Genomic DNA, 50,099 nt, shown 5'->3' on the forward strand with positions numbered 1-50,099 from the left:
AAGTTATAAGATTGGAAAAAGTATTATGATATCCTTCTATTTTAATATTCCAAAATTTGTCGATCCTCTGATCCCATCCGATCTCGGCGTGATCGGATTCCTCCATTTTAAGATTGGGATTTCCGGTTTTGGCGGAATATCGACTCACGTCCGTCGGCGCCTGAAAATGTCGGCCGTATCCCGCAAAAATCCTAGATTGAGTATAGGCAATCTCCTTACTGATTCCGACACGGGGAGCGGTTTTCCATTCCCTCGATTTATCGTAGTATTCCCTTCTCACTCCCAGATTCAGATTAAAATCTTTGAACTTAAATCGATTTTCAAAGAAGGCGCCGATCTGTCTGGTTCTTACGGAATCGCCTTCCAAAACCTCTATCGTATCCGGAGAATTGAGAAGCTGTTGATGCAGAAAACGATACGAAGGGTCGAGGTTTATTTGGGTGACTTTTCCCTTGTAACCCGCGTCAATTTCCCTGTATTGACCTCCGAAAACAATCTTCCAATTTCGTTTTAACAATTCGATCTCGGAGACGTTTTCAATCTGCTTGAGATCGTTAAAATATTCGTTTTGAATCGTTTGTATCCTTTGATACAAAGCGGGAGGATAACCCATTTTGGATATATCGGTAACCAACATATCCAAACCGTTTTCAGTAACTTCATTGAAGTAATTTCTGGATACGTTGAACGTATTCGTGATTGAACTTTTAGGTTTCCAAATATGCTGAATTCCGTCCGTTCTAAAAATACGATCCAGTCTGGCCGCATCCGCACCGGAAGGAGGATTTGCAAACGACTGAGCCGCTTTTTTGGGATTGTATTGGCTGAGTTCCTTAAACGGATAACGTTTATCCTTTGCGCCGAACGTTTGAAAAGTTACGGAATGATTCTCGTCGATATCCCATCCCACTTTCGCTTGATAGTCGTTGTAATCCGATAGAAAGGTTTCTGCGGGAATCAGATTCGGAACCCTGCCAAAAACGACGTTGGGATAGTATTTTTTTCCCGAAACGGAAACATTTAAGTCTTTCGTAATATTACGATATGTGTATACGTCCGTTAAAAACGCGTTCAAATGAGCGACCGATAAATTCGAATCCCTTTTTTGAAATCCTTCTATATTGATGATTCCTCCCGTAGCAAACCCGTATCTGGCCGAATAGGAACCGGAATACAATTCCAAAGATCGAATCGCATTGTTATTGATAACGGAAGTAAGTCCGTCAGCGTGAAACGGATAACTCATAGGCAATCCGTTGAAATAAAATTGATTGGCCCGAGTCCCCGCGCCTCGCATCACTAAAAATCCTTTTTCACCGTTCGGTTTATCCGGCTTGTTTTGATCCGTATTTTGACCGAAAGTTTGAATCGCGGATTGAAAACTCGAACCCGTATACGTTTGGAATAAAGGAATCACACCCGGCATGGATTGAACCGCCTTCAGCGCGTCCCCGAAACCTCCCGGCATCCGAACGGCGTCTTCTTGACTGAGAATATAATTGGGCGGTGCGTCCGGTTTTTTTGCGGTAACATTGATAGAATCCGTAGAAATATTAGGATTAGAACCGAACTCCACGTTGGAATCTTTTTGAGTAACGTTAACCGTTCTTTTCTCCGTAAACCCGCTTTTCCGGGTCAGAATCATTTCGTAATCTCCCTCATCCGGCAGTTCTATCGTAGTTTCCTTAATTTCTGAAAAAGGAATATTTTTTTCAAAATTCTTTCCTCGAACCAAAAGCTGAACGGGACTATCCGTTTTAAGATTTACAGATACTTTCAAACGGACCGGAGTTTTAGATAAGATAGATTGTACCCAGCAGGTGGAGGACAGAAGGATAAAAATTGAAATCATCCCTGTTCGATTTCTTATCGGCAATCCGTTGTTATCGGTCGGTCTAAACATGTTTCCTTTGACCAAAACACGTTATGTTTCTTTCCGAAGAATCCCAAAAAGATAAAAATAAAACACGATGGAGCTAATTTGTAAACCTCCGATTTTGTGTCTCTAATTTGATAAAATTGGAATATAACGTAACCGTTTTTTTAGTTTTCATGAAAATCCGAGGACGTATCTCTGATTCAAACAAAACGCTCATTCGTTTCTTTAAAAGTAATCGTCAGAAGTTTTTTTTCGGTTTTCTCATATCGTTTTATCCCTGTTGTTTGATTCTTTAACAAGTATTACGCCGAAAAACCGGCGGTTTCGGAATTGATTTTCCGTTAACCGAACGATCCACAAATTCTCATCGGAAGAGATCGTAAAGAAAACGCTTGCATATTTACTAATGTATCCTACAAACGCGGCGGTCCTTAGAGAAAGAAACAAATGTTATATTAGATAGCTGATATATTGTGAGATCCATGCAGAATTTTTAATCCCGTAAGGATAACAAAATACTCCGTTTGCATAAATCCTCTATGACAAGAGAAAAAGGCAGAGTTTTGTTTAGAGAGTTTTCGAAATAAATTTAGACCAGGATACGCTTGACACACCGGTTCGGTGGAGATCCTATAAAAGTATGAGCAAAGTAAATGGCAATCGGAAGGAATTGTCACCGAAACAACGCGAGGAACTACTCGGAGAATTAAAAGTCCGTTTTGAAAAAAACACGAACCGGCATAAGGGACTCGAATGGGCTAAGGTGCAAACGAAGTTGGAAGCCAATGCCGAAAAATTGTGGTCGCTCAACGAAATGGAAAAAACCGGCGGCGAACCGGATGTTGTCGGTTACGATAAAAAGACGGACGAATACGTTTTTTATGATTGTTCAGCGGAAAGTCCTAAAGGCCGCAGAAGCGTTTGTTACGATCGCGAAGCGCTGGAATCAAGGAAAGAACATAAGCCGAAAAATAACGTTATGGATATGGCAGCCTTGATGGGTATCGAGCTTTTAACCGAAGAACAATACCGAGAATTGCAGGCACTTGGAAAGTTCGATACAAAAACGTCGAGCTGGTTGAAAACACCTTCTGATATTAGAAAACTCGGCGGCGCCATCTTTGCCGATTTCCGCTACGGTAATATCTTCGTGTATCACAACGGTGCGGAATCTTACTATGCGGCCAGAGGGTTCCGCGGCTCGCTCAAGATCTAAGCTTTATGCAGAAAGCTTAATTTGAATGGTATCGTTAGAATCTCAGGGAGATTCTAACGGCAACTCGACGGTAACAATAAACCAATCCTTCTTGGACCAATCGTTTCGTGTACTGCTTCCATCGCTATCGGCTCCCATATCGATGCCCGGAAGCGCCTGTAAATTTCAAATGAGCATAAAAAAGCTCCCTGCCCTTCAAACGAAACGGCAGGGAGCTTTTCCAGGAGCGAGTAAAAATCGTTAACGTTACTTTTTCAGTGCGGGAGCAAGTTCCGCCAGCGGCACCTTATCTTTTGGAAGCGACGCGTAATCCGGAAATTCATATCCGTTCGGATAATGCTCGTGATCTTCGGGATCGTAAAAGGGAACGTAATCCTTGCGATAGCCCCAAGTAAAAACGGACTTGGACGGATCCTGTCCTACGACTAAACAGCGTGGATTGATCCAACCTTCGGTTTTTTCGGTTTTTACGCGAACAAACAACTTCGGATTGGCCTCGTGATTTCTATAGTCGTACACTCTGACCACGGAACCCGGTGCGATTCTTTCTTTTACGACCGAAGTCGCATCTGCATCCGCAAAAATGGGAACGGAAGGTTCCAGAGACGGATTTACTAAAGAAGGATCGCAATTTTTATGATGGGTGACCTGCGCCAATTTGGAACAAGCTCCTAAAAGAAGAGCGACTCCGGTCAGCAGAACTGTAATATTTCTTTTCATTCTTCTTCCTCTCATTGATGATGATGCAGGGCCTGATCCAATCTCGGATCTCCCACCGGGATCAAAGGAGCGGATTCATACCGTTTTAAAACCACAAACCCGAACAAACCGATAAATCCGATAACGGCGCCGAACGTCAAAACGAGACCGGAAAGATGGAAGTTTTCGAAGTTCGCGGGAAACACCAACCAATAAATTTCGATCACTTGAGTGAACACGATCCAAAGAGCGATTTTTACGAGTACGTTGATATCTCTTTTGTTCGGTCGATTTAAAAGCAAAAGGAACGGAAGGACAAACTTGATGAACGGAAGCGAATAAGTAAAAACTTCCCAGCCCCCGGTCAATCTTTGTTCGTAGAAAAAAGTTTCTTCCGGAATGTTCGCATACCAAATCAACATAAACTGTGAGAACCCGACATACGCCCAGAAAGTGCAAAATCCAAGCATAAACTTTCCGATATCATGGATATGGTTTTCGTTTACGAGGTTGCCGAGATATCCTTTCTTTTTGAGAAAGTAGATCATGATTACAAGACTGGAAAGTCCGGTCTGATACGCTCCCGCGAAACAATACACTCCGAACATGGTCGAGAACCAATGCGGAGTCAGAGACATGATCAAATCGAAAGAAGCGAGAGAAAAGGAAAGAGCGAAGAATACGATAAATCCCCCCGCCAAACGGGCGTTAAACTGAGTATGAGCCACGTCCTGATCCTGATCCTGTTTGGTGGAACGTCTATAAAAGAACCAACCGAACGCGGACCAAGCGGCGCCGAAAAGAATCATCCGAGCCACGAAAAAAGGAAGATTCAAAAGAGGTTGTTTATGCTGGAGCAGATGATCGTGTGCGACCGCTTCCGCGTGACTCCACTCATAAAGATCGTGGATCCCGACCACTGTGACGAGGAGTAACACCGCAACCACCGGCAAAAACAATCCGTATCCTTCCGCAAGTCTGCGTACCGTAACGGCCCAATGCGCCCCGGTGATATGACTGAGCGCGGTAAAAAAAACTCCCGCGAGCGAAATTCCGGTGATAAAAAAAGTTCCGATCAAAAACGCGGACCAAGCCGGGTTGGAATGTCCACCCTCGTGCCTCGGCGCGGTGTGTGATAAGGTAAAATACCCGATGAGTAAACTTAAGACCCCGATCCCGATCATCCCGAAAAGGGCGCTGCGGGTCTTGGAGTCGAGTTTGAAGTGAATCAGATTTTGTTCGACTTTGACTTCCATGATTCTTAATTCCTAACCACGTCTTTTTTAGTTCTGTTTTCGTATTCCTGGAGTTTTCTCACGTAGAGAACGATCTTCCAGCGATCTTCGGGAGAAACCTGAGAAGCGTAACTTTTCATTCTTCCCCAACCCGCTGTGACCACGTGATAAATTTGTCCGTCGGAATATCCTTGGATCTTAGGAGAAATCACGGCGGGAACCGGAAATCCGATTCTGGGAGCCGGACCGACAATCGTTCCGTTCCCCGCCCCTCTTACGCCGTGGCAAGGAGAACAATACGTCTGATATTTAGCCTCTCCCTTTTGGAGATTTGCCAAGTTGTCTTTAAAAGGATTTGTAAGTCCTTGATTCGGTAATTGTGATACATCCAATCCGAGATACTCGTAAGGATAGTACCCCACCGGAACCGCTCCTTTCGGGGGAATCCGGGAAGCCGCTCCGTCGTGTGCGATCGGGTCCGCTTCCTGAGCCTCTCTCGCGGGAGAATCCGCCATGTCCGGAAAGTATTCCAGAGGAGGCGTTTTGGACTCGCAGTTCCAGAAAAGAACAACGGCCAAAAGGAAAATTAGAGATTTGTAATATTTCATTCTTGTCCCTGCTCCTATTTCACGACCTCGACGTTTTTTCCGCCGAGTCCCTTGATGAAGTTCACGACTTCGTCTTCCTTATAACCTTGGGAAGAGGAAGGAATCCAGAGCGCGAATTTGTCCGTGGTGATATCCGGATGCAAAACCCTACGGTTCAACTTCGGAAGTCTGGTCAAAAAAAACATCGCCGCGGCGGTTCCCACGCCGGCCATAAAAATCGTGAATTCGAACGTGATCGGGATATAAGCGAACCAAGCGTTTAAATTCTTTCCGGAAACGTTGATAGGCCAATCGAACTTGTGAGTCAGATACTGCATTCCAAAACCCACGGTACAACCGAAGAGTCCCAGGAAAAACGTAACCCAAGGAAGTCCGGAACGGGGAAGTCCCATCGCGTCGTCCAATCCGTGAACCGGATACGGAGTGAAACAATCAAAGCCGGTATAATTTTTCTCTTTTGTTTTCTCCGCCGCCGCGATGATTTCCGAAGGCGAATCAAAAAGTCCGAATACTCCCGCGTTTGTTTCTTGGAACGTATGAAATTGTTCTTTATGAGGTTTATACATCAATGGTGTCCTCCGTTTTTGTGAGGCATAACGGTTTTCACTTCCGCTACCGCGATAACCGGCATAATTCTACAGAACAGTAGGAACAACGTGAAGAAAATTCCGAACGTTCCGATAAGCATCATGAAGTCGTAAACGGTCGGGATATACATATCCCAACTAGAAGGAAGAAAGTCCGCGTGAGTTGTCATTACGATCACGTATCTTTCGAACCACATCCCGATGTTTACGATGATCGAAATGATAAACATAACCGGAATGTTGGTTCTGAGTTTTTTCCACCAGAATACCTGCGGAGAAAATACGTTACAGCTGAACATGATGAAGTAAGCCCAACCGTAAGGACCAAAGGCCCTGTTTACGAAAGCAAAACCTTCGTATTCGTTTCCGGAATACCAAGCCATAAAAAACTCCGTGGAGTAAGCCAGACCCACGATCAAACCGGTCACCATGATGACCTTGTTCATGTTCTCCAAGTGTTTCATGGTAATGTAATCTTTCAGATTGAAAACTTCTCTCGCGATTACCATCAGGGTCACAACCATCGCGAAACCGGAAAAAATCGCACCGGCAACGAAGTACGGCGGGAAGATCGTAGTGTGCCATCCCGGAAGAATGGAAACCGCGAAGTCGAAGGATACGATCGTATGTACGGAAAGAACGAGAGGTGTGGAAAGCGCCGCCAAAATCATCGCAACGGTTTCCAAATGGGACCAGGCCTTGTTGGATCCGACCCAGCCTAACGCCAACGCGTCGTAGAGTTTCCGTTTGAATTCTCCTTTGGAACGATCTCTTACCGCGGCGATATCCGGAATCAAACCGATGTACCAGAACACAAGAGAGACCGTCAAATACGTGGAAACCGCAAACGTATCCCAAATCAGAGGAGAACGGAAGTTGACCCAGAGAGGCCCTCTTTCGTTCGGATACGGAAACAACCAATAACCGACCCAAGGTCTTCCGATATGGATGATCAGGTTGGAAGCGGCGGTTAACACCGCAAAGATGGTCATCGCTTCCGCGGCGCGGTTGATCCCGGTTCTCCATTCCTGACGGAAAAGATACAAAACGGCTGAAATCAGGGTTCCGGCGTGGCCGATCCCGATCCAGAATACGAAGTTTACGATGAAAAATCCCCAAGCCACGGGATTATTGATCCCGAGGATGTAGAGACCTTCCCACATCAGATATCCGATGATACCTAAATCGACGACTGTAATGGTAAGAACCAGAAGGAAAGCCTTCCACCAAAGAGAAGTGGGGAATGCTTCTACGGGTCTTAAGATATCCTCGGTAACGTCCCGAACCGACTTGCCGCCGGTTACGAGAGGCTGGATATCCAGGGCTTCTTTGACTGCGTTGGGCATTGACATAACTTTTTACGTTACTCCATTAAATTGAACTTCTGACCCGGGTCAGATAAGCGATCTGAGGACCGACGTTCAGATATTCGAGAACACGGTATGATCTCGGGTCGGAAGAGAGTTTGGAAACTTCGGAATCCTTATCGTTGGTGTTCCCGAAGCTGATTGCATCCGCCGCACAACTTTGTTGACACGCGGTTTTCACTTCTCCGTCTTTCAAAACGCGGCCTTCGTTTTTAGCGGCGATCTTAGCCTCCGCAATTCTATGAGAACAGAAATTGCATTTTTCCATTACCCCGCGACCGCGAACGGCAACCTCGGGATTGAGCCCCAAGTAACGAGGAGCTTTGGACTCTTTTGGAGAGCCGTTTTTCCAACCAAAGTCGTTGTACCAGTGTTGCATCCAGTTAAAACGTCTGACTTTGTATGGACAGTTGTTGGAACAGTAACGAGTTCCCACACAACGATTGTAAACCATGTCGTTGATTCCTTCGGAACTATGAACGGTTGCCAAAACCGGACAAACGGTTTCGCAAGGAGCGTTGTCGCACTGTTGGCAAAGCATCGGTTGGTGAGCGACTTGCAGTGTTTCCGGCTGATCCGGATCCCCGATGTAATAACGATCGATCCGGAGCCAGTGCATCTCTCGTCCTACACGAACCTCGTCACGACCGACAACGGGAATGTTATTTTCCACTTGGCAGGCGATCACACAGGAACCGCAACCGGTACAGGAAGTAAGATCGATGCTCATTCCCCATTTGTAACCGGGATAAGCGTAAGTAGGATTGGCGCCCACCGCATCCGTAAGTTTTCCGTCTTTTAAAATCTTAGGAATTTCGGAAGCAGCCTTGCCGGAGGCGGGATTTTTACGATATTCTTCGATGGTTGTGGATTGAACCAGAGGACGATCCGGATAACTGAAACCGGGGGACAACATATGATGGTGTTGAGTAGTGGCCAGTTTGTATTTCTTACCCGTTTTTTCTAGGGAAGTCACCGCGATTCCGGAATACACTCCGTTTTCGGAAAGGACATAGGCGTTCTTACCGACTCCGGTTCCGACTGCGCCCGCGGCGGTTCTACCATAACCGACCGCAATCCCGATCGCGTCCTTGTGCATACCGGGTTGGATCTGCGCCGGAAGTTCGATCGTTTGTTTTGCAGTTTTTAAAACCAAAACGTCGTTAGACGAAATTCCCTTTTCTTTCGCCAAAGCGGGAGAAAGTAGAATGCAGTTGTCCCAGGTCAGTTTTGTGACCGGGTCCGGAAGTTCCTGCAGGTGCGCGTTATTCGCCGCCCTACCGTCTCCGATCGCGGATGTTTCATACAACGCAAGTTTGAGCCCGGCGGAGGTGGAAACGATCTCTTTCAGAGAAGAACGGTTGAAGTTCCGAGAAGAACCGGAAACTTTCTTACGCTCGGAAGCCTTAACAGTGGTGCCCGCTCTCAAGAGATCTTCCCATCTTTGTTTAGAACCGAGTTTTTTAACCCAGGAATTTTTTACGATTTCGTAAAAGTTCGTTTCTCCCCCGAGAGAACCTCCCGCAAATGCGATCAAACTGTCTTCGAAAGAACGAGAGTTAAAAAGCGGACGAACCGCGGGTTGTTGGATGGAAAAAATCCCCTTTGTTACTTCCGCGTCTCCCCAGGACTCGAGAAAATGAGTCGTAGTCGCAAGAACGTTAGACGAAAGCGCGGTCTCATCGGCGCGATCGCTCAAAGAAACGACCCATGCCGCTTGGCGAAGAAGGTTTTTCCATTCTTCTCCCGCTTGATAGACCAGGTTTACGTCGTTTACGAAAAGAACCCCGACTTTGTTTCCTTTCAGTTCCGCCGCAAGAGACTTTAGATTTCCGGAAGAATCCAGAAGACCTTCTTTTTTAGGGTTGGAATGATCGATCGTTTTACCGTCGTTGTCCAAAAGATCGTTGATAAAGTTTACAAGAACTTGAAGATCCACCGCGTCTTTTGTGGACGCCGCAAGACTTCCCGCAACTACGAGTGACTTTCCTTTGTTGGACCAAAGAGCCTTTGCGGTCCTGCGGATATTTTCTTCGCTCACACCGAGTTCGGCCGCAAATTGAGCGACATTTCCGCCATAAGGAGAAGCTTTTACTTCGGAAGCGCCTTGCTCTTCCAAAGCCGCAATGATCGCAAGTGCGAGTTTGGTTTGATCTCCGGGACGAATCGGAAGACGAAGGTCCGCGTTGGAACCGGTCATCGTGGGAATCGATTCCGCCGAGACGAAAAGATTTACATCCGCGAGACCGTTTTGGCCGCGAGACGGACGCAGATTTCTTCTTTTGGAAAAATCTTTTTGGTGTTCTTCGGGAGAAAGCCAGTTGCCCATAAAGTCGCAATCGATGGAAAGAATTACCTTCGCCAGATCGAAATGATAGTTCGGAACGATCGCCTTTCCGTAAGAAGCGGCCTGTCCTTTGCTGACAACTTCTTCCGCGGAAGTCAAAGAAATCTCGTAGTGTTTTCCTCCGCCAACGGTGCGCAGAAAATCGCCGATGATCGACTTTGTGGAAGGAGAATCCAGAGGTTTTGTTACGACAACCGTCTTACCCTTGTTAGCTGCAAGAGCCGCCTTTACTTTGGCGTCTACGGTAGCCCAGTCGGATTTAACTTCTATCCCACCTTCGATCGTGGCGGGATTTTGAGCCCGATCCGGATCGTAAAGATCGAAGATGGAAGCCTGACCCGCCGCGCCCAGAGCGCCTTGAGAAACCGGATGATCCGGATTTCCTTCCAGTTTTAGAGGACGACCGTCTCTTGCTTTGACGAGAACTCCCGTTCCCGCGACTACGGAAGCGTAATAGTAAGAATGTCCGTGTTTTACGAAATCGTATTGAGCGTTTTCGTCCGTTTTATTTAAGTCCACGTAAGGAACGATTTTTTCAATCGGCTTGCGAATGCAATTGAGGGAAGTCATCGCGACCCCCGCGCCCATCAACTTGAGAAAGGATTTACGATCGAATTCTCCGGATTTGATTCTCGCGATCAAAGGATCGGGAGAAGTGAAGAATTCGGATTTCTGCATCTCTTTGACTTCTACGTCTTTGTCTTTCAGATCGTAAGACAGCCAGTGTGCCTTCTTTTCTTTTTGGAAATTTTTTGGATCCATATATTTTAGTATTACTCCCGGTTATCTGTGGCAGGTGGAACAATCGGTCGGAGCGTTGTTCTCTCTGTGACAATCCACGCAGTATCCCATGTTGAGGGACGCCACTTGTTTTACTTTCACCATCTCCGCTACGTTCCCGTGACACTGAGAACAATCCACTCCTCTCGAAATGTGTCGAGAGTGATTGAACTGTACGTGATCCGGCATATCGTGAACCTTAATCCATTCGATCGGCTTATTATCGTTATACGACTTAGCGAGTTTTTTGATCAGAGGTTTGGAGGTTGCTACCATTGAGTGGCAGTTCATACAAGTGGAAGAGGATGGGACTGTGGCGTGCGCTGAGGTTTCTACCCCGGTGTGACAGTATTTACAATCTATCTTATTGTCTCCGGCATGTATCTTGTGATTGAAGGGTATGGGCTGATCGGGCGCATACCCAACATACTTGGAAGGAGAGAAAATCAGATACGCTACGGCCGCGATGCCAATGAGCGGTACCGAAAGCTTCAGTGCTCTGTGATTCATTCGTATGAAGTCCCTTCAATATTGGTATTGGAAACAGGATTTTTGGCTCTGTGAAAAATTGCAAGTAAACGAAAAGGAAAGGGCTTTTCCTTTGCGTTTATTTTGAAGTTTACTTGAGAATTGATATCAGTTAGAAAAGTTTCATCTGTTTGCAAAAAAATGCAGCCTTCGTACGATTAAAGAGCGGGAGAAAAATCAAAGTTTTTGTTAAAGCCCGGATTCAAAAAATAGAAAGCCCCGATTTTTTGAATGTGAGTTCGGTATAACCGATGCGGAAGCGATGGAAGCGAGATCCACCAATGGGATCCATGAATGAATACAAACGAACAACTCAAAGATTCTTTATCAAGAAAGTGATTGCCCTTACGATGCAAACGACGCGCCTTTAATCGAATATCAAGATCCAAACGTTCGTTCCAAGATTCAATCCTTAGAATATGGATTTGACATTGAAAATTGTAATTCCAAAGCGGATTCTATTGGTATGAAAGCGGATACTCCCATTTCAATCAGTAAACGAATCGTACAAATCTGTTTGTTTCTTGTAGCTGCCATTGCGCTCTTTGGCGGAGCTTTGCAAATGTATCTCGGCGAACCTACGACTACGCCAAGACTCGATAACGTACATCGATTTATGGCAGGGGTTTATTTTTCAACGGGTTTGATTTGCGGTTGGGCGGCTTGGACCATACGCACTCAAAGTACGTTGATCTATCCGTTGGCGGCGGCCATTTTTTTTGCGGCGATCGGACGGCTCGTCTCCATTAGCATTGTCGGCCTTCCCGAACCGGCCTCGGTTATTTAATTCCTGAATTGATAATTCCGCCCGTCATTGTGATCGCTCAACTTCTAAGTCGCAGAAATTCCGCTTCTTAAAACCTCGCTCAAAATTTTAAAAATTCAAAACGAGTAAACATTGGACATTTTCGTATTTTGACGAATGCGTTTTTGAAACAAAACCTAACGTTTCGTTTCCTAAACTCAAATCGCGGAACCCAGTTCTTCTTTGAGTTTTTTGGCTTCTTCAAAATCGGGTTTGATCAGGATCGCTCGATGCAGATACTGAAGCGATCTTTCGGGACGATTCCAAATTTTATACAGCGTGGCAAGATTGTAGAGTGAGATATGAGGCGCGTCGTTCAATTCGCAGCGTAAGGATTTTTTCAGCCAGTATACGGCTTCGTTTTCCTTTCCGGCTCTTAACAGTATGATTCCGATTTCGTTACAGGGATTTCCGTAATTCCGATTTACTTCCACGGATCTATAAAAGTGTATCAATCCTTTTTCGGGATTTCCCTTTTGATTTTCCATTAGCCCTAAAAAGAAATACGCCTCGTGGTTTTCCTCGTTTTCCAAGGATAATTTGAACAAATATTCCGCTCTGTCGCCATCGCCCTTCTTGTAAAAATATTTGGCCGCTTCTAGAAAATCCGAAGGAGTAAAGTTTTGCAATTCCATAACCCGTTTTTACTTTTATTTTCGGTTTGGTAGGATTACGGGATTAAGTTTTTTTTCATCACCTCCGCCACGTGTTCCGCGATCGACCGTCCGTCCAATCGATACGCCTGAAAAATTTCTTTTCTTTCTCCGTGATGTACGGGCTCGGATGGAAATCCGTATGTTTTGAAGTATTTCGACAAATTCTCCGGTGAAATCCGATTGAGTAGATATCCGGAAGCCCCCGCGTCGACATAACTTTCGTCGAGAATCGCAAAGCGTCTAACGTTGTTCAATTCTTCGTTAAGCGCTTCCGCCCCAAGCGGCCGTAACCATACGAGATCGATGAGAGTTACGCTGAACCCCTCTCTTTCGAGTATTTCAGTCGCCTTTTTGGCTTCGTCGATCATGGATCCGATCGATAACAGCGCGATGTCCGTTCCTTTTTTGAGAACTCGAAACGTTCCGGGTTTGAGTTCGGCTTTTTTGTAAAAATCCAAGGTATTTAAATCCACATTCGACTTTGGAAATCGTATGGCAATCGGCGACTTATCGTACGTTTCCATCCATCGTAACGAATCGATCAAGTCCTGTCCGTTGGACGGTACAAACACGTCCATGTTCGGTAGGCCGAGTAAATATCCTAAATCAAAAAGTCCTTGGTGTGTTTCCCCGTCCGGTCCCACACATCCCGCTCGATCAATCACAAATCGTACGGGAAGATTCATGAGAGACACGTCTTCCACCAGTTGGTCCATCGCCCTCGTCAAAAACGTGGAATAGATACACATATAAGGAATGATACTTCCGTTTGTCATCGCTCCCGCAAACGCGACCGAATGTTGTTCCGCAATCCCTACGTCGAATAAATGTTCCGGATATTTTTCGGCGTATTCTTTCAGCCCGCTTCCTTCGATCATCGCGGGTGTGATCGCCGCAATTTTCGGATTGGTTTCAGTGAGAATCGACAACATCTTTCCTACGATCTTACTGTACGCGATCTTGGAAGAATCCCCGCTGTCCATCGCTCCGTCTTCTTTTCGAAACGGCGTTACTCCGTGATACTTGATCGGATCTCTTTCCGCCGGATCGTATCCTTTTCCCTTTTGTGTGATGATGTGTAGTAAAATCGGCCCCTTCATCTTTTTCACTTTTTCGAGCATCTTTACGAGCCGGACCACGTCGTGCCCGTCTTCGGGTCCGATATATCCGAATCCCAAGTCCTCAAATAGCCCGCCCGGCGTTAAGACGTCCTTAAATCCCTTTTCGACCTTTTTGAAAAATCTTTCGGTGGCGGGCCCGATGATCGGCAACCACTTTAAGAAAGTGTAAAATACTCTCTTCCAGTGATTGTAAAAATGAGACGTGATGATGTTGTTGAGATAGTTGGATATGGATCCCACGTTCTTCGAGATCGACATGTAATTATCGTTTAAGATTACGATCATGTCCTTTTTCAAATGCCCGGCGTGGTTCATCGCCTCGAGGGCCATTCCCGTGGCAATCGATGCGTCTCCGATGATCGCGACCACGTTGTAATCCGCTTTTGCGAGATCGCGGGCCGCCGCTTCTCCGAGCGCCTGCGAGATCGACGTTCCCGCGTGTCCCGTGTTATAAAGATCGTAAGGCGATTCCTGTCTTTTGGGAAACCCGGAAAGCCCGTTGAACTTTCGAACCGTGTTGAGTTTGTCCTTTCTTCCGGTTAGAATTTTATGCGGATACGTTTGGTGTCCTACGTCCCATACCAATCGATCCTTCGGCGTTTCGAACACATAGTGTAACGCGACCGTGAGTTCCACAACTCCCAGATTGCTTGCAAAATGCCCGCCCACTCCCGAAAGAGTATCGATGATATAATTCCGAACCTCTTTACAAACTTGTGGTAGTTTTTCCAGAGGTATCTTTCTGAGGTCGGCCGGATAGTCGATCCTATCCAGCAGAGTTGGTTCCTGTTGCATGAAAACTTTCTATTCTAATTTTATAATATTCTTTAGTTCGCCTGCAAAGGTTTTCTTAATAGTTTTAGGTCTTCCTCGTTCACTAAATCCAATAACTCGTAGATTCGAACGGGTTGCGTTTTTCCTTTCACTTTAATCAAGTCCAGTTCTCTTGCGATTACCCGGTCCTTTACCTTTTCATAGGTGTACTCGGAGATGATGATATGAGTTCCGTATTCCTTATTCGTTCCTTCCAATCGAGATCCCAGGTTGATCGTGTCCCCCATACAGGTATAATCCATCCTGTGGGAACTCCCCATGTTTCCTACGACCGCCGGTCCGGAATTGAGTCCGATTCCTATATCCATTTGGGGAAGATCCAAACTCTTCCATTCTTCCTTCAGCGTGGCGAGCCTTTTCATCTGCGCTAGCCCGGCCGCACATCCGTAATATGCATGATCTTCCAACGGCACGGGCGCGCCCCAAAATGCCATGATCGCGTCCCCCATGTATTTATCAATCGTTCCCTTAAATTCAATGATGATCTCCGTCATTTCGGATAGATATTGATTTAAAAACTGTACCAGTTCCTCCGGTCCCATTTTTTCGGACATCGTCGTAAATCCTCGGATATCGGAAAAGAAAATCGTAATGTCTCGTTTGGATCCTCCCAGATTTAAGTTGTCCGGATTTTTGAGTAACTCATCCACGATATCCTTGGATACGAACTTGGAGAACGTACTTCGGATGTACTTTACGTTTTCCTCTTCCGTTAAAATCCTAAATCCGATCAGTCCGATAAAAATAAACAACTGCTCCAAGATCACGGTCGGATACAAATGCACTAAATTGAGTTCGGAAAAATTTACGAGCGTTCCGATCGAATAAACAAGCGCCGTCGCTAAGAAAAACAGGAACGCCAACCAGGTTTTCAATCGAGGTTGTACCAAACCCCCTAACATTCCCACAAGAATTAAGATTAAAAATTCTCCCCATAACGGTAGTTCAAAAAGAAAGTCCTGATTGAGGATCGTATTGATCGCCGCCGCGTGGTGCTCGATCCCGGACATGTCCCCAAACGGTGATAAGTGCGTATCCTTTGCGGCCCCCGCTCCCGTCGCGTAATACATCGCCACTAGAAAGATCGTGTTTTGAAATTGGGACGCGGTTTCCTCGTTCCATTCGGTCGCCGCTTCGAACACTTCATGCGCTCGAAACGAATAAAGTCCGCCGGGAAAATTGATCTGCATCTGTCCGTCTTCGTCGATCGGTATCGTGATCTCTCGGGTTTCGTTCGGAAGATTCATGATATCCTTGGTTTCCATCTTCAAGGTCTTGCGGTTGAAACTCGTCAAAGTCTTTTGCGGGATGTTCTTGATCTTTACGTGTTTGCCCATCACCACTTCCACGTCCCTTTTTACGTCCACGCCGAGATAGTTACACGCGATGATTAAGTCGATGGACGGATAGTATTCCGTTTCCCTGAACGGTCCCGAATTCAACAGTTTTGCTACGAGAGGCATTCGCCGGTTGAGTCCACTTTCGTCTTTTTTAATATTCGCAAATCCTAATCCGGACGCTTTTTCCGCCACGGGTTCGATCGGCGGTTGCGGGAATTTCAACCAGGATCTTCCGACATCCCCCGGATCCTCCACGTTTTCCAACTTAAACTTTTTGAGCACGTCGATCCGTTTTTCCAGATTCAATATGGAACTTTTGGATTCCAAACTCGTTTCCATCGGGTAGTCGAACATGACCTGCGGATTTTTCGCCAAGGCTTGAGCCATCTCTTCGGTTTGTCCGGGTTTATAATCCACGAAAAAAATATCGAACATCAACTGGTTGGATGTGTTCTTAAATATGTCTATAATGTTTGCGTAATATTTCCAGGGCAAAGGCCATCTTCCCTGCAGCTTTTCCAACGACGTGGTCGTGATCCCGATTATCTGTATGTCCTGTCTCGCTCCGGGCGGCGGATTGTATCTTGTGTATTCGATCGTCCCTTCTTCGGATTCTTTTTCGCTCTTATTCACCCCGGCTCTCAGTAATGTAAACCTCCAAGACACGGATGATTCTTCCAACTCGGAAAGAGGTGTGAACACCTGATATAGAAAGAACATCGTAAATGATACTACGGCCGATAGCCAGAGGCTGCCGGACCTTTGTTTATCGGATGTGTTGGTTTCTATAAACTTATAGATCGGATACGAACCGATCATTAACAGTACGAATCCGCCGAGTAAAAATTCGGTGTTGAGCGAATAGTTCGGAAAAAATGCGGTTAATGATATGAAAACAATCCCCATGATCCCCAATATCAGCGAGATGATGTGAAGTGGAGTGATTTTAAATTTTGTTTCGCTCATGCGTTCCCCCGGCCTTGATCGGGGATCAGTATCCTATCCGTCGGAGTTTCGTCAATATTTTCAGGGCCTTGCCGCCTGTTGTTCCGTTCCGTTTTCATTTTTTGTTCCGTTTTCCTCTCCGCGCGTTCTTTCCCGGGAACCGTTCCGGTTATGGGGTATTCTTCTTTTAAGTCCGGGTTTACGTCTTATTCTGTCCGTAAGTCCGGTAATCTTTGTTCGTTTTTGATTCCGGAACACTTGGTTTGTTCCTCTCGGCTCCAGCCCAAGGCTCTGAGGAAAACCTTGCACCTTCTTTTATCGCATTGGGATGAAACCTTGATTCGGAAACGTTTTTTGGGGAGGAGACTTGCTTATGCCAGATATCAGGAGAAAAACTTGAATCTGCGGAAGATGAACTTTCGTCCTTTTGAGGAGGATTGGTGTAGGTTGGGAATCCTGGCTTGGGGGTTGGGGATCTCTCGGTGTTTTTTATTTTCTTTGTTATTAGAATGGGGAATTCCTAGAAAAACAAAATCCCGTGGAGTTCCAACGAATTTGAATATTACAAGAGAACTTTACTTTCCCCAAAAACTTCTACGAAGCCAAATCCAACTCGGAAGAACACACCCAACATAAAAAATCACCCCCACCTCTCCCATTTACAGACCCAAACAACGAGCCCAAAAAAAGAGCGCGGCACCTCATTTCATAGCGGCTCGAATCATCGAAGCATACGCCAAAAGTTTACCCGCACAAACCTCGCGATTCGCCCCGAATTCTTCGATGATTCTCTGCACCGCAGAACCGATGATCACACCGTCCGCGAAACGCGAAATATCGCGGGCCTGGTCCGCAGAAGAGATCCCGAAGCCGGCGCAAACCGGAAGGCCGATCTGATTACGAACCAACTGGATTCTCTCTTCCAAACCCTCCGCAAGAGCGCGACGCTCGCCGGTCACACCGTAAGAAGTCACGTAATAGATAAAACCGGAAGCGAGGGATTTCATCGACTGAATCCGCTCGTTCGTAGACGCAGGAGTCACGAGATGAATGAAATCGATCTTTCTTTTTACCAACCGGGAAAAAAACTCCTCCGCCTCGGGGGTATCGTAGGGAAGATCCGGAATGATCAAACCTTGAATGCCGGCGTTCTTAGCGGATTCGGCGAAGGATTCCAAACCCATCGAAAACAAAGGATTGAAATACGTAAGATAAACCAACGGAATTTGAGGATGTAATTTATGAATCTGAGCGGTGATCTCCAGAATTTTTTTCATAGAGAAAGGATGAGCCAACGCACGTTTGAAAGCCTTTTGAATGACGGGACCATCGGCGACCGGATCGGTAAAAGGAATCCCCAATTCCAAAATTCCGGCGCCTCCTCGAATGAGGGCGTCGGCCCAAACGACGCAGGATTCATAATCCGGATCACCCAAGGAAATGTAGGGAATAAAAACACACTGATCGGAAGAAAAAACGGAGGAAATCGCGTTCAAGAAAATTCTCCTTTCCGAAGTCTTGCAACCTCGGCCACGTCCTTATCGCCGCGTCCCGATAAACAAATCAAAACGTTTTCCTTTTTGCTCATAGACTTCGCCAGGTCTTTCGCAAAACGAAACGCATGAGCGGTTTCCAAGGCGGGAATGATACCTTCGATTCTACAGACTTCGAGAAAGGCGTCTAACGCGCCTTCGTCGTTTATGTTCGCATAGGTCACTCTTCCGCTTTTATGAAAATGCGCGTGTTCCGGACCAACCCCCGGATAATCCAAACCCGCCGAGACGGAATGAGCGGGAACAATCTGGCCGAACTCGTCTTGGATCACGAGAGTTTTGGTACCGTGTAAAAAACCGGTTCTCCCGAATTGAATCGTAGCCGAATGAGAACCCGGGTCCGTAGAATAACCGCCCGCTTCCACGCCGAATAACTTTACTTTTTTATCCATTAGAAAACCGTAAAACATCCCGATGGCGTTCGAACCGCCTCCGACGCAGGCGACCACCGCGTTCGGAAGTTTACCGTTTATTTTTTTAAATTGTTTTCTGGATTCGATACCGATCACGGATTGAAAATCCCTCACGATCGTCGGAAACGGATGCGGACCGATCGAAGAACCCACGATATAATGAGTATTAGAAACATTTAATGCCCAGTCTCTCATCGCTTCGCTCGTCGCGTCTTTGAGAGTCGCGGTTCCGCTGGAAACTCCGACAACTTTCGCGCCCATCATTTTCATACGGATCGCGTTGAGTTCCTGACGACGGAGATCCTCGTCTCCCATATAAACCACGGTTTCCATTTGAAACATCGCGCCTACGGTCGCGGTGGCGACTCCGTGTTGACCGGCGCCGGTCTCCGCGATGATTCTCGTTTTACCCATCGCCTTTGCGATCAGCACCTGACCGATCGTATTGTTGATCTTGTGCGCGCCGGTATGATTTAAGTCTTCTCGTTTGAGCCAGATTCTCGCACCGCCCCAAACCTTGCTCAGACGTTCCGCGTGCGTTAATGGAGAGGGACGACCGATATAATTTTTACGATAGTATTCGAGTTCTTTTTTGAAGTGTTTATTTTTCTTGAGCTTCTTGTATGTGGCTTCGAGTTCCACGAGAGCGTCGTGCAAAATTTCCGGAGAATAACGTCCTCCGAATTCCCCGAAGTAACCTTCTTTACCGAAATGATTTTCTTTTCCCATAACTACTCCAACTCACTCAAGAGTTCTTGGCGCAGAGATTCCACCCTTGCTACAAAATCGGCAAAACCGGTAAACGCAAAGGAATCTTCCTTGTCCTTCTTGCGATTGTAGATGCCGATCTCTCCGTTTTCGAAGAATTTTTTTCCGATCGTAACTCGGATCGGAAAACCGATGAGTTCCGAATCCTTAAGTTTAAATCCCGGTCCCAGGTCGCGGTCGTCCCAGAAAATTTCGATTCCTTCGTTCTTTAGAACATTATAAAATTCTTCCGCTTTGGAATATTGTTCCTCGCCCTTTGTGATGCTCACGAGTGTGACTTCAAACGGGGCGATGCTGATCGGCCAGAAAATTCCTTTCTCGTCGTTGCACTGTTCGATGACCGTAGCCATGGTTCGGTTGACCCCGATTCCGTAACAACCCATCGTAAGAGTTTTGGTTTTACCGTTCTGATCCAAAACCTGAATCCCAAAAGCCTTGGTGTATTTTTCACCTAACTTAAAAATATGACCGACCTCGATCCCCTTTTCGGCTTTCAAAGTAGAATTACAATTCGGACAAAGATCCCCTTCTCTTGCTAATGCGACATCCGCAAACTCCGGAAGACCCGCAATCTCCTTCTCCAAAACAAAACCTTGGACGTGAAAGTCCTCTTTAGCCGCCCCGACAACGTACGGAAAATCCTTTTGCAAAGAACGATCGTATAAAACTTTTACTTTGTCGTTAGGCGCCACGGGTGCGATAAAACCGGGAACGAGCCCGAGTTCACGGACTTCCGCGTCCGTCATCGGCTCCGAGTCCACGATTCGGAGGAGTGAATGCAGTTTGTGAAGATTGAGTTCCAAGTCCCCGCGTAAAAACACGAGGATCTTTTTCTTTTCCGATTTGAGCGCGACCGCCTTGATCGTTTCCGCTTCGGAAACTCCCAAAAACGAACTCACTTCTTCGATCGTCTTTTTACCGGGGGTGGCAACTTCTTTCTTTTCGGAAAGTTTTGCGGCGGCTATATTCTCTTTTTTGAATATAAAAGGAGTTTTTTCGCTGTTGGAATTATAACCGCAAGAATTACATAAAAGTAATGTTTCTTCTCCGATCGGAGAAACGACCATAAACTCTTCCGACGCGGAACCGCCCATACTTCCGGAGTCCGCTTGCACGGGAATCGTCTTAAGCCCGCAACGATCGAAAATTTTTCTGTAGGCGACTCGCATCGTTTGATACGTTTCGTCCAGAGAAACATCGTCGAGATGAAACGAATACGCGTCTTTCATCACGAACTCTCTGGAACGGATCACTCCGAAACGAGGACGGATTTCGTCTCTGAATTTTGTCTGGATCTGATAGACGTTGATCGGCAGATCTTTATAAGATTTTAATAAAGGTTTAATGAGGGAACTGAACGATTCCTCGTGAGTCGGTCCGAGCGAGTAGGAAAGATCGTGTCTGTCTCGGATGCGGAACATTTCCTTTCCCATCGCGTTCCATCTTCCGCTCTGTTCCCATAACTCGGAAGGAGTTAAAATCGGAAGGTCGAATTCCAACGCGCCGGTGTTGTTCATTTCTTCTCGAACGATCTGTTTGATCTTCTGAAGAATTTTCAAACCGAGAGGGAGATAAAAATAAAGACCGGCGGAAGATTTACGCGCGAGCCCCGCGCGGATCATAAGTCGATGGGACGCGACAACCGCGTCCGCAGGATTTTCTTTTTCTGTGGGGAGAATGTATTTCGATGCTTTCATGCGTTTAGAAAATTCGCATTACATCGTTGAAGGTGACGTAGAGTCCGAGCCCGAGCAGAAACAAAAATCCGATTCGAAAGATGGACTCGATCACTTTTCCCGGAAGTGGTCTTCCGGTGATCGCTTCATACGCATACAATACGATATGTCCACCGTCCGCCATCGGAATCGGAAGTAAATTCATTATCATCAGAGCGATCGAGATCCTTGCGACAAACTCCAAATACGTTTCCCAGCCGATCTCCAAACTGATCCCGGCGTAGGAAACGATTCCCACGGGTCCGGAAAGACTGTCTTTAACCGAAAGAATTCCGGAGAACAACATCCCGATTCCTTTGAGAGTGGTTTCCACGTTTTCGTAGACGTCCTTACCCGCGACGACAAAGGATTCCAAGAAACCGAGATTTCTTTCCATCGGAGCCGGATTGAATTTCATGTTCGGTCTAAAACCGAGAAGTCCGATCGGACGTATCTTCGGTTCCGCTTCGAGTCTGAGATTTCCCATGTCGACCGCAACGGTTTCCCCGTTTTTGTTTTTGATATAGGCGAGAAGTTCCTCGAAGTTCGGAAAACTTTTTCCATCCACGGCTAAGTTCAGAAGTTTTTGACCGAGTTCCGGATCGTAACTCGCAAACTGATAGGACTCCAGGTTCAACTCGGAAAATTTACGATCTCTAATATTCTTAAATTCTAATATATTAGCTCCGAGAACCGGAACTTCCACGCTCACGTTTTCAGCGGACCAAGGATTGACCAGCGGATACGTCTTACGATCGACAACGATGTTTACCTTTTGATTCTGAAATTCTCCCAGAATTTTTTGGAGTTCTCCCACCGTGGAAATCGTTCTTCCGTTTATGGTCTGGATCACGTCCCCGTCGTTTAGATAACTGAGCGCTCTGGAACGAAGAAGATTTTCTTTTTCTTCCTTCTCTTTTTCCAAAAGAACTTCCGCGGGGATATCCCTACCTTCCACGGCTTTTTTCAGACGTTCCTGGTAGTAATTTTCCGCTTCGTGCGATTTATCCAAACGGGAGGACAACCAGTGTTGAAACTGTTCGGAGTAACTGAACGTCGCCACAACTCTTCTTTCTCCGAAAGGCTCCACACCGATGGTGGGAATTCCGGAAGAACGTTTCGGGTTATAGACGATGCGCGGAATCACGTTCCATTCCATCTCCTTACCTTCTCTTTCTCCTCGGATTTTGAGCGCGTTACCGGAAGACAAACCTACGTTAGTCACGATGTCCTCGAACTTTTCGGTTTTGTTTCCTTCGATGTTTAGGATACGGTCTCCGGTTCTAAGGCCCGATTGGTACGCGGCGGAAAATTCCTGATCGGCGGGATCGATAAAAATTCGGTTGCCCGGAGGATTGTGACCGAGAAAATTCAAAATCAGTAATATTCCAAAACCTAGAAATAGATTAAAAAGAGGACCGCCGAGTACCGGGATCATTCTTTTCAACGGCGGCGTGGAAAGAAGTTCGCCGGGTTCCCCTTTGATTTCTCCGCCGTAGTCGTCCCCTTTAAAAAGAACGTAACCACCGACCGGGATCGCGGTGATTTGGTAGGTCGTTTCTCCGACCTTTTTTTTCCAGATCCCTCTACCGTAACCGATCGAAAAAATTCTCGCCTTAACCCCCACGAGCATTCCGCAAAGAAGATGCCCCAATTCGTGGATAAAAATCGAAATCGCCAACATAAATACTGCGCCTAATATCATGATCAACATGCGGATACAACCTTCCTTACTTTCAGATTTCGGACGGTTTCGCGGGCGATTCGATCGGCCTCCTCGTAACCTTCCAGAGACGTCGGATATTCCGTCGGTATTTCGTCTAACGCGGCGGAGATATAATTCGGAATTTCGACAAAACGGATTTCGTCCTTTAAAAACAACTCAACAGCCGCCTCGTTGGCCGCGTTAAAAATACACGGAGCCGTTCCTCCGACCTTGCCCGCATCGAACGCCAACCTAAGCCCCGGATACCTTTTAAAATCCGGCTCCTTAAATTCCAGTTTACCCCAATCTTTTGCGGGATGGGACCGAAGAATTTTCGGAACCGGTTCCGGATAAAAAAGGGAATGTGCGATCGGAAAAATCATATCCGGGTACGAGGCGTAGATAAACGAAGCCCCGTCTTTCAATTCCACGATTCCGTGTGCGATACTCTGCGGATGAATCACAACCCCGATTTTCTCGTAAGGAACCCCGAAAAGAAAATGAGCCTCGATGACTTCGAGTCCCTTGTTGATCATACCGTTGGAATCGACCGTGATCTTAGGACCCATGTTCCAAGTCGGATGATGAAGCGCTTGCGCCTTCGTTACGGAAGACAATTGTTCGATCGGCAAATCTCGGAAAGTTCCCCCGGACGCGGTGAGAATGATTTTTTCCACCGAACGAGGATTTAAAGATTCCAACAGTTGAAAAAGAGCGTTGTGTTCGGAATCGACCGGAACGACAACCGTATTGTGTTTTACGACGAGGGAATTGATCAGAGGACCCGATGTGACTAACGTTTCTTTATTAGCGATTCCTAATCTTTTTCCGGACGTAATCGCGGCGATCGTGGGACGTAAACCCACGGCGCCGACGATCGCGGTGATCACGATTTGCACCGCAGAATCGCGCACGAGTTCGCAGAGCGCCGATTCTCCGTAAAGAATTTGTGTTTTACCGATTTTGTTTCCGAGAACGGTGCGATCCGCAGAGTCGGAACTCACGCAGATAAACTCGGGGGAAAATTCTTTCTGAATTGCAAGGGCCTTTTCGAGATTGGAATGAACGCTGAAAGAATGAAGACTGAATTCATCCGGATAAGCGCGCAGTACTTTAAGAGTGGATTCTCCAACCGAACCAGACGCACCCAGAAGACAAACGGAGGTTGTCATACCGGTTAGACTTGAAATCCCAGATTCCCCTTGATCTGAAGGTAATAATAAAGAACGGGAATCGTGATCAAAAGCGCATCCGCGAGATCCAGTATTCCGCCGTGACCCGGAATCAGAGAACCGGAATCCTTGATCTTTGCGTCCCGTTTCATCGCGGATTCCAAAAGATCTCCGATCACGCTTACAAGAGATAAAATCGCGGAAATCAAAAAGACTTCCAACCCGCGCACTGCCGCCGAGGTTCCCGTGGAACTTTCCCAGATCGTGTTGAAGATAAATACTGCAGCGATCGCGGTGACGATTCCTGTGCCGTAACCTTCCCAGGTTTTTTTAGGAGAAATCGCAAGTCCCGCGGGATGCCTTCCGAACCATCTTCCTCCGAAGTACGCACCCGCGTCCGTTATAAAAGTAACGACGGAAACGAGGACGACGTAGTAAATCCCCTGCCCCATTCCGAGCAAAAGAATCAGATGCCCCAAAGGAACCGCGATATAAAACACGCCTAAAAACGTGGAGGAAACCGAAAAGATCGCTCCGTCTAACGGGCGTTTGGTGATCTGCAAAGTAAACGTTACGATCAACAGCAAAAGAAACGCAACCGGAACCGGATCGAACGGAGGAATGAAATATTTAATATTCAAAAGAAAGAATAAAGGAGGATCGAATTTACTCTGAGCTCCTATAAATCGAAAGTAATAAAACGAAACGATGAGAAACATAAAGAAGGTTCCCGTACCACGAAACGGCCTTCCGTCCTCTCCTCGATCGGAAAGATTGTAAAATTCCTTGATGCCTACGATACCGGCCAAAATAAGAATCAGATACGTTTGCAGATAATAAAAATCCGCGTAGAATATCATAAAAAGATAAAGTACAAGAAGCACCGCCGCAGAAGCGAGTCGTTTGGATGTTTCACCCATTCGTAAGTCCTCCGAATTTTCGGGTTCTGGTTTCGTACCACTTGAGGGAATCCACCAGGGAATTTTTATCGAAATCGGGCCAAAGAGTGTCCGTAAAAAACAACTCCGCATACGCGGATTGCCAAAGCAGAAAATTCGAAAGTCTTTGTTCCCCGGCCGTTCTGATCAGTAAATCTACGGGAGGAAGAGCGGACGTATATAAAAATTTTTCAAGCTCCTTCTCTTTCAGGGGCTTTTCGAAAGGAACCTTATCCTTTTTTCTACGTAAAAACGCCTCTTGTGCGGCCCGGAGAAGTTCGTCCCGAGAACCGTAGTTCAAACAAAAGTTCACGGTGAGATTTTTGTTCTTTTGAGTTTTGTCGATCGCAAAATCGATCTTGTCCAAAACGTTCCGCGTCAGACGTTTTCTGGAACCTGAATGATGAATTCGAATTCCTCTCGCATAAATCGTATCCAAACGGGTATCGATAAATTCCACGAGCAGATTGAAAATGGATCGGATTTCGGTGATGGGACGTTTCCAATTCTCCGTTGAAAATGCGTAGAGGGAAATGTTTTTTAAACCCAGTTCGAGACTTGCGTCCATAAGGCGATCGATCGCCTGCGCCCCTTCTCTGTGACCGTCGGATCTGGATTTTCCCCGAGCCGTGGCCCATCGACCGTTGCCGTCCATGATAACGGCGATATGTTTGGGGAGATTGGACTCGAACAAGCCCACGTTAGATCGTAGTGATTTCCTTTTCCTTCTCTGTTGTAAGAGCGGAAATTTTTTCCACGTACGAATCGGTGATTTTTTGAATCTGGTCCTGAACGGTTTTGATCTCGTCCTGGGACATTCCTTCCGTGTGTTTTTTCAGATCTTCCATCGCGTCCCTTCGGATGTTTCGGATGGCGACCTTTTTTTCTTCGGACTTGGACTTTACAACTTTAGCAAGTTCTTTCCGTCTTTCTCCGGTCAATTCAGGAATGATAATACGAATTACAACTCCGTCGTTCGAAGGTTGAAGACCCAAACCGGAAGTTTGGATCGCCTTTTCGATATCCTTCATGATTCCCTTATCGTAAGGGGAGATCACGAGAATTCTAGGTTCGGGAACGGAGATATTTCCGAGCTGATTGATCGGAGTTTGTGTGCCGTAGTAGTCCACGCGAATGTCTTCCACAAGGGAAGGATTGGCGCGACCGGTGCGAACGGTTCCGAAATCTTTTTTAACAAGGTCGATGGTTTTATCCATCTTGGTTTTCATACCCGCAATGATTTCTTCACTTGCCATCGATTTGAATGTCCTCCGAATTAGAGATCAGGGTTCCGATGTTGTTTCCGGTGATAAGATCTTTCAGATTCCCTCGTTTGAAAATGTCGAACACGATGATCGGCATGTTGTTTTCCATACACAAACTGAGAGCGGTGGAATCCATCACCTTCAAACGGCGATTGATCGATTCCATAAAGGAAATTTGAGAATAACGTTGTGCGCCGTTGTCTTTTTTAGGGTCCGCGGTATAAACCCCGTCCACCTTCGTGGCTTTGAGAATCACGTCGCAGCCCACTTCCACGGCTCTAAGGCTCGCGGTCGTATCGGTTGTAAAATACGGATTTCCGGTTCCACCCGCAAAAATTACGATTCTTCTTTTTTCGAGGTGTCTAACGGCACGGCGACGAATGTAACTTTCCGCGATGGAATTGATTTCGATTGCGGATTGAACTCTCGTGTAGAGTCCTTTTTTTTCGCAGGCGTCTTGGAGCGCGAGTGCGTTCTGAATCGTAGCGAGCATTCCCATGTAGTCCGCGGTAGCGCGGTCGATTCCCACCTTGGCGAGATTGGTTCCTCGGATGATGTTACCGCCCCCGACTACGAGAGCGATTTCCACACCGAGGTCGTGGACTTCTTTGATTTCTTCCGCGAGAGAATGGGCCTTATGGGTGTCGATCCCGAATTCTCCCTCTCCGGCGAGAGCTTCTCCGGAAAGTTTAATTAGAATTCTCTTATACTTCGCTCCCAAAATTTAGAGTCCACCCACCTGAAAGCGGACAAAACGGGCGATGGTGATGTTCTCGCCGAATTTTGCGATCGCTTCCTTGACTAAGTCGTCGATCGTTTTGGAATCGTCTTTAAAGAATGACTGATTTACGAGACAGGCTTCGGAAACGTATTTTTTGATCTTACCGGGAAGGATCTTGTCGATCTGCTCCGCCTTCTTGCCTTCGGCTTCCAGCTGCGATTTCATGATTCCTTTTTCCTTTTCCAGATCTTCCGCGGGAATGGATTCCTCGTTCAGATACAAAGGATTCATCGCGGCGATCTGCATGCAGATTTCTTTTCCAAGGGCTTCGAAGTCTTCGTTTTTGGAAACGAAGTCGGTTTCGGAGTTCAGTTCGACCAGAACCCCGATTTTACCGTTACCGTGGATGTACGAAACCACTCTGCCTTCTTTGGTTTCTCTTCCCGCTTTTTTAGCGGCTTTAGCGATTCCTTTTTCACGAAGCCAGGTGATCGCTTTTTCGATATCCGCGTTGTTTTCTTCGAGAGCCTTTTTGCAATCCATCATTCCTGCGCTGGTTCTCTCTCTGAGTTCTCTGATTAAGTCTGTAGTAACTGCCATTGCCAAAAATCCCTTAGTCTTTTTTATCCACTTCGATCGTAGTCGCCGCAGGTTCCGTAGTAGTTGGAGGCTCTGTTGTTGTAGGAGTTTCCGTAGCGGTAGCCGGAGCCGTTCCTGCAGCTGCGGCAGCTTCATCAGCGGCGGCCTTGGCTTTTTTAGCGTCGGCGTCTTCGTCCATGATGAACTTTCCGCTTTCATCATATTCACCTTGGTATTCCAGGGCCAGGGCTTCCGAATCCAAGTCTTCGCTGAATCTAGGTTGTTCCACAACCCCGCCGGTTCCTTCGATCACCGCGTTGGACATGGTTTCCAGAAAAAGAGAGATCGCGCGGATCGCGTCGTCGTTACCCGGAATCGGATAGTCGATCAGTTCGGGATCGCAGTTTGTATCCACAACCGCGAAAATTTTAAGGCCGAGTTTTCTCGCTTCCTTAACCGCAATTTCCTCTTTTTTAGGATCGATGACGAACATGATTTCGGGAATGGTCGCCATGTCCTTGATCCCGCCCAAAGTTTTGCGGAGTTTTTCCAACTCCCTTCTTAGGGTGAGAATTTCTTTTTTCGTTTTTACTTCTTTCTCAAAGCTATTGTCCGCTTCCATACCTTCGAGTTTTTTGAGACGAGCGATACTTCTTTTAACCGTGTTCCAGTTGGTAAGAAGCCCGCCCGGCCAGCGGTTATTGATAAAGAACATATTGGAGCGGATGGCTTCTCTTTCGATCGCGCCTCTCGCTTGTTTTTTGGTTCCTACAAAAAGAACCTTCTTCCCTTCGGAAGTCAGTTTTTTCAGAGCGTCATACGCTTCTTTGGCTTTTTGAACCGTCTTTTGTAGGTCGATGATATGAATTCCGTTTCTGGCCGTAAAAACATACGGCGCCATTTTCGGATTCCATTTACGGGTCTGGTGACCGAAGTGTACTCCGGTTTCCAGAAGGTTTTTCATTGAGATCACTGACATTGGTTTACCCCTTTTTTAGTACGAAATACAACGTCGCTACGAGTCCCATAAGACTAGCAGGGGTAAATTGTATCTCGACCTTGATTACGTAGAGTTCGAACTTGATTGCTTCCCGAAGCAGGTAGGAAGAAAAAAATGAAACGCCCGTTAGGCGATCGAGAATGACTCCCGTCACGGCTCCGGCGAAAAAACCAAGGAGCAGAATGAGGGCGATTTTGCCTATCTCAGCCCTGTCCGTAGGCTTTTTCGGGTTAGCAGGTACCACTTTTTACGGAAGAAAGCGTGGGTCAATCTTTATTGGGCTGGATCATCTCACAGTTCCCGTCAAAGATCACTCCATCCGCAATTTGTAATTTAGAAGTTTTGATATTTCCGTTTACCTTGCCGGTGGACAACATTTCCAACTTTTGAGTGGCGATTACGTTTCCCGTAATTTCACCGCCCACGATCACGGTTCCGGCCTTGATGTTGGCGCGGACCTTTGCGCCTTCGCTTACGAGAAGAAATCCTTCCGATTCGATTTCTCCTTGGAACTCACCCGAAATTTCGAGGGGCTTTTGAAAGTTGAGAATTCCGGAAAAGGAAGTTTCTCTTCCGAGAACGGTGGAAATGGCTCCGTACTCCGTAATGGGACGTGCGGTTCTGGTTGCGGTTTTTTTGGACATGGATTCTCTTATTTCGTTTTCATTTCAAAAACCCCGTCCCAATCTGCGGGAGGAGGATTTTGGATAAATGCCTGACAACGGCCGATGTATTTTTTGGAAGGACCGTCGTCCGGAGTCAACTCGGCGGCCTTTTTGAATTTTTCCAAGGCTTCCGTAAACTTTCTGGTTTTGTAAAAGTTCAGACCTTCGTTGTAAAATTGAATCGTCTGTTTCATCGTATCGGAAATCATCGTTTACTCCTTATAAAGCACCACGACGGCGGTGGAATAATTCTCAGCGTGGCTGATCGAAACCGAACAACCGCTGTATCCTTTGGTAAGAAACAATTCTTTGGATTTTCCATGCAGTACCAATTCTTTTTTTCCGAATTCCTTTCCGAAAAGTTCGATTTCCCGCATATCCAAGACAACCTTGTCTCCGGGTTCGATGGCTTTGATAAAGGCTTCCTTAACGCAGAACCTTCCGCTCAAATGAGGAATGGGATCTTTTCGGTTGGAACAGTATTCGCGTTCGGACTCGGAAAAAACCCGTTTTAAAAAACGATCTCCGTGTTTTTCCAAGAGATTTCTAATTCGAGAGTTTTCAACGATATCGTTGCCGACTGAAATTTTCATTCTTCTTCCAAAAGCTCGGGATTGGAATCGGGTTCGATCGTATTTTCCTCTTCTGTGGCATCCGGCCCTTCTCCCCCGCCGGTTTTGTCCTTATCCGGTTTTACTTTAAAAAGGATGGAGATCCGATCCGGAAAAACCCCGAGCACGTCCACGGCCTTGAGAGAGGGGGATTTGTTCAGTTTGATCTTGGCAAATACCGGTTTGTTATCCGGAAGAACTTTTTTGGTTTTGGGATCGTACTTATGCAAACAAACCACACTCGCGGAAAGTCCCTTGATGACCTGGATACTTTTCAGAGGAGTTTTGGATTGAAGTTTTACCGAAACTTCCGGTTCGGAAAATTCGGCTTCCAGATTTTTATCCAGGGTTTGACATTTGATCGGAATTCCGAGTAAAAGCGTTTCCCCTGCGTTAGACGCGCTTGCAAAGATATTCACGCGAACCGTAACCTCTCTTACGTTTTCCCGCACTTTGACCGAAGAGGGAAAATCCGGAAGTTTGTGTTTTACCGTAAAGGATTCGGTTTTGTCCTTGAGAGCAATCGGGGGAATCGAAATTTTTCCCAAACCTTCCAATACTCCGGGAGGACCGCTGACGTGTATCACACTCGGTGAAACGAAATGGTTCGTCTTTACGTAGTTAGGCGGAAGATCCCCGGTAAACTTGACTTCGACGGGTAGAATTTTACCCGAATTGGATTCCACGTTGACCTTGATCTTGTCCTTCAACCTCGTGATCCGAAGTCCGGCGGGCGCTCCCGAAATTCGATACAGGGAAACGGAATTTTCTCCGGGTTTGAGTTCGGATGAATTGATATGCGCCTTTAAAAACTGGGAATAATAGTTCACGTATTCCCGAACCCCTTCCACCTTTACGGGAACGGTTTTATCCGAGGTTTTGGAAACGACAAGCGAACCGCCTAACTTCGGGTATTCGATCGGGACCTGGATTTCTTTTACGAGTATTTTAGAATTTTGTAAATTGATATAGAACACGACGGCGAGAATCAAGGATCCGAGTTTGGCCTGCCAATTGCTGAAGATCGTTTTCAACATCGTCCGTTACCCCGTTTTGTCTTCGGAAGAATTGTTTTTTTCGAAGCCGATGTCTTTTTTCTGCAAAATCGTATTCACTAGATTTTTAAGCTCGATCGGTTTGACCGGATGAATGATCTCTCCGTCGTAACATACGGAAATTTCCCCGGTTTCTTCCGACGTGACGATCACGATGGAATCCGATTCCTCCGAAATTCCGATGGCGGCCCTGTGCCTGGCTCCCATTCTTGCGTCGTCCAGATTCTGAGTCATGGGTAAAAACGCGCCCGCGCAGGCGATTCGGTTTTGTTCTATGATCACGGCCCCGTCGTGCAGCGCGGAATTCTTTTTAAAAACGGTCAGTAACAAACTCTTGGAGATGATCGCGTCGAGTTGTACGGACTGATCGATGATTTCTTTCAGACTGTTTTCGCGTACGATCGCGATGAGGGAACCGGTTTTGTTCTTAGCCATGATCTTAACGGCTTCGATAATCTCCTCCAAATCCGTCATTTGTTTGAGTAAGAAAGGCTGAAAGATTTTCATCTTGGAAAGATCGGCGGTAATTTTTCTGAGTTCGGGCTGGAGCAATACGATGATTGCAAACACGAGCGCGGGACGGATGTTTTCTATGATCCAATCCAGAAGTTCCAGTTCGAAAGTGCTCGCAAAAATTCCCAAAAACCAAATGACCGCGACCCCGAGCAAAAGTTGGATCCCGCGCGTTCTTCGGATGGTGGTATAAAATTGATAGATGAGAAAGCTGACTATGAGCAGGTCGATTGCGATGACGAGCGGATTTTTACCGAGTGGAAAAAGGGATATGTTCTTAAAGAAAAACAAACCGCAAACTCCCGATCTACAATCCCAATACCGAAAACATATCGTAAAGTCCGGGTTTACGTCCGACTAAAAATTCCGCCGCGTGTACACTACCGACCGCGAAGGTTTTTCGATCCTGGGCCTTGTGTGTGATTTCTATCCTTTCTTCGGGTGTGAAAAAATATACGGTATGATCCCCGATCACTTCTCCCGCGCGTAGGGTATGAATTCCGATTTCCTTGGGATCTCTTTCTTTGAGGATCCCGTGTCTTCCGTGGATCACGTTCTTTGAGGTTCTGCCTAACGTTTCGAGTAGGATGTTCTTCAGCATTTCGGCGGTTCCGGACGGTGCGTCTTTTTTATGACGGTGATGAACGTCTTGGATTTCTATGTCCGATATTTCTCCCATCACCTTGGCCGCGATTTCGGTTAACTTAAAAAGAAGGTTCACTCCGATGGACATGTTCGGAGAATACACGATCGCGATTTCCTTGGAGGCTACTTTGAGTGCGTCTTTTTGAAGTTCTGTGAGTCCGGTGGTTCCGATCACCACCGGTTTTCGATGTTGGAGACAGGCCTTGAGTGTGGAATCCAAATTTTGATGTGTGCTGAAATCGATGACACAATCCGCGCTTTTGACGGCGGCGTTTATGTCCGAAGAAAAGTCGACCCCGTTCTGTTTGAACCCGGAGTGTAATCCCGAGTCCATTCCCAAAAACACGGAACTTCCGCTGACCACGGAGGCGCATAACGCGGACTTGGAGGAAGTGGAAAGTACGGAAATGATGGCGCGTCCCATTCTCCCGGAACCTCCGATGAGAGCGATCTGATATTTGGAATCCGACATCTTACTCGTATCCTTTTTCTTTCAGAGTTTCGAGAACCTTTTTGAATTTTGCGCTCGTTGTATTTTCGGAAAGTTGCGTCAAAGGAAGTCGGATTTCCGGTCCGCAGTGACCGAACCGGTGCATCGCGGCCTTGATCGGTATCGGGTTGGTTTCCATAAACGCGAGTGCGAACACTTCAATAAAATCGTAATGTATCTTTCTGGCCTCGGTGAGATTACCGTCGTGAAACGATTTTACGAGTTGTACGATCGCCTTTGGAAATAAATTGGAAATTACGGAAACGACCCCCACTCCTCCGATCGCAAGCAAGGGAAGCGTGAGATTATCGTCTCCGGAAAGTACGGTCATTTTATTTCCCACCAGGGAAATGAGTTTTCCCATTTGTCCCAGATCTCCCGTGGCTTCTTTCATCGAACGAATTTGTTTGACCTCGCTCAGCCTAAGAACGGTTTCCGGAAGTAGATTTACGGAAGTTCTTCCGGGAATATTGTAGAGCATTACGGGCACGGAAGAATGTTCCGCGATCGACTTAAAATGCAGAAAGAGCCCTTCTTGTGTCGGCTTATTGTAGTAAGGATTGACGGAAAGTACGCCGTCCACTCCGTCCTTGCAGGCGGCCTCGGTGAGTTCGATCGCTTCTTTTGTGGAGTTGGAACCCGTTCCGGCCACAACTTGAATTTTACCTTGTACGGCCTTGACGGTTTCTCGGATCAGTTCCGCGTGTTCGGTATGAGAAAGGGTCGGCGATTCTCCCGTTGTTCCACAAGGAACAACTCCGTTTACGTTCGCCTTGATTTGTTTTTCCAGAAGTTTGAAATAGTTGTCGTAATCGATTTTATCGTTTTTGAATGGAGTGATGATCGCCGTATAAACGCCCTGGAACATAGGGTTAGGTTCTTTACTTTAGTCGGATTTGGCAATCAAAATCGTTTCGATTTCTGATTGCTTTGAGACTTCTCGTTTCTAGGTTGGAGGTAGTGAAACAGATTTCTTTTTTCTGGAACCCGGGCCTTCTTGCCGTTCTCGTTTTTTCGGTTACGATCTTTTTATCCCGGTTCTATCTGCATTCCAAACGGTTCGGGATCGCGGACGTTTCGAACGAAAGAAGTATGCACTCGGGTACCACGAAAAAATCCGGGGGAATTTGGATTTTTCTTCCCGTGTTTTGTTTGGCTGTAGTTTGGTTCGGAGGTTTTGAAATTCCGGATCGGAAGATTTTTCTTTTTTTTGCGGGTTTGTTTTTCTTTTTTTCGATCGGACTCGCCGATGACCTTCTTTCCCTCGGCGCGGGGATCCGTCTCGTTTTGGAAATTTTTTTCCTGATCGTTTTCTTTCAGTTGTTTCCGATTCGTTTTACGTTTTTAGGTTTTGAACCGGGAGCGATACCCGGTTTTTCCACGGCGCTTTGGATCGTCTACGTCTTGTTTGTCGTCAACGTCTGCAATTTTATGGACGGACTCGATACGTATCTTTCCTCTCATTTTCTTCTTTCGATTTTGGCGTTTCCTTTTTTGTTTCATTCTCAGCTTCCTTCCGTTTACGTTTGGATCGGCGCGGGTGTGTTCGGTTTTTTAGGATTCAATTTGCCCAAGGCCAAACTCTTCTTAGGCGACGCGGGTTCGCTTCCACTCGGTTATACGATCGCGGTTCTTCCTTTGTTTTTTTCGGATGAGAGGGTTTCGTTTGAAATCACTTCGGCTTTCTTTTTGCTTCCGGTGTTTTTTGTGGACGGTGTGATTACGATTTTTTTGCGACTTAAAGACGGAGAAAATATTTTCCAAGCGCACCGTAGACATCTCTATCAATTGGTCGCGGTTCGTACGGAGAACAAGGGTTTGGTCTCGTTTCTGTTTACGGCCGCCAATCTTCCCGCGATGATTTTTTTTGCAGTTCATCGCAACGTCGGAATTACGGGAAGCGCCGTGTTGGCGTTTTGTTTGGCGGGTTATGCGGGTTTGTATTTTGTGTTGTTTCGTAGATTGAAAACGCCTAAACCAAAACCCGTCGAGCGCCAATAGAAACGAGACGCTTTAGTTTTTTCGAGTGACTGGCTTCGAAGTATTTTTATCCAAAGAATTAGCTTCGTATAATTCTTTTGAATGTATCTCAGAATCTAAAGGCTCTAGTTTACAAAATTTTCCATCCATTACCGATTTCTGCGGGAATTTAGGTACACTCCGATTTTGAATTTTTATTCCGATAGATTGGTTGTTTGAATTTAGTTCATATTGGATTATTTTTTGAACTTTTTTAATCGTAAAATTGACGTCTTCCTTAAATTCGCAGAAACGTTCGCTTAACTTAACGACCGCGTTTTTGCGAAATCGCGAAGCGGGAAACCGCAGTTATGTGCGTTGTTTATATCTTTTTAATAATTTATCTAATTCGTCTTTATAACAACTTATATTATAGCCATGAATCATAGTAAAATCCAATTGTCGGCTTCCGGGTAAAGCATTCTTATAAGCTTCAATATCATCTATATACTTTAATTCTAATTTTATAAATTGATTTTTATCATTAGCTTTTTTAAAACTCTTCTCCAAATCATAAAGATTTTCGAGTTTTTTAATTAAATCATCTATTCGTTCTTTTGATAAACCGGATTTTTCCATAATTAATTTTATTACTCCTGACTTTGTCGATTTTGGAGTAATGCTTATTAATTTATCTTTTGATATGAATGGTAATGATATGTCTCGATCTATTTCCATATAACCCGCTATCATCCATAAAAATATTGAACCTGGCCCAATTGCAAAAGGTCCATTAATTTTACCATCAATAACTTGACAAAGAAGTTCTCCACTCGTATCTTTAAGAGCGGGATGAAACACAAAACTTCCATCGCCGCCGCTTATAGGTGATTGTATACTATATAAATCATAATCTTCATCCTTCCATTCGGTTCCCTCGAGATTTTTGACGTTAATTCTATTATCAAAAGCAATTTGTCCGCCGAATAAATTTTCTCCTTTCCAGATACCCATAGCTGCATGTTCAGAGAATATTCTTTTAACTGATTCAGGCCATTGTTCTATTTCTTTTTTATCCGCAGGCTCGGTAAGTTCAATGGAAACATCATTAACAAGCTTTACTTTAATATTTTCATCCACATATTCGATACCTTCGACTTTAGAAAAAATTCTCTGAAATAAATCCAAACTGGATGATGTATCCAATAAAAGCTCTCTGAAATGTTCGATAATTTTTTCATTATCCTGCGTCCAATCTTTATTCATTTTATTTCCTTTTATAATATTCTAATATAACTCCAAATTAATAACAAAATATTTTTCTCATATTATTTCACCTCCTCTAATAAATTTAGAGGAGCTTTGAGTGAAGGTCAATTAATATCAAATCAATGATTTCGCATCATCACTTCATAAAAAAAATAAGACAAACATGATTCAAAAGCAAACGACAGTATCTTTCTCCAATAGGCAACTCTTACTTAGAGCCGGTCTCAAAACTGGTAGATTGTTTCTCAATTCCAGCTTATCTCAAGTTCTATCAAAGTTTTGAGACCGGCTCTTAGATCCATATAAAGTTTGTCCGCCAACCGTCCGATTTTATCGGAATGGCCGCGAATCTCTGCGATTGTTTTAAGTTTTGGGACAGGCTCATAATAAAGTACCTAACTTTTCGCATTGAAACGGTGTTTTGCAATAAAAATTTACGGCACACAATTTTGTAAGGAAGTAGAGTGATGATCGCCGTATAAACGCCCTGGAACATAGGGTTAGGTTCTTTACTTTAGCCGGATCGGCAATCAAAATCGTTTCGATTTCTGATTGCTTTGAGACTTCTCGTTTCTAGGTTGGAAGTAGTGAAACGGATTTCTTTTCTCTGGAACCCGGGCCTTCTTGCCGTTCTCGTTTTTTCGGGGGAACTCCATACGATCTTTTTATCCCGGTTCTATCTGAATTCCAAACGGTTCGGGATCGCGGACGTTTCGAACGAAAGAAGTATGCACTCGGATACCACGAAAAGATCCGGGGGAATTTGGATTTTTCTTCCCGTGTTTTGTTTGGCGGGTTATGCGGGTTTGTATTTTGTGTTGTTTCGTAGATTGAAATTTCCCGGCAACGTTCCTTAATTTGAAAAGTTCGTCCGAGATATGATTTTTAATTTAGAATTTTCACTCGGAACCTCTTACTCATTCGAGTTATGGTTTTGTTTTTTATGTGTCAATCTCTCCGAGAAGTTTGATTTGTAAGTTCGCCTCTGTGTCAACTAACGCGTGTTTTGTGCTCCGTTTTCTCTCAAGTCCTCCGATTCACATTTTTTTTTCGGTCCCAAGGTATACGTACATGTATTTCTCAAAATTCGAATTGTATTCTATGCGGTGAACAAAAACTTGAATCTTCGGAAAGAGTGATTTTTTTTAAAGACGGCGACTTTGTTTTGAATTCCCAACGAAATCGAGACATCAGAGCGAGTGAGTTAAATCTTTCGCGACTGAAACGAAAGCGCAGAGCAACCGCGTTGAAGAAAACTCAATGCAACGGGACGCGTTACGTGGGATGAATGGGAATGTTGCTTACGTCGGGAAGTATTTGCGTTGATAAATCCGTACGTTTATGAGGACTTTTTGATAAAACAAGATTCAGTTTTAAAACACGCGCGCACCGAATTACAATTAGCGTCTCGTTTTAATAATTCGAGATTCATTCTATAAAATTTTAAGTTTATAACTTCACAAATCGATAGTTTTCAAAGTTTCAAGTAAAATCCAAGCTTATAAATCCAGCATTCCCCCGTATGTTTGTCGTGAAAATATCCTATTTTGGCATATTCCATTCCAGGATGTAGAATTTCTTCGTTTTGTTCAAGTCCCTGCATTCACGCGAAGCGAAGATTTTTTGTAAAAATTTAATCGCTGCCAGAAAAGACGCCGAGCTGACTCAGCTTGAGGTTGCGGAACGTTTGGGCGAGCCTCAGTCGTATATTTCCAAAATCGAATCCGGCGAAAGACGTCTCGACGTGATTGAATTTTGGAGAATTTACAAAATTCTCGGGAAATCTTTTGAATTCTATTTTCACTTTGATGATAAACAAAGCGGCTTTGAGAAAAAATCAAAATCCAAAACTCTCAAGGCGGCGAGCAGCAGACGTAATAGAGGTTAGGTTTTAGGTTTTAGGGGTTAGAGGTTAGGTAATTTACAGTAATAAGGAGATTCTGCTTTTGGTAAAGGCTAATCACTCTATTAGGAAAATGTAACTAAACCCTAACGACTAACCCCTAACTCCTAGAATAGGGGCTAGGTAATTTACAGTAATAAGGAGATTCTGCTTTTGGTAAAGTCTGATCTCTCTATTACAAAAATGTAACTAAACCCTAGAATAGGGGCTAGGTTTTAGGGGTTAGAGGTTAGGTAATTTACAGTAATAAGGAGATTCTGCTTTTGTTTAAGGCTAATCTCTCTATTAGGAAAATGTAACTAAACCCTAACGACTAGAACAGGGGCTAGGTAATTTACAGAAGAGGGAGATTCTGCTTTTGGTAAAGTCTGATTTTTTTCGTACTGAAAATGCTCCTAACGCCTAACGACTAACCCCTAACTCCTAGAATAGGGGTTAGGTAATTTACAGTAATAGAAAAATCATGCTTTGTCAGAGTCTAGTTTTTTTCGTACTGAAAATGCAACTAAACCCTAGAATAGGGGCTAGGTTTTAGGGGTTAGAGGTTAGGGATTTTACAGTAATAGAAAAATCATGCTTTGTCAGAGTCTAGTTTTTTTCGTACTGAAAATGCTCCTAACGCCTAACGACTAATCCCTAACGCCTAGTACTAGTACGTTAATTTTCTTCGGAAACTTTCTTCTTGTCTTTATTCTTATTTTCTTTCGTTTCTTTATAAGGTGTTAGAATTTTTTTAGCAATTTCCCAGGTTTGAACTTGGCCGCTGGTAGTCGTAAGTTGACCCGGTGTAGAAGTATTACCCGCATGGGTTCCGGACATATAATTTACGGAAGTAACGGTTCCGGAATCGGCTAATATGATTACGTCGGCTCCTTGTTCTCTTGCCTTTTCTTTAACGTATTCGATACAATGTTTTAATTGTCCGCAACGAACTTCTATGATTCCGATCTGCTCCACTCGATAGTCGGGTACGGCTCTCATAATCACGTCGATCGGTTCCGTTTCCGCAAGCGGCGGATAACTTCTTCCGGTTATCGTAAGGTTCCCCGTTGCACAATTCGTCAAACCGAAAACAACGAAACAAGATATTACAAATATTTTTCCTAACTTAAGTGAGTAAGTTGTCATTTAAAAAGTGAATTCTCCTTTATGGTTCTGGATCGTTTTTTAAAGAACCCTTATATGTCAAATTGAAAATATTTTAAACTCAACGATATCGGAGAAATGGAAACAAAGTGGGAACCCACAAGGGAATCGCCGAGCCCCTCCACCAACCTGACAATTAATTTGATGGGGCAACCAAAATATTATCACAAAAATCGTTTTTTTACTCAAAACGGCTCTTTTGAGATAGAATAGGTCGTTTGAGATCCGTTTTTTATATGCAAATACGCCGATTTGTGTTTTCAAACCGATCGGTTTGCGTATCCGATTTTTACCGAACGTTGTATGGAATCGGTTTCAAATAAATTTTTTTTTCGGTTTTATATCGCCACAACAGACCTTATTTTTTTCATAGTCGAATTGATCCTTTTGTTATTTGAACGTTTCTCGTCTTTTCCATTCGATTCGAAAGGCATAACGTACATAAGTCGATCGACTAACGGGTTGTATGTCGGTTGAGAACGTTTGAGTTCAAAAGCGTAAAACTATGAGGTGAAAAATGTTGAAAATTCGTTGGATTTCGTTTATCCGTTTCCGTTTAATTTCATTTTTATTAATTCCATTGGTTCTGACTTGCAGCTTGCTGGATAAGGATCGGAACTCGATGGACAACGTGGATCTCGCGGGCGCGATTTGGTTGGCCGCCGAACCCGTGAACGTGCAAGTGAACAACGAAGGTGTTCCCGTTAGACCCGGTAGTTCCGGCGGCGGATCTACGTCTTCTCCCGTTACTCCCGTGAACGGCCTTTTTAATCTTCCTCCCGGCAGAACCGTGGGCGCTAACGCTCTTATGGGTACGATCGATCCGACCGGCACTACGATCGTAAACGACTTTGACGGGGACGGGATCTTAAACCAGAATGAAACGTTAAGCAACGTTTGGGTGGCGGATTATCCGCAGATCGAAACCACGATCGCTCCTCCCGTTACATTAAAGATTCAAATATTAAAGAATTCGAATAATCAAAGCGATCAGATCGTAAGCGAGATCAACTCGGACGATTTTGAAGCGTCTAAAAACGAAGGTTCGGAAAAAATCCATCAGAACGAATTGAACGAAAGAACGGTTCAGTTTCAGGACTCTTTCAGCAGCGACGTCGAAGTAGGTACGTCACACGAACGATCCATGTCCGTCGGGGGTAGCACAAGCGTAATGGGTTTGGTTTCCGTCGGTATGAATTACGGTAACAGCACCAAAGACAGTTGGAATGCGAAACACGCCACTTCCGAAACTACCACGAAATGGGCGGATCGTCCTTTTAAAAACAATTTGGACCGGGACGCTTGGAACTTAAAATCGGATTCTTCCACAAACAAGGCCAGAAAGTATCGTTCGGATAAATCGGACAAGATCAACTCTACGTCCACGGTGGAAGCGAACGCGGGTGTGGTCAGGGCCGCTCTTTATATCAAAAATTTATCCGTGAACATGCCGGTTAAAATTTCAAACGTCCTTTGTTCTTTGATGTTCGAAACTCCGGGCGGGGAACTCGTTCCTATGTCCTCCTTTCGTTTGAGAAACGACGACTACAGTTTGTTCGAAGTGGAAGTGTACGGCGGTTCGGAATTCGGTCCTTACGTTGTCGAATTAACGAATTTGAATACTGCGGAAGTGGAAAAGGCGATCGCCGCGGGTTATACTCCGAAGATCATGATCGTGGACTATACCATGACTCACGTTGCGGATTCCAATTACAAATCCAGTCTGTTGAGTTATACCGGTAACAATTTGAAGATCGTTGAAGAGAACGCGAAAGGCAGAACCGCTTTGGTGAAAGTCTTCGGTCCGAGCATCCGAGAAATGTTTCGTGTTACCGCCTTTGATACCCCGAACGTTTCCAATCCTTGTAATACCACGACTGCGGACGTTTTTTCTCCGGGGATCAGTTTGAAAAAAGCCTTGGAAAGAATTTCCTGTTCCGGGAACAATATTACGTTTAAGGATTATGTAATCGATTTATCCGAGTCGGCTCCAACGCTCGGCGAAGCCAGGATCTATCTGAAAGGAATTCAATCTTTCGGCGGGATCAGCACGAATCTTCCCTGCACCGACGAAACGAGCACGGGAACGGACGGTGTTACCAGAACCGCCTGTGTTCAAAAACCGTATAGCCAATGGACGGAATCCGAAAAAAACAACTCGGGTGTTTGGGCCATTTATTCCAGAGGTAAATTTTATTCTCCCACCGAATACTGGACCGACTCAGGCAGCGTTCGCAAATTCGATCCTTGGCGGGGCGCCGTGGCGGCTCCGATTTTGAAAGGTGTGGATTCCATCATCTGGGCGGGTGACAACTACGACCTGGTCTATATCTCTTTTAAGGATTTTGCAAAGGTCGAACAAAAGTTCGGTACCAATCCGTTGGAAACAGGGAACGGTTATCCTCTCAATACCAAATGGGATCTGAAGACGCTGGGAAATCATCCTTATTATCCGGATACAAATTCTCTTTACTTAGGAGAAGTCGGTTTCGGAGAAAAGATCGAATTGAAAATCAAATTGGATAAGACGAAATATCTGGCGCCTAACTTCGGTACTGCGACCGACACGGGTCCTTATCAGTACTTTACGAATTTCAGTTACAATCCACAGACCTCCACCGATCGATACAATATCAACCAGGCGGCGGACTTTGAAATCAGCATGGGATTCGGGGGAAATCGCACCGATTGGTTCCACGTAATCAAGGACTTGAGTTCGAGCGATCCTTACAAACTGAAAAACTGCGGAACGACCCTGGACTTTATCAACCAGACATATACTCTCTGCGTACAATTGCCGACACTCAGCACGACCGTGGACCCGGCAATCAGTTTAGTAAAATTGTATATTAGACCTTCCTTAAATACGGCGTATCGCAAAACCATCTGGCCTTTGCACTACTCGCAGGTACGTAAACTGAAAGGAGAAGCGGGGGTACCGATCGTAAAAGGCACAAGCCTTGTCAAAGTGGCGAACTCGTACGGATCGGTCAACGTGGGTGATAACTTTTTTATCCAGGGAGATACCACAAACTACAAGGTAATACAGGTATTGCCAACGGCGCAGGACGGAACCTTTGACGTACAGTTGGATCGACTGATCCAAATCGACGCACAAAAGACGACTACCGTATATGTACCGGGAACCTTAACCTCACCGGACGTAAGACTTTCGGTGGATACGGGGTTTGTGACGGATTGGAACACTTTTGTGAACGCTTCTTTCAACCCGACCGCTTTTGATCAGATTCAATACAAACCGTTTCTGTTAAACGGAAACGTGAGTTGTACAACGAGTCCGTTTCATCCCGGTTCTTGTTTGGGATTTACACCCGAGTTAAACGCTCTCAACTGGATGGGGATTTACAACGAAGGTGTGGCGCTTTGGAACTCCTGGGCGGACGGAGGAGACTTTAGCAATTTCTTGTATAGCGGCTTGGTCCGTTTGACCGCGGCTACGGGTAAGTCGTATCGTCTGGAAAGTATGAACATGGATTTTACGGTCAGCGCGGATGTAAATGCACCGGACTTGGCATATGCCGCTGTTGCCAATCACGGGGATGTAGCCTTGACAGTTTGGAGACAGGGTACGACTCTGATCGGAAGATACAATCAAATCAGCACGGGCGCAGCTTTGACAAATCCTTTTAACATCAACACAACCGCTTCGACCGGAAATTATATCGTCAAAGCAAAGAACGGAAAGGCGGTGATTGCGTGGAACAACGGGGACAATATCTATGTATCCGTGAGAGACTTAAGCAATTTATCAACGATCGTAAGCGAAGCGTTTGTAGGTAATAACTTAGCTTCTCAAGGGTTTTCCGGATTTTCATATACATGGGACATTGCGATCGGCAATAATCGCGCTGCGATATTTTGGACTCAGCCTTCAAGTTCATATACTCCGGATAGCGGTTGCACCGGTTTTTGGTGCAGTGGGACATTCGTATTTAATTACCAAGGAATAGCGCGTTGGATCCGTTTAGACAATGGAGCCTTTCAAGGTGGGAATGTGAACATTGTAAATTTTGTATATACCAAATACTTCGATGGGTCTTCCATGCCTTATTACTACGACATACCGTATTTTCAAGCCGCAGCTAATGATAACAATCAAATCGTTTTTGGTTGGGTGTTAGCAAGACAGTCCTCCGAAGATCACACAGTTTTCAGTTCCGTATATGATATGACTACGGGCACAAAAATCGGAACAGACAAAACCCTTATTAGCGAATCGACAAGACCCGTGGATACGTTACAAGTGGGAGCCGCTACCGGAAGGGGAATGGTACTCTGGAGAAGAAACGACGGAATGATTTTAGGAAGAGGGATCGACACTTCGAATTCCAATCTATTAGGAACTGCTAATATTGAAGTGGAATCCGGAGGCGTGGATTCTCTAAAACTTAACTCTTTTGGAGATCGGGGACTTTTTACATATAGAAAGAACGGTAAGGATTTGTTTTTAAAGGTTTTAGACCTTCAGGCAGGACAATTGTTATATCCGAATGCGTTGTCTCTGGCTCAAACAACCGTTGATTCCAGAAACTTCAGCAACTCCGTATTGTCGGGTAATAAAATTTTGACTACCTGGGATCAGGTCAACGGAACGAGAAGAACCAATTGGGGGAGAGTCACTAACCTCGACACTTTCACGTTAGTCGGTCCTAAGGAATTTCAAATCAGCACCACCAACGAAGGGGTTCAATACACTCCGCGTGCAGTCGTGAACGACAGTGGACTCGGTCTTGTAGCGTGGCTCTCTCAGGACAAAACACAACAGAGAATCCGAGCTGCTAAAATTGATCTGGCGAACCCAGGCGCTCTTCAGTACGGTCTGAACAATTTCTTTGTGGCGCCTTTGATCGACAGGGACTTTACGATCCGAGCCAAGATCAAGTACTAGCGAGGGGCTAGGTTTTAGAGGTTAGGGGTTAGGGATTTTACAGAAGATGGAGATCATGCTTTGGTAAAGTCTGATCTCTCTATTACAAAAACGTAACTAATCCCTAACGCCTATAATAGGTGTTAGGTTTTAGGGGTTAGGGATTTTACAGAAGATGGAGATCATGCTTTGGTAAAGTCTGATCTCTCTATTACAAAAATGTAACTAAACCCTAGAATAGGGGCTAGGTTTTAGGGGCTAGAGGTTAGGGATTTTACAGCAATAGGAAGATTCTGCTTTTGGTAAAGTCTGATCTCTCTATTACAAAAATGTAACTAAACCCTAGAATAGGGGCTAGGTTTTAGAGGTTAGGGGTTAGGTAATTTACAGTAATAGAAAAATCATGCTTTGGTAAAGTCTGATCTCTCTATTACAAAAATGTAACTAAACCCTAGAATAGGGGCTAGGTTTTAGGAGTTAGTGGTTAGGGATTTTACAGCAATAGAAAAATCATGCTTTGTCAGAGTCTGATCTCTCTATTACAAAAATGTAACTAAACCCTAGAATAGGGGCTAGGTTTTAGGGGCTAGGGGTTAGGTAATTTACAGAAGATGGAAATCATGCTTTGTCAGAGCCTGATCTCTCTATTACAAAAATGTAACTAAACCCTAATCCCTAACGCCTAACGCCTAGAACATATTTGAATAACGAAATATACTGAAGTTGATTGAAGTAAAAATGAAAACGAACGCGAAAAACAAAATGAAAACGAATATGCTAAAAACAAAACACAATAACTTGACTGAAGCCGAGAGCCCGGTCCTCGCAAAAGCGAGAACCCGCCCTAACCCCTATTTCCTAACCGCTATCCACTATTTAAATAACATAATACTCTCAAGCGTATTGATTGCCACAACCTCGTGCGGAATGCTCCCCGGCAAACACGGAAACAAGAACAATTGGTGGATGGCGCTCGCGGGACTGGTCCCAGGAACAAGTTTTCCGTCATCCGGAAGCGGAGTGGGAAGCGGCACGGGAGCGGGGAACACAAGCCCCGGAAGCGCACCGGCGCCCGAAGGAAGCGACCTTTTTTCGATCTCGACTAACTACAGTGCTGCGATCGACGATCCGGCAACAAAGGCGGACCCGCTTGCAGGAGCCGCGTTCATTGCAGCCCCCGAACCGGGACATTACGGAAACGTAAATCTCACATATCCGATCCACACACCACCCGGAAGAGCGGGAATCGAACCCAAGCTGAGTCTAACGTATTCCTCAACGGGAGGAGACGGATTTGTAGGAGTGGGATGGAGCCTAGGACTTGGGAGTATCACAAGAACCCCCGAATACGGAGCCCTGTGGTATGACACAAGAGATACGTTTACCTGGAACGGACAAAAACTCGTCAAAGTAGCGGGAACAAACACGAACGAAAACGGAATCTACAGACCCGAAATTACGAATGAAGAACTTGTAATATTAAAACTTTCTCAAATAGAAAGCGGTGGAGTTTGGGAAGTGCTCGATTTTACCGGAACCAAAACGATCTACGGAGAAACCACAGCCGGTAGAATCTTTAACCCACAGATTCCAAACCGGACATACAGCTGGTATCTCACAAAAACAGAAGACAAAAACGGAAACTACCTCCAAGTCACATACGACACAAGCGAATATTTTAATAAACGAAATCTGTATTTGAAAGAAATCCGATATACGGGAAACTCAAAGAGCGGACTCCCCGCAAAACAATACGTAAGGTTTTTCACCAAACAACGAGAAGACGGTTACGTCTCAAACGCCCCCGGCTTTTTGATGAAGATGGACAAACTCCTGGAACGGATCGAAGTGGGATGGGATAGCGGTGGAAAACTCTTTGAATACACTCCCGAATACGAAATCTCCGAAGACTCGGGAAGACCCCGACTTACAAAAATCGGATCGACACGTCATACGACAGCCCCCGAATTTGAATACCAAACATCGAGCCGACTACTCACCTGGCAAACCGTTGTCAACCAAACCGCAAGCGAACTTGAGGACGATCCCCACTCCACACAATACTTTGAAGGAGATTTTAATGGAGACGGGATCAGCGATTTACTCTTTTTTAATGCGAAGTCCGGAAACTGGAAGGCGGCGGAAGGCAGAAAAGAAGGAGGTTACAACTTTAGAATATACGCAAACCGATATCAAGGATACACAAACGGAGAGAAGATAAAATTCTTTAAGGGAAATGTAAGCGGAGATTTTAACGGAGACGGAAGATCGGATATCGCGTTTTACTTGCCGGAAACCAGAGACTTTGTAGTGGCCGAACACGACGGAAGAGTTTTTCAGTTTAAGTCGTATGGACGTCTCATGGTCGGAGTTCCGGACATCTTTCGAATGGAATGGTTTCCGGGAGACTACGACGGAAACGGACTGAGCGACAGCGTGCTCTTTGACGAACCCACAGGACAGTGGACTTTGATGCTCAACAAAGGCGGTAGTTTTGAATTTTTAAGATTTGCAAAGAAGTTTCAAAATATATTCAGAAACGATTATATTCCAAATTCAAACTTAGACAGCGTCAGCACGAACGATTCTACAAAACCCGGAAAGGATCACGACAAGGTAAACTTCCTCGTGGGCGACTACAACGGAGACGGAAGAACGGACATCTCACTCTACGATGCAAGGAGCGGCAAGTGGTTCGTGGGAGAAAATCATCGGAATGAAAACAAGAATGATCCCGTTTACTTCCAAATGCAGTGGAAGTTGTACAAGGTGTTTACCGCACCCGAACAGGCGTTGTTCGGACACGACCGGTTTTCAGGAGACTTTAACGGAGACGGACTTTCCGACTTTCTAATATTCGATCGTTCGAATGGAGAATGGACGCTGGGCGAAACCGGAGACACGACGATCAACTTCAAGATCTGGTCGAGAACACCTCAGTTCAAACCCGTAACCCGTTGGCTCCAAGGGGACTTTAACGGAGACGGAAGAACCGATATCGGATTTTACTCAGCAAGCGATCAGAAGTTTTGGATCGGAGAAACCACACAAAACGGATTTAGATACAAAGTATATAGCGACATGAGCTACGGACCCGACGCGGACAGAATCATGCAAACCCCACTACCCAAGGACGAGGTGAAAATAGAATCGGGAAAGGCGAGCTTTGTGGCGGCAAACAACACAAAGACGATTTTACTGAATTACAAATATGACGGAAATCTAAATTACACAAAAGGAGAACTGGTATACACGGGATGTTTTACAAACGACGATTGTTCCGCTTCTCCCGAACTTTTGATCTTTGACAGAAAAGCGAACGCATGGGACATCCAACGGGGAAATGCGTTTACGGAAAGAGTAAACACGAATTTCAACCCGGAAACAACCGGAGTTACGACCCTCTTGGGAGGAAAACCGGACCGATATACGAACAACACAAAAGACGAAGTGTTGTTTCACAAAAAACAGGGAAATACAAATCAACTTTTTGCAATTAAAAACACAACCGGAACTACATTCGACATTTCGAATGTAGCCACCTTCACCGATACCGACGTTTCCAAGTTCGATCCGTCGAACAGCGGGTATGTGCTCGATCATTTCGAGAACAATTCTTCTCAGTCGGCTCTGATTCTGGACGATCAAACGACTTCGGGGAACGCAAGGTTTGTCCTTTCGGGCTTGAGTGGAACCAAGATCCTCACACCTGCGGGAGATTTGACCGCGACCGACTTGAACGATCTCTTTCAAGCGGGCACGAGCGAGAACAGACAACGTAGAAAAGAATTCAGTTTGTTTTCGGGGAAGTTTACTTCCACGCAAGCGCAACTCTTACTCGTGGACAGAAGGGCCACGGTTTCCAAATGGTATTTGGGTTCGATTAGTTCTAACGCCATCCAATTTAAAAAACTCACAGGAGAGTTTTCCCTTCCGATCACGACAAGCGATTACAACGCAGCCAGCCCCGCGGGGATCGTGTATGCTCTTACAAACACGGGTGAGATCGTGTTCGGGAAAACCTTAGACAACGGGACTTCGTTTTACAAAATCAAAATCAATTCTGCGAATATTACAAAAACGATATTCAACGCGGGGACGATTCTTTTCAGCGACCGGTTTGACAATTCCGGCAATCCGATCGTTACCTCGGGTGGGGAAGACAAGTTGTATGACCTCGCAACCGGTAAGATCGTGGCTCTTCCGGGTAACGTGCTCGCAAAGTCCTTGGACCGTCCCGACCTCGTCGCTCAAGTCTACGTGTTTCAGTGGATCCAAGGGGACTACAACGGGGACGGTTTGACGGACATCGGTATTTTTCATCTGAAAGAACCCAACTGGTATTTTGCACTGAGCACGGGGAGCGTTCCCGACATCATCGAGAAGGTCAAAAACGGAATCGGTGGTATTTACTTTTTTGAATATTCCAATTCCACCAAGTTTGACAATACGGGGGACGACGATATCCCGGACCTTCCCACAAGTTACCGTGTCTGCACAAAAGTTACCATCGAAGACGGCTTTTTGAACAGAATCACGAAAGATTTCGAATACAAGAACGGGTTTGCATTCTCTTCATTCATCAACGGAAAAAAAGAAACCGATTACTTCGGGTTTTCCGAGTTTGTCGTACACGAAGCGTATGGGGAAAGAACGATCCACAAATTCCATACGACTCCATATGCAGACTTCCTAATGAACCGGGCTCTTTCCGGGGCGGAGTTTGAAACCCGTATCGTCGGGAACGACAACAACGATTACGGTGTCGTACAAACGACAACGGACGTAAAACAGATTGCGATGGCACCGGGTATTACGAGTTATCTTCCCGTTACGACTAAAATTGAAAAGTTTTTGAGTGGATCGAGAACGACAACAGAAAGTTCCGACATTACAATCAGCGGGACCAAGATCAGTCGCAAGACCGACACGACAACCGATCACTTTTCCGACACGGTACACGGGGTTACGTCCACGACGAACATTACGGATTTTGATACCGATGATACGACCAACCAAAGACGTACGACTCGTTCTGTTGCGAACAGTGGGAGTTCCCACGAGATTACGTCGCTTTTCAGTTACGACAGTCGTGGGAATCTTGCAAAACGTGTGAGTTCCTACACGGGGAGCGGTCTCGGTCCTGTGGGTTCTCACACAACCGAATTTGAATATGATTCTCACGGAAATCAAACGACCGAAAAAGATTCGAGTTCCAGCCCTGCGCGTGGGAGTTCCTACAAATACGACAACGAACTGAATCAGTTTGTGACGCAAGAGACAAAATTCGGTGGTTCCATCCAAATCCCGACGACGTATCAGATCCATTACGGAAGTGCGTTCGGTTCTCCGACCACAACCACCGACGCAAACGGGAACAAAAGCATTTTTGAATATGATGAATACGGAAGACTCTCCGTGCAAGCGCGGACACAGACGACGGTTCTCGTACGACTGCGACTTACTCGTACGACGCTTCTTTTCCTTTGAGCGCGAAAACCATTCTCCCATCGGGAACGGCTGATCCTGACTTTTGCAAGTCGGACCTACGCGGACGGAATGGGTCGTAACATCTACACGGTCAAATCTGCGTCTAACGGTGGATATGCGATCACGGGTAGACTTGTCTACGACGGGACTGGCAAACTCGTTCGCAAAGGTCAATCCAACTGGGCGTCGTCGGGTGAAATCGACCGGTTTGTTTTACACTTGGAAGAAAGAAATCCGACTTCGTTCGAGTATGATCCGATCGGTCGGGTGAAAAAAACAATTCTTCCGACGGCGTATGAAGGGGAAACGACTCCTACGATCATCACGACCGCCTACAACTCCGCGTTTGAAACGACGGAGACACACAGCTCCGGTACGAGCAAACGAATTGTTAAAAACGCAAGCGGTGAAATCCTCTACGTCGAAGACTTTGCAAGTGACGGAAGCGCGGCCAAGATCGGGTTTTGTTACGACATTGCGGGAAACCGTACCAAGAAGTCGGACTTAAACGATTCTAACTTGATGTCCTGTCCGAATGCAAGTGCAGGAGTTCCTACAAAAGATGTCAGTGGCAAGAACCAGGCGTTTTGGAGTTACGACGCGTTTGGGAAACTGCGCGCGGAAAGTGATCCCGACTTGGGTGTGAGTTCCTACAATTACAACGCATTTGGCGACCTCATCTCCAGCAC

At 45.6% G+C, this 50,099-nt stretch carries 38 protein-coding genes and 3 pseudogenes; 8 read left to right on the top strand and 33 right to left on the bottom strand.

Going from position 1 to position 50,099, the window contains the following annotated elements; translation table 11 throughout:
- The coding region (locus tag LEP1GSC060_RS15485) for a TonB-dependent receptor plug domain-containing protein (protein WP_036096779.1) at positions 1–1,903 on the bottom strand (1,903 nt) is incomplete at its 3' end.
- 616 nt (positions 1,904–2,519) lie between these two features.
- Here LEP1GSC060_RS15485 and LEP1GSC060_RS15490 point away from each other — a divergent pair.
- Positions 2,520–3,095 carry a DUF4256 domain-containing protein gene (locus tag LEP1GSC060_RS15490; protein ID WP_036096763.1) on the top strand — a complete coding sequence of 192 codons (576 nt, stop codon included), beginning with the start codon at positions 2,520–2,522 and terminating at the stop codon, positions 3,093–3,095.
- Between the two features lie 42 nt (positions 3,096–3,137).
- Here the strand turns inward: LEP1GSC060_RS15490 and LEP1GSC060_RS20655 are convergent.
- The 8 genes and pseudogenes from LEP1GSC060_RS20655 to LEP1GSC060_RS15525 all read right to left on the bottom strand — a co-directional run.
- Positions 3,138–3,239, bottom strand: a pseudogene (locus LEP1GSC060_RS20655) (DUF4952 domain-containing protein); the annotation flags it as partial.
- Positions 3,240–3,341: 102 nt separating this feature from the next.
- Positions 3,342–3,815, bottom strand: a complete 474-nt coding sequence (lsa16, locus tag LEP1GSC060_RS15495) for an E-cadherin-binding lipoprotein adhesin Lsa16 (protein ID WP_003007594.1) — start codon at positions 3,813–3,815, stop codon at positions 3,342–3,344.
- Positions 3,816–3,826: 11 nt separating this feature from the next.
- Positions 3,827–5,050: a hypothetical protein gene (locus LEP1GSC060_RS15500; RefSeq protein ID WP_003007572.1), complete on the bottom strand. Its 1,224-nt coding sequence runs from the start codon at positions 5,048–5,050 to the stop codon at positions 3,827–3,829.
- A gap of 5 nt (positions 5,051–5,055) precedes the next feature.
- Positions 5,056–5,637, bottom strand: a complete 582-nt coding sequence (locus tag LEP1GSC060_RS15505; protein ID WP_003007623.1) for a c-type cytochrome — start codon at positions 5,635–5,637, stop codon at positions 5,056–5,058.
- Positions 5,638–5,651: 14 nt separating this feature from the next.
- Positions 5,652–6,203, bottom strand: a complete 552-nt coding sequence (locus tag LEP1GSC060_RS15510) for a DUF3341 domain-containing protein (protein WP_003007597.1) — start codon at positions 6,201–6,203, stop codon at positions 5,652–5,654.
- Positions 6,203–7,570 (bottom strand): NrfD/PsrC family molybdoenzyme membrane anchor subunit, encoded by a 1,368-nt coding sequence (gene nrfD, locus LEP1GSC060_RS15515; RefSeq protein ID WP_003007530.1) that lies wholly within the window; start codon positions 7,568–7,570, stop codon positions 6,203–6,205. Before nrfD ends, LEP1GSC060_RS15510 begins: the two co-directional genes overlap by 1 nt.
- Positions 7,571–7,595: 25 nt before the next feature.
- Complete coding sequence (locus LEP1GSC060_RS15520) at positions 7,596–10,700, bottom strand: TAT-variant-translocated molybdopterin oxidoreductase (protein WP_003007607.1); 3,105 nt, start codon at positions 10,698–10,700, stop codon at positions 7,596–7,598.
- Positions 10,701–10,721: 21 nt separating this feature from the next.
- Complete coding sequence (locus LEP1GSC060_RS15525; RefSeq protein WP_036096766.1) at positions 10,722–11,228, bottom strand: cytochrome c3 family protein; 507 nt, start codon at positions 11,226–11,228, stop codon at positions 10,722–10,724.
- A 484-nt stretch (positions 11,229–11,712) separates the two neighbouring features.
- Here LEP1GSC060_RS15525 and LEP1GSC060_RS15535 point away from each other — a divergent pair, with 484 nt between their 5' ends.
- A complete protein-coding gene (locus LEP1GSC060_RS15535; RefSeq protein WP_230458345.1) occupies positions 11,713–12,033 on the top strand; it encodes a DUF4345 family protein in 321 nt (106 codons plus the stop codon).
- 176 nt (positions 12,034–12,209) lie between these two features.
- Here LEP1GSC060_RS15535 and LEP1GSC060_RS15540 read toward each other — a convergent pair whose 3' ends face one another.
- From LEP1GSC060_RS15540 to LEP1GSC060_RS15550, 3 genes are read right to left on the bottom strand one after another with little or no spacing between them, the layout of a single operon-like run.
- Positions 12,210–12,686, bottom strand: a complete 477-nt coding sequence (locus tag LEP1GSC060_RS15540; RefSeq protein WP_003007558.1) for a tetratricopeptide repeat protein — start codon at positions 12,684–12,686, stop codon at positions 12,210–12,212.
- A gap of 35 nt (positions 12,687–12,721) precedes the next feature.
- Complete coding sequence (gene dxs, locus LEP1GSC060_RS15545) at positions 12,722–14,623, bottom strand: 1-deoxy-D-xylulose-5-phosphate synthase (RefSeq protein ID WP_003007633.1); 1,902 nt, start codon at positions 14,621–14,623, stop codon at positions 12,722–12,724.
- Positions 14,624–14,655: 32 nt separating this feature from the next.
- The gene (locus LEP1GSC060_RS15550) at positions 14,656–16,968 is read right to left on the bottom strand and encodes an adenylate/guanylate cyclase domain-containing protein (RefSeq protein ID WP_003007647.1); all 2,313 of its coding nucleotides are present in this window, start codon (positions 16,966–16,968) and stop codon (positions 14,656–14,658) included.
- Positions 16,969–17,118: 150 nt separating this feature from the next.
- Between LEP1GSC060_RS15550 and LEP1GSC060_RS15555 the strand changes: the two genes are divergently transcribed.
- Entirely contained in the window at positions 17,119–17,583 is a 465-nt protein-coding gene (locus LEP1GSC060_RS15555) for a DUF1564 family protein (RefSeq protein ID WP_036096781.1), read from the top strand.
- A gap of 65 nt (positions 17,584–17,648) precedes the next feature.
- On the opposite strand, the gene trpA is transcribed toward LEP1GSC060_RS15555, so the two are convergent.
- The 19 genes from trpA to dapA are packed head-to-tail and all read right to left on the bottom strand — an operon-like array spanning position 17,649 to position 33,623.
- Complete coding sequence (gene trpA, locus LEP1GSC060_RS15560) at positions 17,649–18,443, bottom strand: tryptophan synthase subunit alpha (protein ID WP_003007615.1); 795 nt, start codon at positions 18,441–18,443, stop codon at positions 17,649–17,651.
- Complete coding sequence (gene trpB / locus LEP1GSC060_RS15565; protein ID WP_003007524.1) at positions 18,440–19,642, bottom strand: tryptophan synthase subunit beta; 1,203 nt, start codon at positions 19,640–19,642, stop codon at positions 18,440–18,442. The genes trpA and trpB overlap by 4 nt, the downstream gene beginning before the upstream one ends.
- A gap of 2 nt (positions 19,643–19,644) precedes the next feature.
- Entirely contained in the window at positions 19,645–21,378 is a 1,734-nt protein-coding gene (locus LEP1GSC060_RS15570; RefSeq protein WP_003007521.1) for a proline--tRNA ligase, read from the bottom strand.
- Positions 21,379–21,382: 4 nt separating this feature from the next.
- Positions 21,383–23,110 (bottom strand): site-2 protease family protein, encoded by a 1,728-nt coding sequence (locus LEP1GSC060_RS15575; protein ID WP_036096770.1) that lies wholly within the window; start codon positions 23,108–23,110, stop codon positions 21,383–21,385.
- Entirely contained in the window at positions 23,104–24,273 is a 1,170-nt protein-coding gene (dxr, locus tag LEP1GSC060_RS15580) for a 1-deoxy-D-xylulose-5-phosphate reductoisomerase (protein ID WP_003007553.1), read from the bottom strand. The genes LEP1GSC060_RS15575 and dxr overlap by 7 nt, the downstream gene beginning before the upstream one ends.
- A 5-nt stretch (positions 24,274–24,278) precedes the next feature.
- Positions 24,279–25,193: a phosphatidate cytidylyltransferase gene (locus LEP1GSC060_RS15585; RefSeq protein ID WP_003007658.1), complete on the bottom strand. Its 915-nt coding sequence runs from the start codon at positions 25,191–25,193 to the stop codon at positions 24,279–24,281.
- Positions 25,186–25,866, bottom strand: a complete 681-nt coding sequence (locus LEP1GSC060_RS15590) for an isoprenyl transferase (protein ID WP_051061454.1) — start codon at positions 25,864–25,866, stop codon at positions 25,186–25,188. The genes LEP1GSC060_RS15585 and LEP1GSC060_RS15590 overlap by 8 nt, the downstream gene beginning before the upstream one ends.
- Before the next feature lie 46 nt (positions 25,867–25,912).
- Complete coding sequence (frr, locus tag LEP1GSC060_RS15595) at positions 25,913–26,467, bottom strand: ribosome recycling factor (protein ID WP_003007585.1); 555 nt, start codon at positions 26,465–26,467, stop codon at positions 25,913–25,915.
- Entirely contained in the window at positions 26,457–27,197 is a 741-nt protein-coding gene (gene pyrH, locus LEP1GSC060_RS15600; protein ID WP_003007629.1) for a UMP kinase, read from the bottom strand. The genes frr and pyrH overlap by 11 nt, the downstream gene beginning before the upstream one ends.
- Before the next feature lie 3 nt (positions 27,198–27,200).
- Positions 27,201–27,797 (bottom strand): translation elongation factor Ts, encoded by a 597-nt coding sequence (tsf, locus tag LEP1GSC060_RS15605; RefSeq protein ID WP_003007636.1) that lies wholly within the window; start codon positions 27,795–27,797, stop codon positions 27,201–27,203.
- Positions 27,798–27,810: 13 nt separating this feature from the next.
- A complete protein-coding gene (gene rpsB / locus LEP1GSC060_RS15610) occupies positions 27,811–28,755 on the bottom strand; it encodes a 30S ribosomal protein S2 (protein WP_036096773.1) in 945 nt (314 codons plus the stop codon).
- Positions 28,756–28,759: 4 nt separating this feature from the next.
- The gene (locus LEP1GSC060_RS15615; RefSeq protein WP_020774594.1) at positions 28,760–29,020 is read right to left on the bottom strand and encodes a hypothetical protein; all 261 of its coding nucleotides are present in this window, start codon (positions 29,018–29,020) and stop codon (positions 28,760–28,762) included.
- Positions 29,021–29,042: 22 nt separating this feature from the next.
- Positions 29,043–29,420 carry a bactofilin family protein gene (locus LEP1GSC060_RS15620; protein WP_003007661.1) on the bottom strand — a complete coding sequence of 126 codons (378 nt, stop codon included), beginning with the start codon at positions 29,418–29,420 and terminating at the stop codon, positions 29,043–29,045.
- Positions 29,421–29,428: 8 nt separating this feature from the next.
- Entirely contained in the window at positions 29,429–29,650 is a 222-nt protein-coding gene (locus LEP1GSC060_RS15625; protein WP_003007543.1) for a tetratricopeptide repeat protein, read from the bottom strand.
- Positions 29,651–29,653: 3 nt separating this feature from the next.
- The gene (acpS, locus tag LEP1GSC060_RS15630) at positions 29,654–30,034 is read right to left on the bottom strand and encodes a holo-ACP synthase (RefSeq protein ID WP_003007577.1); all 381 of its coding nucleotides are present in this window, start codon (positions 30,032–30,034) and stop codon (positions 29,654–29,656) included.
- Entirely contained in the window at positions 30,031–31,086 is a 1,056-nt protein-coding gene (locus LEP1GSC060_RS15635; RefSeq protein WP_155119706.1) for a CdaR family protein, read from the bottom strand. The genes acpS and LEP1GSC060_RS15635 overlap by 4 nt, the downstream gene beginning before the upstream one ends.
- A gap of 9 nt (positions 31,087–31,095) precedes the next feature.
- The gene (gene cdaA / locus LEP1GSC060_RS15640; RefSeq protein ID WP_003007569.1) at positions 31,096–31,911 is read right to left on the bottom strand and encodes a diadenylate cyclase CdaA; all 816 of its coding nucleotides are present in this window, start codon (positions 31,909–31,911) and stop codon (positions 31,096–31,098) included.
- A gap of 16 nt (positions 31,912–31,927) precedes the next feature.
- On the bottom strand, positions 31,928–32,737 hold the full coding sequence (gene dapB, locus LEP1GSC060_RS15645; RefSeq protein ID WP_003007603.1) for a 4-hydroxy-tetrahydrodipicolinate reductase: 810 nt from the start codon (positions 32,735–32,737) through the stop codon (positions 31,928–31,930).
- A gap of 1 nt (position 32,738) precedes the next feature.
- Positions 32,739–33,623 carry a 4-hydroxy-tetrahydrodipicolinate synthase gene (dapA, locus tag LEP1GSC060_RS15650; protein WP_003007539.1) on the bottom strand — a complete coding sequence of 295 codons (885 nt, stop codon included), beginning with the start codon at positions 33,621–33,623 and terminating at the stop codon, positions 32,739–32,741.
- A gap of 92 nt (positions 33,624–33,715) precedes the next feature.
- On the opposite strand from dapA, the gene LEP1GSC060_RS15655 reads away from it, so the two are divergent.
- Positions 33,716–34,756 (top strand): MraY family glycosyltransferase, encoded by a 1,041-nt coding sequence (locus LEP1GSC060_RS15655; RefSeq protein ID WP_003007644.1) that lies wholly within the window; start codon positions 33,716–33,718, stop codon positions 34,754–34,756.
- 327 nt (positions 34,757–35,083) lie between these two features.
- Here the strand turns inward: LEP1GSC060_RS15655 and LEP1GSC060_RS15660 are convergent, their stop codons facing one another.
- The gene (locus tag LEP1GSC060_RS15660) at positions 35,084–35,980 is read right to left on the bottom strand and encodes a hypothetical protein (protein ID WP_003007551.1); all 897 of its coding nucleotides are present in this window, start codon (positions 35,978–35,980) and stop codon (positions 35,084–35,086) included.
- 590 nt (positions 35,981–36,570) lie between these two features.
- On the opposite strand from LEP1GSC060_RS15660, the pseudogene LEP1GSC060_RS15665 reads away from it, so the two are divergent.
- Both LEP1GSC060_RS15665 and LEP1GSC060_RS15670 read left to right on the top strand, forming a co-directional pair.
- A pseudogene (locus LEP1GSC060_RS15665) lies at positions 36,571–36,774 on the top strand (sugar phosphotransferase); the annotation flags it as partial.
- 794 nt (positions 36,775–37,568) lie between these two features.
- Complete coding sequence (locus tag LEP1GSC060_RS15670) at positions 37,569–37,871, top strand: helix-turn-helix transcriptional regulator (protein WP_003007641.1); 303 nt, start codon at positions 37,569–37,571, stop codon at positions 37,869–37,871.
- 672 nt (positions 37,872–38,543) lie between these two features.
- Here LEP1GSC060_RS15670 and LEP1GSC060_RS15675 read toward each other — a convergent pair.
- Positions 38,544–39,014, bottom strand: coding sequence for an LA_1841 family salt-regulated protein (locus LEP1GSC060_RS15675; protein ID WP_036096776.1), 471 nt, complete (start codon positions 39,012–39,014; stop codon positions 38,544–38,546).
- A 535-nt stretch (positions 39,015–39,549) separates the two neighbouring features.
- On the opposite strand from LEP1GSC060_RS15675, the gene LEP1GSC060_RS15680 reads away from it, so the two are divergent.
- Positions 39,550–43,941 carry an LIC12048 family lipoprotein gene (locus LEP1GSC060_RS15680; protein WP_003007536.1) on the top strand — a complete coding sequence of 1,464 codons (4,392 nt, stop codon included), beginning with the start codon at positions 39,550–39,552 and terminating at the stop codon, positions 43,939–43,941.
- A gap of 906 nt (positions 43,942–44,847) precedes the next feature.
- Positions 44,848–50,099 (top strand): annotated as a pseudogene (locus tag LEP1GSC060_RS15685) (SpvB/TcaC N-terminal domain-containing protein); the annotation flags it as partial.

Source organism: Leptospira weilii serovar Ranarum str. ICFT, from assembly GCF_000332415.1.
Classification (GTDB): domain Bacteria; phylum Spirochaetota; class Leptospiria; order Leptospirales; family Leptospiraceae; genus Leptospira; species Leptospira weilii_A.

Coding starts and splice junctions, on each gene's coding strand:
- LEP1GSC060_RS15490 (WP_036096763.1), top strand. CDS start 2,520: ATGAGCAAAGTAAATGGCAATCGGAAGGAATTGTCACCGAAACAACGC.
- lsa16 (WP_003007594.1), bottom strand. CDS start 3,815: ATGAAAAGAAATATTACAGTTCTGCTGACCGGAGTCGCTCTTCTTTTA.
- LEP1GSC060_RS15500 (WP_003007572.1), bottom strand. CDS start 5,050: ATGGAAGTCAAAGTCGAACAAAATCTGATTCACTTCAAACTCGACTCC.
- LEP1GSC060_RS15505 (WP_003007623.1), bottom strand. CDS start 5,637: ATGAAATATTACAAATCTCTAATTTTCCTTTTGGCCGTTGTTCTTTTC.
- LEP1GSC060_RS15510 (WP_003007597.1), bottom strand. CDS start 6,203: ATGTATAAACCTCATAAAGAACAATTTCATACGTTCCAAGAAACAAAC.
- nrfD (WP_003007530.1), bottom strand. CDS start 7,570: ATGCCCAACGCAGTCAAAGAAGCCCTGGATATCCAGCCTCTCGTAACC.
- LEP1GSC060_RS15520 (WP_003007607.1), bottom strand. CDS start 10,700: ATGGATCCAAAAAATTTCCAAAAAGAAAAGAAGGCACACTGGCTGTCT.
- LEP1GSC060_RS15525 (WP_036096766.1), bottom strand. CDS start 11,228: ATGAATCACAGAGCACTGAAGCTTTCGGTACCGCTCATTGGCATCGCG.
- LEP1GSC060_RS15535 (WP_230458345.1), top strand. CDS start 11,713: ATGAAAGCGGATACTCCCATTTCAATCAGTAAACGAATCGTACAAATC.
- LEP1GSC060_RS15540 (WP_003007558.1), bottom strand. CDS start 12,686: ATGGAATTGCAAAACTTTACTCCTTCGGATTTTCTAGAAGCGGCCAAA.
- dxs (WP_003007633.1), bottom strand. CDS start 14,623: ATGCAACAGGAACCAACTCTGCTGGATAGGATCGACTATCCGGCCGAC.
- LEP1GSC060_RS15550 (WP_003007647.1), bottom strand. CDS start 16,968: ATGAGCGAAACAAAATTTAAAATCACTCCACTTCACATCATCTCGCTG.
- LEP1GSC060_RS15555 (WP_036096781.1), top strand. CDS start 17,119: ATGGGGTATTCTTCTTTTAAGTCCGGGTTTACGTCTTATTCTGTCCGT.
- trpB (WP_003007524.1), bottom strand. CDS start 19,642: ATGGGAAAAGAAAATCATTTCGGTAAAGAAGGTTACTTCGGGGAATTC.
- LEP1GSC060_RS15570 (WP_003007521.1), bottom strand. CDS start 21,378: ATGAAAGCATCGAAATACATTCTCCCCACAGAAAAAGAAAATCCTGCG.
- LEP1GSC060_RS15575 (WP_036096770.1), bottom strand. CDS start 23,110: ATGTTGATCATGATATTAGGCGCAGTATTTATGTTGGCGATTTCGATT.
- dxr (WP_003007553.1), bottom strand. CDS start 24,273: ATGACAACCTCCGTTTGTCTTCTGGGTGCGTCTGGTTCGGTTGGAGAA.
- LEP1GSC060_RS15585 (WP_003007658.1), bottom strand. CDS start 25,193: ATGGGTGAAACATCCAAACGACTCGCTTCTGCGGCGGTGCTTCTTGTA.
- LEP1GSC060_RS15590 (WP_051061454.1), bottom strand. CDS start 25,866: ATGGACGGCAACGGTCGATGGGCCACGGCTCGGGGAAAATCCAGATCC.
- frr (WP_003007585.1), bottom strand. CDS start 26,467: ATGGCAAGTGAAGAAATCATTGCGGGTATGAAAACCAAGATGGATAAA.
- tsf (WP_003007636.1), bottom strand. CDS start 27,797: ATGGCAGTTACTACAGACTTAATCAGAGAACTCAGAGAGAGAACCAGC.
- rpsB (WP_036096773.1), bottom strand. CDS start 28,755: ATGTCAGTGATCTCAATGAAAAACCTTCTGGAAACCGGAGTACACTTC.
- LEP1GSC060_RS15620 (WP_003007661.1), bottom strand. CDS start 29,420: ATGTCCAAAAAAACCGCAACCAGAACCGCACGTCCCATTACGGAGTAC.
- LEP1GSC060_RS15625 (WP_003007543.1), bottom strand. CDS start 29,650: ATGATTTCCGATACGATGAAACAGACGATTCAATTTTACAACGAAGGT.
- acpS (WP_003007577.1), bottom strand. CDS start 30,034: ATGAAAATTTCAGTCGGCAACGATATCGTTGAAAACTCTCGAATTAGA.
- dapB (WP_003007603.1), bottom strand. CDS start 32,737: ATGTCGGATTCCAAATATCAGATCGCTCTCATCGGAGGTTCCGGGAGA.
- dapA (WP_003007539.1), bottom strand. CDS start 33,623: ATGTTCCAGGGCGTTTATACGGCGATCATCACTCCATTCAAAAACGAT.
- LEP1GSC060_RS15660 (WP_003007551.1), bottom strand. CDS start 35,980: ATGAATAAAGATTGGACGCAGGATAATGAAAAAATTATCGAACATTTC.
- LEP1GSC060_RS15675 (WP_036096776.1), bottom strand. CDS start 39,014: ATGACAACTTACTCACTTAAGTTAGGAAAAATATTTGTAATATCTTGT.
- LEP1GSC060_RS15680 (WP_003007536.1), top strand. CDS start 39,550: ATGTTGAAAATTCGTTGGATTTCGTTTATCCGTTTCCGTTTAATTTCA.